Source organism: Nostoc sp. NMS8 (genome assembly GCF_017115045.1).
Lineage (GTDB): Bacteria > Cyanobacteriota > Cyanobacteriia > Cyanobacteriales > Nostocaceae > Nostoc.
The window spans coordinates 213,478-271,148 of sequence record NZ_JABXKK010000116.1 but is presented as its reverse complement, the minus strand read 5'-3'; the positions used below and the strand labels follow the sequence as shown (position 1 = coordinate 271,148).

The 57,671-nt window shown below is 41.5% G+C and carries 46 protein-coding genes, 1 tRNA gene and 1 pseudogene (2 of these 48 only partly in view); 20 read left to right on the top strand and 28 right to left on the bottom strand.

Features of this window, described 5'->3' with window-relative positions; all coding sequences use genetic code 11:
* The 5 genes from HWQ39_RS32155 to HWQ39_RS32135 form a co-directional block, all read left to right on the top strand.
* Window positions 1-3,662: the 3' portion of a Calx-beta domain-containing protein gene (locus HWQ39_RS32155; RefSeq protein ID WP_292853993.1), read on the top strand. 1,822 nt of this gene lie to the left of the window's left edge; 3,662 of the gene's 5,484 nt are visible here — the last part of the coding sequence; its start codon lies off the left edge, out of view; the stop codon is at window positions 3,660-3,662.
* A gap of 681 nt (window positions 3,663-4,343) precedes the next feature.
* A complete protein-coding gene (gene kdpA / locus HWQ39_RS32150) occupies window positions 4,344-6,029 on the top strand; it encodes a potassium-transporting ATPase subunit KdpA (RefSeq protein WP_292853992.1) in 1,686 nt (561 codons plus the stop codon).
* Between the two features lie 229 nt (window positions 6,030-6,258).
* Window positions 6,259-8,364 carry a potassium-transporting ATPase subunit KdpB gene (kdpB, locus tag HWQ39_RS32145; RefSeq protein WP_292853991.1) on the top strand — a complete coding sequence of 702 codons (2,106 nt, stop codon included), beginning with the start codon at window positions 6,259-6,261 and terminating at the stop codon, window positions 8,362-8,364.
* Between the two features lie 507 nt (window positions 8,365-8,871).
* Entirely contained in the window at window positions 8,872-9,474 is a 603-nt protein-coding gene (kdpC, locus tag HWQ39_RS32140) for a K(+)-transporting ATPase subunit C (protein WP_292853990.1), read from the top strand.
* 77 nt (window positions 9,475-9,551) lie between these two features.
* Window positions 9,552-10,706, top strand: coding sequence for a universal stress protein (locus tag HWQ39_RS32135; protein WP_292853989.1), 1,155 nt, complete (start codon window positions 9,552-9,554; stop codon window positions 10,704-10,706).
* 116 nt (window positions 10,707-10,822) lie between these two features.
* Here the strand turns inward: HWQ39_RS32135 and HWQ39_RS32130 are convergent, their stop codons facing one another.
* On the bottom strand, window positions 10,823-12,238 hold the full coding sequence (locus HWQ39_RS32130; RefSeq protein ID WP_292853988.1) for a folate/biopterin family MFS transporter: 1,416 nt from the start codon (window positions 12,236-12,238) through the stop codon (window positions 10,823-10,825).
* Between the two features lie 481 nt (window positions 12,239-12,719).
* Window positions 12,720-13,523, bottom strand: coding sequence for a hypothetical protein (locus HWQ39_RS32125; RefSeq protein ID WP_292853987.1), 804 nt, complete (start codon window positions 13,521-13,523; stop codon window positions 12,720-12,722).
* Window positions 13,524-14,237: 714 nt separating this feature from the next.
* On the opposite strand from HWQ39_RS32125, the gene HWQ39_RS32120 reads away from it, so the two are divergent.
* Both HWQ39_RS32120 and HWQ39_RS32115 read left to right on the top strand, forming a co-directional pair.
* A complete protein-coding gene (locus HWQ39_RS32120) occupies window positions 14,238-15,467 on the top strand; it encodes an anhydro-N-acetylmuramic acid kinase (protein ID WP_292853986.1) in 1,230 nt (409 codons plus the stop codon).
* Window positions 15,468-15,626: 159 nt separating this feature from the next.
* Window positions 15,627-16,073: a hypothetical protein gene (locus tag HWQ39_RS32115; RefSeq protein ID WP_292853985.1), complete on the top strand. Its 447-nt coding sequence runs from the start codon at window positions 15,627-15,629 to the stop codon at window positions 16,071-16,073.
* Between the two features lie 186 nt (window positions 16,074-16,259).
* On the opposite strand, the gene HWQ39_RS32110 is transcribed toward HWQ39_RS32115, so the two are convergent.
* On the bottom strand, window positions 16,260-17,513 hold the full coding sequence (locus HWQ39_RS32110; RefSeq protein WP_292853984.1) for a glycosyltransferase: 1,254 nt from the start codon (window positions 17,511-17,513) through the stop codon (window positions 16,260-16,262).
* Window positions 17,514-18,930: 1,417 nt separating this feature from the next.
* Here HWQ39_RS32110 and HWQ39_RS32105 point away from each other — a divergent pair.
* Entirely contained in the window at window positions 18,931-20,484 is a 1,554-nt protein-coding gene (locus HWQ39_RS32105) for a serine/threonine-protein kinase (RefSeq protein WP_292853983.1), read from the top strand.
* Window positions 20,485-20,939: 455 nt separating this feature from the next.
* On the opposite strand, the gene HWQ39_RS32100 is transcribed toward HWQ39_RS32105, so the two are convergent.
* The 7 genes from HWQ39_RS32100 to HWQ39_RS32070 all read right to left on the bottom strand — a co-directional run bounded on the left by HWQ39_RS32100 (window position 20,940) and on the right by HWQ39_RS32070 (window position 26,509).
* Window positions 20,940-21,137 carry an NblA/ycf18 family protein gene (locus HWQ39_RS32100; protein WP_094348015.1) on the bottom strand — a complete coding sequence of 66 codons (198 nt, stop codon included), beginning with the start codon at window positions 21,135-21,137 and terminating at the stop codon, window positions 20,940-20,942.
* Window positions 21,138-21,798: 661 nt separating this feature from the next.
* Complete coding sequence (locus HWQ39_RS32095; protein WP_292853982.1) at window positions 21,799-22,536, bottom strand: Stp1/IreP family PP2C-type Ser/Thr phosphatase; 738 nt, start codon at window positions 22,534-22,536, stop codon at window positions 21,799-21,801.
* Between the two features lie 17 nt (window positions 22,537-22,553).
* Window positions 22,554-24,239, bottom strand: a complete 1,686-nt coding sequence (locus HWQ39_RS32090; RefSeq protein WP_292854030.1) for an AarF/ABC1/UbiB kinase family protein — start codon at window positions 24,237-24,239, stop codon at window positions 22,554-22,556.
* A 145-nt stretch (window positions 24,240-24,384) separates the two neighbouring features.
* Window positions 24,385-24,711: a DUF6825 family protein gene (locus HWQ39_RS32085; protein WP_292853981.1), complete on the bottom strand. Its 327-nt coding sequence runs from the start codon at window positions 24,709-24,711 to the stop codon at window positions 24,385-24,387.
* 218 nt (window positions 24,712-24,929) lie between these two features.
* Entirely contained in the window at window positions 24,930-25,136 is a 207-nt protein-coding gene (locus HWQ39_RS32080) for a hypothetical protein (RefSeq protein ID WP_292853980.1), read from the bottom strand.
* Window positions 25,137-25,160: 24 nt separating this feature from the next.
* Window positions 25,161-26,144, bottom strand: coding sequence for an ATP-binding cassette domain-containing protein (locus HWQ39_RS32075; RefSeq protein ID WP_292853979.1), 984 nt, complete (start codon window positions 26,142-26,144; stop codon window positions 25,161-25,163).
* Entirely contained in the window at window positions 26,141-26,509 is a 369-nt protein-coding gene (locus HWQ39_RS32070) for an ATP-binding cassette domain-containing protein (protein WP_292853978.1), read from the bottom strand. The genes HWQ39_RS32075 and HWQ39_RS32070 overlap by 4 nt, the downstream gene beginning before the upstream one ends.
* Window positions 26,510-26,957: 448 nt before the next feature.
* On the opposite strand from HWQ39_RS32070, the gene HWQ39_RS32065 reads away from it, so the two are divergent.
* The gene (locus tag HWQ39_RS32065) at window positions 26,958-27,722 is read left to right on the top strand and encodes a Uma2 family endonuclease (protein ID WP_292853977.1); all 765 of its coding nucleotides are present in this window, start codon (window positions 26,958-26,960) and stop codon (window positions 27,720-27,722) included.
* A 12-nt stretch (window positions 27,723-27,734) separates the two neighbouring features.
* Here the strand turns inward: HWQ39_RS32065 and HWQ39_RS32060 are convergent, their stop codons facing one another.
* Entirely contained in the window at window positions 27,735-30,467 is a 2,733-nt protein-coding gene (locus HWQ39_RS32060) for a CBS domain-containing protein (protein WP_292853976.1), read from the bottom strand.
* Between the two features lie 226 nt (window positions 30,468-30,693).
* Between HWQ39_RS32060 and psbZ the strand changes: the two genes are divergently transcribed.
* From psbZ to HWQ39_RS32025, 7 genes are all read left to right on the top strand, one after another.
* A complete protein-coding gene (psbZ, locus tag HWQ39_RS32055) occupies window positions 30,694-30,882 on the top strand; it encodes a photosystem II reaction center protein PsbZ (RefSeq protein WP_292853975.1) in 189 nt (62 codons plus the stop codon).
* A gap of 188 nt (window positions 30,883-31,070) precedes the next feature.
* Window positions 31,071-31,649: a 6,7-dimethyl-8-ribityllumazine synthase gene (gene ribH / locus HWQ39_RS32050; RefSeq protein WP_292854029.1), complete on the top strand. Its 579-nt coding sequence runs from the start codon at window positions 31,071-31,073 to the stop codon at window positions 31,647-31,649.
* A 128-nt stretch (window positions 31,650-31,777) separates the two neighbouring features.
* Window positions 31,778-31,849, top strand: a tRNA-Gly gene (locus HWQ39_RS32045).
* 817 nt (window positions 31,850-32,666) lie between these two features.
* Window positions 32,667-33,074 carry a hypothetical protein gene (locus tag HWQ39_RS32040; protein WP_041565838.1) on the top strand — a complete coding sequence of 136 codons (408 nt, stop codon included), beginning with the start codon at window positions 32,667-32,669 and terminating at the stop codon, window positions 33,072-33,074.
* Window positions 33,075-33,078: 4 nt separating this feature from the next.
* Window positions 33,079-34,344: a glutamate-5-semialdehyde dehydrogenase gene (locus HWQ39_RS32035; RefSeq protein ID WP_292853974.1), complete on the top strand. Its 1,266-nt coding sequence runs from the start codon at window positions 33,079-33,081 to the stop codon at window positions 34,342-34,344.
* Between the two features lie 449 nt (window positions 34,345-34,793).
* Window positions 34,794-36,365: an alkaline phosphatase gene (locus HWQ39_RS32030; RefSeq protein ID WP_292853973.1), complete on the top strand. Its 1,572-nt coding sequence runs from the start codon at window positions 34,794-34,796 to the stop codon at window positions 36,363-36,365.
* 599 nt (window positions 36,366-36,964) lie between these two features.
* Complete coding sequence (locus tag HWQ39_RS32025) at window positions 36,965-37,816, top strand: universal stress protein (RefSeq protein WP_292853972.1); 852 nt, start codon at window positions 36,965-36,967, stop codon at window positions 37,814-37,816.
* A gap of 351 nt (window positions 37,817-38,167) precedes the next feature.
* On the opposite strand, the gene psbM is transcribed toward HWQ39_RS32025, so the two are convergent.
* The 5 genes from psbM to HWQ39_RS32000 form a co-directional block, all read right to left on the bottom strand.
* Window positions 38,168-38,284: a photosystem II reaction center protein PsbM gene (psbM, locus tag HWQ39_RS32020; protein ID WP_084227279.1), complete on the bottom strand. Its 117-nt coding sequence runs from the start codon at window positions 38,282-38,284 to the stop codon at window positions 38,168-38,170.
* A gap of 249 nt (window positions 38,285-38,533) precedes the next feature.
* Entirely contained in the window at window positions 38,534-38,830 is a 297-nt protein-coding gene (locus HWQ39_RS32015) for a 2Fe-2S iron-sulfur cluster-binding protein (RefSeq protein WP_292853971.1), read from the bottom strand.
* A gap of 184 nt (window positions 38,831-39,014) precedes the next feature.
* Window positions 39,015-39,152: a photosystem II reaction center protein K gene (locus tag HWQ39_RS32010; RefSeq protein WP_006195022.1), complete on the bottom strand. Its 138-nt coding sequence runs from the start codon at window positions 39,150-39,152 to the stop codon at window positions 39,015-39,017.
* A 78-nt stretch (window positions 39,153-39,230) separates the two neighbouring features.
* Entirely contained in the window at window positions 39,231-40,379 is a 1,149-nt protein-coding gene (gene tgt / locus HWQ39_RS32005) for a tRNA guanosine(34) transglycosylase Tgt (RefSeq protein ID WP_292853970.1), read from the bottom strand.
* A 227-nt stretch (window positions 40,380-40,606) separates the two neighbouring features.
* Complete coding sequence (locus HWQ39_RS32000) at window positions 40,607-41,059, bottom strand: hypothetical protein (protein ID WP_292853969.1); 453 nt, start codon at window positions 41,057-41,059, stop codon at window positions 40,607-40,609.
* A 375-nt stretch (window positions 41,060-41,434) separates the two neighbouring features.
* Here HWQ39_RS32000 and cobS point away from each other — a divergent pair, with 375 nt between their 5' ends.
* Entirely contained in the window at window positions 41,435-42,208 is a 774-nt protein-coding gene (gene cobS, locus HWQ39_RS31995; protein ID WP_292854028.1) for an adenosylcobinamide-GDP ribazoletransferase, read from the top strand.
* A 63-nt stretch (window positions 42,209-42,271) separates the two neighbouring features.
* Here cobS and HWQ39_RS31990 read toward each other — a convergent pair whose 3' ends face one another.
* From HWQ39_RS31990 to HWQ39_RS31980, 3 genes are all read right to left on the bottom strand, one after another.
* Complete coding sequence (locus HWQ39_RS31990; RefSeq protein ID WP_292853968.1) at window positions 42,272-42,727, bottom strand: PPC domain-containing protein; 456 nt, start codon at window positions 42,725-42,727, stop codon at window positions 42,272-42,274.
* 65 nt (window positions 42,728-42,792) lie between these two features.
* Complete coding sequence (locus HWQ39_RS31985) at window positions 42,793-43,470, bottom strand: ComF family protein (RefSeq protein ID WP_292853967.1); 678 nt, start codon at window positions 43,468-43,470, stop codon at window positions 42,793-42,795.
* A gap of 30 nt (window positions 43,471-43,500) precedes the next feature.
* On the bottom strand, window positions 43,501-43,992 hold the full coding sequence (locus HWQ39_RS31980) for a GNAT family N-acetyltransferase (RefSeq protein WP_292854027.1): 492 nt from the start codon (window positions 43,990-43,992) through the stop codon (window positions 43,501-43,503).
* 569 nt (window positions 43,993-44,561) lie between these two features.
* Between HWQ39_RS31980 and HWQ39_RS31975 the strand changes: the two genes are divergently transcribed.
* Window positions 44,562-44,909 carry a hypothetical protein gene (locus HWQ39_RS31975; RefSeq protein WP_292853966.1) on the top strand — a complete coding sequence of 116 codons (348 nt, stop codon included), beginning with the start codon at window positions 44,562-44,564 and terminating at the stop codon, window positions 44,907-44,909.
* Between the two features lie 228 nt (window positions 44,910-45,137).
* Here HWQ39_RS31975 and HWQ39_RS31970 read toward each other — a convergent pair whose 3' ends face one another.
* From HWQ39_RS31970 to HWQ39_RS31930, 9 genes and pseudogenes are all read right to left on the bottom strand, one after another.
* Window positions 45,138-45,542 carry a VOC family protein gene (locus HWQ39_RS31970; protein WP_292853965.1) on the bottom strand — a complete coding sequence of 135 codons (405 nt, stop codon included), beginning with the start codon at window positions 45,540-45,542 and terminating at the stop codon, window positions 45,138-45,140.
* Between the two features lie 18 nt (window positions 45,543-45,560).
* Window positions 45,561-46,157 (bottom strand): tRNA isopentenyl-2-thiomethyl-A-37 hydroxylase MiaE, encoded by a 597-nt coding sequence (gene miaE, locus HWQ39_RS31965; RefSeq protein WP_292853964.1) that lies wholly within the window; start codon window positions 46,155-46,157, stop codon window positions 45,561-45,563.
* A gap of 54 nt (window positions 46,158-46,211) precedes the next feature.
* Window positions 46,212-48,311, bottom strand: a complete 2,100-nt coding sequence (locus HWQ39_RS31960; protein WP_292853963.1) for a PAS domain-containing sensor histidine kinase — start codon at window positions 48,309-48,311, stop codon at window positions 46,212-46,214.
* 348 nt (window positions 48,312-48,659) lie between these two features.
* Complete coding sequence (locus tag HWQ39_RS31955; RefSeq protein ID WP_292853962.1) at window positions 48,660-50,555, bottom strand: CheR family methyltransferase; 1,896 nt, start codon at window positions 50,553-50,555, stop codon at window positions 48,660-48,662.
* Window positions 50,556-50,898: 343 nt separating this feature from the next.
* Window positions 50,899-51,525: a chemotaxis protein CheB gene (locus tag HWQ39_RS31950; protein ID WP_292853961.1), complete on the bottom strand. Its 627-nt coding sequence runs from the start codon at window positions 51,523-51,525 to the stop codon at window positions 50,899-50,901.
* Window positions 51,526-52,017: 492 nt separating this feature from the next.
* Window positions 52,018-52,887 carry a polyphosphate kinase 2 family protein gene (locus tag HWQ39_RS31945; protein ID WP_292853960.1) on the bottom strand — a complete coding sequence of 290 codons (870 nt, stop codon included), beginning with the start codon at window positions 52,885-52,887 and terminating at the stop codon, window positions 52,018-52,020.
* Between the two features lie 115 nt (window positions 52,888-53,002).
* Window positions 53,003-53,213, bottom strand: a pseudogene (locus tag HWQ39_RS31940) (hypothetical protein); the annotation flags it as partial.
* 296 nt (window positions 53,214-53,509) lie between these two features.
* Window positions 53,510-54,793 (bottom strand): proton extrusion protein PcxA, encoded by a 1,284-nt coding sequence (locus HWQ39_RS31935; RefSeq protein ID WP_292853959.1) that lies wholly within the window; start codon window positions 54,791-54,793, stop codon window positions 53,510-53,512.
* Between the two features lie 313 nt (window positions 54,794-55,106).
* A complete protein-coding gene (locus tag HWQ39_RS31930) occupies window positions 55,107-56,039 on the bottom strand; it encodes a serine hydrolase (protein WP_292853958.1) in 933 nt (310 codons plus the stop codon).
* 9 nt (window positions 56,040-56,048) lie between these two features.
* Here HWQ39_RS31930 and HWQ39_RS31925 point away from each other — a divergent pair, with 9 nt between their 5' ends.
* Both HWQ39_RS31925 and HWQ39_RS31920 read left to right on the top strand, forming a co-directional pair.
* A complete protein-coding gene (locus HWQ39_RS31925; protein ID WP_292853957.1) occupies window positions 56,049-56,753 on the top strand; it encodes a C40 family peptidase in 705 nt (234 codons plus the stop codon).
* Between the two features lie 14 nt (window positions 56,754-56,767).
* Window positions 56,768-57,671: the 5' portion of a glycosyltransferase family 2 protein gene (locus tag HWQ39_RS31920; RefSeq protein ID WP_292853956.1), read on the top strand. Its footprint extends 110 nt past the window's final position; only the first 904 of its 1,014 coding nucleotides appear in the window; its start codon is at window positions 56,768-56,770; its stop codon lies off the right edge, out of view.

Sequence of the window (57,671 nt, the reverse complement as noted above, 5' to 3'; positions counted from 1 at the left end):
GCAGTATTCTCACCATAAGCAACAGCACTATTTCTAGCAATACAGCTAAAACTTATGGTGGCGGCATCGATACCAACAATGCCACAGTGAGTAATAGCACTATTTTTGGAAACACTGCTGATAGCGATAACAACGGTCAAGGTGATGGTGGCGGTATTTATAGAGCTGGCGGCACGGTTAGCATTAGCAATAGCATCATTGCTGGCAATATTGACCCAGGTAATCAAGGAGCCGATGTCTATGGTAGCAACTTCAATAGTAATGGTTACAACCTGATTGGCAAAATTGCTGGTAAATTATCAGGGACTCTGGGTATGGGTACAGATATTATTAACCCCAACCCCGAACTCAAACCGCTAGGAGATTACGGTGGCTCTACACAAACTCATGCTTTATACTTTAACAGCCCTGCCAGGAATGCTGGCGATCCGGCTTACAGCGGCGGCTTAACTACCGACCAGCGCGGTATAGATTTTAACCGTATTGAAAGTGCGAGAATTGACATTGGAGCATTTGAATATGTGCTTCCAAAAGTCAACTTTGGTGCTGCTACGTACAATACAACAGAAGATAGTACCGCCACTACAGTAACTATTTCTGTTACTTTAAATGCCTCTCCCGAAACAGCTGTCACAGTTTCTATTGTCGTCAAAAATAGTAGTACGGCTACTAGTGGCGACGATTACACTTTTTCCCCTACTAGTATCTCTTTTGCTGCTGGAGCAACAGGCGCAAATTTAACACAGCTAATTACTTTTACTATTAACCCAGACGATTTACCTGAGAATACAGAGACGGTTGTACTCAACTTCGGTACGCTAACAGGAGCGGATTTGGGGACAATAACTGAAACGACTCTAAATATTGCTGCTAATGATGCGATTCAATATGCAATTTCTACTTCTACCTCAACTTTAACAGAAGGTAATAGTGGTACTCAAGCTGTTAGCTTCACAGTTACTCGCAGTGGTGGTATTGGTGTAGCTAGCACCGTAGATTATGCTTTTAACGGTACGGCAACTTTTGGCAGTGACTATAACAATATTCAAGTTACGGGTGGAGGAAGCGCTGCATCTGGGACTTTAAGCTTCGCTGTTGGGGAAACCACAAAGACAATTACAGCCAATGTTTTGGGTGACAACACCTTTGAACTTAACGAAGACATTACTGTTACCCTAAGTAACCCCAACCTCACAGCTGCGCCGGAAAGTTCCACAATTACTAATAATTCAGCTACAGCAACCATCATCAACGATGACAACCAACCAACTATCAGCATTTCGGATGTCTCGGTTACTGAAGGAAATACAGGTACAACAACTAATGCTAACTTCACTATCAGTCTTTCTAATCCCACTTATCAGCAAGTTACTGTAAATTACAACACAATTGACGGCACTGCTAATGCTGCTGACTCAGATTACAATTCTACTCCGGGGACAATTACTTTAAATCCTGGCGAAACCAGTAAAACCCTTAGCATTGGTGTCATTGGCGATAACAAATTTGAAACCAACGAGACATTTTCTGTCAATCTTTCAGGTGCGACTAATGCCACAATTACTGATAGTTTAGGAGCTGCTACCATCATCAACGATGATAATCAACCAACTATCAGCATCTCGGATGTCTCTGTTAGTGAAGGCAATACAGGTATAACAACTAATGCTAACTTCACTATCAGTCTTTCTAATCCCAGTTATCAGCAAGTTACTGTAAATTACAACACAAGTGATGGCACTGCTAATGCTGCTGACTCAGATTACAACTCTGCTTCGGGGACGATTACTTTCAATCCTGGCGAAACTAGCAAAACTCTTAGTATTGGTGTCATCGGCGATAACAAATTTGAAACTGACGAGACATTTTCTGTCAATCTTTCGGGTGCGACAAATGCCACAATTACTGATAGTTTAGGAGTTGCTACCATCATTGATGATGACAGTCAACCAACTATCAGCATCTCGGATGTCTCAGTTAATGAAGGCAACACAAGCGCAACAACTAACGCTAATTTTACTATTAGTCTCTCCAATCCCAGTTCTCAGCAGGTTACTGTAAATTACAAGACGAGTGATGATACTGCTCAAGTTAGTGACTCTGATTACAACTTTGCTTCAGGGACGATTACTTTCAATCCTGGTGAAACCAGCAAAGTTATTAGCATTGGTGTCATCGGCGATAACCAAACTGAAGCCGACGAGACATTTTCTGTAAATCTTTTTGGTGCGACAAATGCCGCGATCGCAGATAATTTAGGAGTTGGTACTATCATCAACGATGACAACCAACCAGCTATTAGCATTTCGGATGTTTCAATTACTGAAGGCAATACAGGAACAACTAACACTAACTTTACTATTACTCTTTCCAATCCCAGTTCTCAGCAGGTTACTGTAAATTACAACACAAGTGACGGCACTGCTAATGCTGCTGACTCAGATTACAATTCTACTGCGGGGACGATTACTTTCAATCCTGGCGAAACTAGCAAAACTCTTAGTATTGGTGTCATCGGCGATAACAAATTTGAAACTGACGAGACATTTGCTGTCAAACTTTTGGGTGCGACTAATGCCACAATTACTGATAGTTTAGGAGTTGCTAGTATCATCAATGATGACAACCAACCAACTATCAGTATATCGGATGTCTCAATTACTGAAGGCAATACAGGTACAACAACTAACGCTAACTTTACTATTAGTCTCTCTAATCCCAGCTATCAGCAAGTTACTGTAAATTACAATACGAGTGATGGCACTGCTAAAGTTAGTGACTCTGATTACAACTCTGCTTCAGGGATGATTATTTTCGCTCCTGGTGAAACTAGCAAAACTCTTAGTATTGGCGTCATAGGCGATAATACAAATGAACCCGACGAGACATTTTCTGTTAATCTTTTGACTCCAACAAATGCCACAATTGCTGATGGTTCAAGAATTGCAACCATCATCAACGATGATAATATTCAACTCCCTAATATCAAAATTTCGGATGTCTTCGTCAATGAAGGTGATACAGGCACAACAACTAATGCTAACTTTACTGTTACTCTTTCAGATGCCAGCAATCAACAGGTCACTGTAGAGTACAACACCAGTGATGGCACTGCTAAAGTTTCTGACTCTGATTACAATTCTGCTCAGGGGACAATCGTTTTCAATCCTGGGGAAACCAGCAAAATTATTAGTGTTGGCGTTATAGGCGATAGCAAATTTGAAACTAACGAGAGATTTGATGTCAATCTCTTTAATGCTACAAAGTCTACGATTAATGACAGTTTAGGAGTTGCCATTATCGTCAATGATGATGACCAGCCACGTGTCAGTATTTCAGATGTCTTAGTTAATGAAGGTACTACAAGTATGATAACTAGTGCCAAATTTTTTGTAACTCTCACTGGTAGCATTTCTCAGCCAGTTATTGTTTATTATAGTACGAGTGATGGTACTGCTAAAGTTTCTGACTCTGATTACAATTCTGCTATTGGGTCAATTATTTTTGATCCTGGGGAAACCAGCAAACTTATTAGTATTGGCGTCAATGGTGATAATAAAATTGAAGCTAATGAGACATTTTTTGTTAATATTTATGGTGCCGCAAACGCTATATTTACTAACAATCAAGGAATTGGCACAATCAAGAATGATGACCACTAAGTTTTTTAATTTTAATACTATATAAAACAGAAGTCAGAATTCAGAATGGGCTACGCCCCCCTGCGCTAATAGAATTCTGAATACTCTACCCATATTCGCGTAGTGGTCGCTGAGGCTTCTCGAAGTGCTTCCCACTCTTAAGAAATAGAGTTTTAAGGCGAGAATTTTTGAATTTATTTTCGCCTACTAGAGGACATTAGGTAGAGGGAAGAAGTACGGTTTTAATCTATACTTTGAATGTCTCTACGCGTAAGTTTTCGTAGAGAGTGTCTTAATTGTGACTGGAGCTTTCGGAGTCTCCAGCCCTGCTCATGTTAGCGCAGTAGGGTGTAGCCCATTCTAACTTCTGAATTCTTCTTCAACCTTAGTATGATTGTTTGCCCGTTCTATCAGCAAGACAACAAGCACACGTACATCTCCACCAAAAGAAAGCAAAAATGTTTCTTTGATTGGTGCTGTTGATCTCTTTGAAAGTAGCAAACTGGGAAAATGTATTGTATAAACAAATAATCCTAACTAGTGAGATAGATAAATTAAGAGTAAAAATTAAATATTCTTAACAAAGACTTTAAAAATTATCTGGAAAATAGTAAATCTCTCGAAATCAAATATTCCCACAGTTAATCTATTATTTCTCAGAATTGGCTTGTTAGCACTGAATTTTAATTTAGCACAAAATATATGGGACAAGGTTTTTTGCAAATAGGTTTAACGCTGTGTATTGTCATAACAATCACTCCGCTATTTGGAAGATACATAGCACGTGTCTTCTTGGGTGAAAGAACACTGCTGGATTTTTTAATGAACCCCATAGAGCGAAGTATGTTCGTACTAGCAGGTGTTCGGAGAAAAGATGATATGACGGGTTGGCAGTATATCCGGGCTGTACTATGTAGCAATATTATTATGGCTGCTTCAATATATTTACTGCTATATTTTCAGAGACTCTTACCCTGGAATCCTAACGGCTTTGGTGCGCCCGCTTGGGATGTCTTACTGCACACAACCATTTCATTTGTGACAAATACCGACCAACAACACTATGTTGGTGAGACAACCTTAAGCTATTTTAGCCAGGTAGCAGCTTTAGGCTTTTTGATGTTCACCTCCGCAGCTACCGGTTTATCTGTAGGAATTGCCTTTATTCGTGGGTTGACGGGTAGACGGCTGGGTAACTTTTACGTCGATCTAGTTCGTGGAATTACGCGAATATTGCTGCCGATTTCGATTATTGGCGCGATCGCTTTGCTGGTAACAGGTGTGCCACAAACATTAGCGAACACTTTAGATGTGAGAACCTTAGAAGGCGGGACGCAATATCTTGCCAGAGGCCCAGTAGCATCCTTTGAAATGATCAAACTTTTGGGCGAGAACGGCGGCGGCTTTTTTGGCGTCAACTCGGCACATCCCTTTGAAAATCCCAATGGCGCTTCTAATTTGATAGAAATGATCGCCATGATTTCTATCCCAGCAGCCTTGATTTACACCTACGGTATATTTGCCAACAACATCAAACAAGCTTGGCTACTTTTTTGGATGGTGTTTGTGATTTTTGTAATTCTGGTGGGAGTGACAGCTGTAGGAGAACTACAAGGTAATCCCCTAGTTAATAACGCTTTTGGATTAGAACAGCCTAATTTAGAGGGTAAAGAAGTTCGATTTGGCTGGGCACAAACGGCATTTTGGGCAGTGATGACTACTGCTACTATGTCTGGTGCGGTGAATGGGATGCACGATTCTTTGATGCCGCAAGGAATATTTTCGACTCTCTTCAACTTATTTATCCAGGTTCTCTGGGGTGGTCAAGGAACTGGAACAGCTTATTTATTTATTTACTTAATTCTCACAGTGTTCCTCACTGGACTCCTGGCAGGACGCACCCCAGAGTTTTTAGGACGCAAAATTGAAAAGCGAGAAATCGTCCTTGCCAGCGTTGTGCTGTTGATTCACCCAATTCTAGTTTTGATTCCCAGTGCGATCGCTCTAGCTTATCCCATCTCACTATCTGGAATTAGCAACTCTGGCTATCACGGTATTTCTCAAGTAGTTTATGAATACGCCTCAGCAGCAGCAAACAATGGCTCCGGCTTAGAGGGGTTGAGGGATAATACCCTATGGTGGAACTTGAGTACTTTAGTTAGCTTAATAGGAGGACGCTACATTCCAATAATTGCTATCCTGCTGTTGGCTGACGGCATGTCTTGCAAAAAACCAGTCCCCGAAACCCCTGGTACCTTAAGAACTGATTCCCTGGTATTTACTGGTATCACCGCTGGAGTGACACTGGTTTTGGGAGTATTGACTTTCTTTCCCGTTCTGGCTTTAGGCCCCATAGCTGAGGGTTTAAAGCTAGCATCTGGCAATTAGAAAATTTATGAGTTATGAGTGATGAGTTTGGAATTAAGAGAATACTAAAAAATAAATAAATTATCCAGTTTCGTAGAGTGTCTTACTAACGCCACCCTACAGGTTGGATATTTTATTATAAGTCCCTAATAACTCCTAACTCCCGTACAGACGCGATTAATCCTCTACTTCTTAACTCCTGTACAGACGCGGTTAATCGCGTCTGTACTTCTCACTTCTAACTTTATTTATGAATCAAGTGGCAACTAACTTCAAAGCTAGACGCCCAAATTCTCGTTCTGGCGATCGCCGCCAAGGACGTAAAAAGGCCAGGGCAAGTAAGAAATGGCTGTATTTAAGAGCAATTAGAGATGCTTTTGTCAAGCTCAACCCTAAATATGCAATCAAAAATCCAGTGATATTTGTGGTTTGGGTAGGGACAATCATCATCCTATTGCTAACAATTGATCCCAACCTGTTTGGCCCAGCCCTTCAAAAGAACCCGCAACTTTTCAACGGCTTGTTATCGGGGATTTTGTTCTTTACAGTTTGGTTTGCCAATTTTGCCGAAGCAGTGGCAGAAGGGCGGGGTAAAGCCCAAGCTGATGCCTTGCGGTTAACGAAATCAGAGACGATCGCGAAAAAACTTGCTCCTGATGGCGCCCTTAGCGAAGTTTCATCCACTAGCCTCAAACAGGGTGATACCATCTACGTCGTTGCTGGTGATATCATCCCCGCCGATGGTGAAGTAATTATGGGTGTTGCCTCAGTGGATGAATCGGCAATTACAGGGGAATCCGCACCAGTATTAAAAGAATCAGGTTCCGATGTTGCCAGTTCTATCACTGGTGGGACGCGGATTATCTCAGATGAGCTAATTATTCGCATCACATCCGATCCAGGCAAAGGCTTTATTGACCGGATGATTGCCTTGGTAGAAGGGGCAGAACGCAGTAAAACGCCCAATGAAATTGCTCTGACAGTATTGCTAGCAGTTCTCAGCTTAGTATTTTTGTTAGTCGTGGTAACTCTGCCTGCACTTGCTTACTATGTCAACAGTCCGGTCAGTATCCCAATTTTAATTGCTCTATTAGTAGCATTAATTCCTACAACCATTGGCGGCTTACTAAGTACCATTGGCATTGCTGGTATGGATCGAGTTGCCCGATTTAACGTCATTGCGACTTCAGGACGAGCAGTCGAAGCCTGTGGTGATATCAACACTCTAGTTCTTGATAAGACAGGTACAATTACCCTTGGCAACCGTTTGGCCGAAGAGTTTATTCCCATCAACGGTCATTCAATGTCAGAAATTGCTAATGTTGCCTGGGCGGCTAGTGTCTTTGACGATACACCAGAAGGTAAATCCATTGTCCGACTTGCAGAAAAGTTGGTAGCACGGTTTGATTTTGACCCCAACCAGGCAGAAGGAGTTAGTTTTTCCGCCAAAACACGGATGAGTGGCACTAACTTACCTGGTGGGTATGAGGCTAGAAAGGGAGCAGTAGAAGCCATTAAAGGATTTGTGCGTTCCCGCAACGGACGTGATACACCAGAATTAAATGCTGTCTACGAACGAGTTTCTCGCCTGGGAGGCACACCCCTAGCAGTCAGCCTAGATAACGAAATTTACGGAATTATTTATCTCAAAGATATAGTTAAACCTGGTATCCGCGATCGCTTTGAGCAACTGCGACGCATGGGAGTCCATAGTATCATGCTAACTGGAGACAACCGAATTACAACTTCGGTCATTGCCAAAGAGGTAGGCGTGGATGACTTCATTGCCGAAGCCACACCAGAGGACAAAATTAACGTCATTAAAAAGGAACAGGCCGCAGGCAAACTGGTTGCCATGACAGGAGATGGAACTAATGATGCTCCAGCATTAGCCCAAGCTAACGTCGGCGTTGCCATGAATACGGGGACGCAAGCTGCCAAAGAAGCCGCCAACATGGTCGATTTGGACTCCGATCCCACAAAGCTGATCGATATCATTAGCATTGGTAAACAATTGTTGATTACTCGCGGGGCATTGATGACATTTTCCATCGCTAATGATATTGCTAAATACTTTGCAATTATCCCAGTGATATTTGTCGCTGCTAACCTGCAAAGCCTAAATATTATGAATTTGACTAGCCCGAAATCTGCTGTACTATCAGCGCTGATTTATAATGCTTTGATTATTCCCGCTTTGATTCCCTTGGCATTAAAGGGTGTGCGATTTAGACCGTTGACTGCTAATCAGCTACTCCAACGCAATATCTTAATTTACGGCTTAGGTGGGGTGATTGCACCGTTTATTGCTATTAAGTTGATCGATATACTGATTACAGTTATAGGTTTGGCTTAGAGGATGTTTGAAAAGTCTAATTTATTACTCACCGGGCGACTGGAAGTCGCGCACAAACCTAAACCCACCTTTCCTACGGAACGCCAAGGGCGAATGTGGGTTAAAAACCCTTGATTTTATCTTAGTCCACCTCCGTGGACTAAGTTTTGTGTAGTACCGAATTCTATTGCCTAATATTTTTCAAACATCTTCTTAGGGAAACGAACGCATCTTGACTAAAGTAAAATAATAAACATTTTTACTTTTACCTGTTGAGAAAAGGAAAAAGAAGAATATGAATAAACGTCGTTTTAATTCAGCACCGCTTCGGCAACATCCTTTGTTTGCTTACAATAGCCTAAACAACACCTACCACTCGCTATTTTTATCCTGCTGTGTTTGAATGTGGTAGTTGCCCCAGTGTTTTATACTGTTGCTAACAGCATTTTTTAACTTCTTCCTGAGTGGGCAAAAGAATAAAAAATAAAAATAAAAAATAAAATTTTAGGAGCAATTGGAAAACTTATTATGGCTATTATTCGAGAAACCATCAGAGCAATTTTTATAACTCTAATGCTTTGGTTGTTGACTGCAATTATCTATCCCCTAATTATCCTTGTAGTGGGTCAAGTTTTTTTCCACTATCAAGCTAATGGCAGCATTATGCTGAATTTAAATAATGAACCAATTGGTTCAGCTTTGATAGGGCAGGTGTTCACATCTGAGCGATATTTCCATCCTCGTCCCAGTACTGTTAGATATAGCCAAGGAAAAAAAGCCAAGCCAACTGGCATATCTGGAGCCAGCAATCTCGCTGCTAGCAATCCAGAACTAATGAAGCGGATTCTAGAAGACGCAAATCAATTGCGAGACGAAAATCTTCAACCGATTGCTGATATAATTTATACATCTGGCTCTGGTTTAGATCCGCATATTTCCTTCAAAGCAGCACGGCAGCAATTAGCTCGGGTTGCTGGTGCGCGGAAAGTAAAAGAAGATGAGATCCTACGTTTAATTAACAAGTATACTGATGGCAGATTTTTATGGATTTTTGGCGAACCAGGAGTCAATGTTCTCCGATTGAATTATGCTCTTGACTTGCAAGATATTAATCGTCAGCAAAATCAGTAAGTGGGCATTGGGAATTGGGCATTGGGTAAAGCGCCGTTTTCAGATGAAATAGGATTGCGATAGAAACCAAGAATGAAATGTCAGATAATAATACTGGTTCGGCTGGCACTGTACCTTTAAATTCTGCAAGTTACTCGCTTTATCCGGCACGACGACGGGGTAAGCACAAAATATTTATTGGCATGGCTCCTGGAGTAGGCAAAACCTATCGGATGCTGGAAGAGGGACACGCACTCAAACATGAAGGAATTGATGTCATCGTTGGGCTTTTAGAAACCCACGGACGTAAAGAGACAGTTGAGAAGGCAGAGGGACTAGAGATTTTACCCCGTAAGCAATATCCGCAGGGTGAGTTGACACTAACGGATATGGATACAAATGCTATTTTAGAGCGATCGCCCCAATTAGTCTTAATCGATGAACTTGCCCATACCAATGTCCCTGGTTCCCTACGCGAAAAACGCTACGAAGATGTCGAAATAGTTTTGGCAGCAGGTATTGATGTCTACTCCACAATGAATGTACAACATTTGGAAAGTCTCAATGACTTAGTAGCTAGAATTACAGGTGTAGTAGTCCGTGAGCGAGTTCCTGACAGGATTCTGGATGAAGCAGATGAAATAGTGGTAATAGATGTCACGCCCGAAACGCTGCAAGAACGGTTATTAGAAGGCAAGATTTACGCACCAGAAAAAATCCAACAATCCCTCGATAATTTTTTCCAACGCCGTAACCTGATTGCTTTGCGGGAGTTAGCTTTGCGCGAAGTAGCAGACAATGTAGAAGGAAATGCGATCGCCTCTACTCCTAATGGGCAATTTTGTAATATTCACGAGCGAGTTTTGGTATGCGTATCCACCTATCCCAATTCAGTGCAACTGTTACGCCGGGGTGCAAGGCTGGCTAACTATATGAACGCCCCACTTTATACTTTATTCGTTGCCAATCCAGAGCGCTTCCTCACTAAAGAAGAAAGCTTACACATCCACACCTGTGAGAAACTCTGTAAAGAATTTGAAGGTACTTTTCTTCGTGTTACCAACAGTAACGTCGCTAATGCGATCGCTGAAGTCGCCGAGAAACATCGGATCACCCAGATTGTGATTGGTGAAAGTCAGCGATCGCGCTGGCTTATGTTTCTCAAAGGATCTTTGACGCAAAAATTGGTACGCTTACTCAAAAACATCGATTTGCATATCATTGCTAGCGAAAAAATGGTTTCACCCAAATAGGGCAGGAGGTAGGAAGCAGGGGGCAGAGGGCGGGAGGCAGTAAGTGGAAACATCTTGATGTCTGATTTTGAGTCCTGGACTTTGTACTTTATCTACTTGAAAACTGTTGTGTTACACTATTCCACTATTTTCGACTCTGGTTCTCTCAATACCAACTCAGACATCAAATCTGGCAAAAACGCTTTTTCCCCATCTTCGGGTGTCTCAGTTTGCTCCTGGGCAGCAGGTAGCCAATTGATAAATGGTAGAGGTAACAGAGTGCTGAGATTAGTAATTAGCACTAATAGCCAAAGTGATTCAAAGTTCGTGGCGGTGATCCCCAGCCAATAGGTGATTAATGCCCCAAATGCATGGGAAACCGTTCCTGCTGAATTAAAAACCGACATTAACAAGGCAAATAATGTCGCTTCCACTCCAGGGGGACAAAGCCTTGCTGCTAGCACCATCACTTGCATAAAGGTAATTTTACCCATTACAGTGAGAATAAGACTATCACCCAAACTAAACCAGTGGTCATCTATACCCAACAGTCTGTTTGTGTGAGTCACTAACAAGAGCATCGTCATCCCCAAAATTGACGAAATAACAGTACTCCAAGCAAAAATCACTCGAAAAGGGATGCTTTTGAGGAAACGTTGAAAAATCCAAACGCCTACTAAAGAAGCGAAACTTGTTACCAAGTGTACCCGCCCCAAAAATTCTGGTTCAAAGTGTAGTTCGTTGGTAGAGAAGTAGAAAAAGGCCGAGTCAGCATTTGGGGTAGCTTGCCAGATGAAGACGAATGCCGTTGGTAGCCAAATTGTTTTTTGGGTAATGGCTTGGCGTAGCTGCCCCAGTTGATGTTTGATGGGTAGGGGGCTTGTCTGATTACTATCTTGAGAATCTTTCCGAATGGGTGACTCAGCAATTAACCAAGCTACCCCTGAAACGATGAGAGGAAAGAAAGCGGTAATCCCAAAAACGGTACGGGTAGTAAAGTATTGAAGTAGCAGACCGCTAAAGTATGCTGTAATTAAACCTCCGATCGCAGAAGCACCCCAACATAGAGATTGTAATGAACCGGCTTTTGCTTGCGATTCGCCTCTGGCACGTTCTACAACCAGCGAGTCAACTATGACATCACTCATAGCAACGGAAAGAGAACTAAGAGCGATCGCTAAGGTAGCTGCCCAGCTAGTATGAACTATTGTGGCCAGACTTATCCAAGAAGCAGTTCCCAATATCCCAGATAAAATCAAGTAAGGACGCCGACGATAGCCAAATATAGGCAAACCATCAGAGATAAAACCAAACACTGGTTTGATCATCCAAGGTAGGAAAACAATTCCCAATAGTGCCGACACCTGGACTGGACTTAGCAGCAGTTCATCTTTGAGGAAAAAGCTCACGGCTAGACGCGATAGCCCTAAAATTCCTTGGACAAAGTAAACGGTGAGAATTGCAATTAACTCTGCATTGGGTTCATTACCCAAGAAGATTTTTTGTCTTAGTGAGTCTTTGACCTTGGACAAGCCAGATGATTGAAGCACCATTCGATAAATATTTTTTAAATTTTATCTACTTTTCTATCATATCGATTCTTAAGACTTGGGTTTTAGGATCAGTTCTATGCCAAGTTAAGCTTTTAGCCAATATCTCCAAGCAGAAGGCAATTTAAGTATTGTAGAGTTGGCTGCTCATAAAATAAATCGCCAAACAATTAGGGCGAGTTTACCTAAGTAAGCTCGCCCTAACTTGTATTTAATGTTGACTTTTCGCTGGAACTTCTGAAATCTTGCCTACGGCACGCTACGTGAAGTGGAGCCTGGGAGTAAGGCATAAAGAAAATCAGGCAAATCTTACTGAGCTAGAGTTGGTATCTTTAATAAAATTGCTTGAAAGCAGTGCTATTAAAGTGGCGTAGGCGTAGCCGCCGCAGGTATCGCTTGAGAGTGACATTCCCTTAACTTTCATCAGAAGCACAGAAGATGCTTAATGTAAGCTAGAAATTGCGTTACTTGCAAGCCACTAGACTTAAGACAATTGCAAAACTGAGTTTTTCTTAGCTCGACGAGTCATAACTGAAGCAGCACCCACAAAACCAATCGCAAAAACTCCTAATACAGAAGAAGACTCAGGAACAGCTTGAGTAACTACATCTCCGGTGATACTCTTGTAGCTAGTGGCGACTGTGTGATTATCTGATTCAAAACCAGTTCCGCCAACATTGGTGAATTGAACCTGATCAAAAGTTCCGCCAACATCGTAGAAGTTGATGAACGCATAGGGTTCTCCAGAATTTTGATTTTTGAATGCCGCATTAGGATTACTGTAGTAGCTGGCTTTATTTGGTAGCTTTGAGATATAACTAACCACATCAGCGGTGGTTAGAGATTGTACAACTTGACCTTGTGAAAGAAATGTAATTACGTTGTTAGCATCTCCCGCAGACCACCAAAGTCCAAAGTAACTTTGTGGGGTTGTCAAATTGAGGGTGGAAACCTTCTGACCATTACCCGATCTATTTGTATCTACATCAAAATACTTGCCTGTTCCACCAGCACCACCATATTGGTCTGCATTTTCGACCAGAGTATTGCTATAGCTACCAATCTTTGTTTGTCCCTCTTTCCATTCAAATCCTGTTCCTTTATAACCTTGTGCTTCTGAATCAAAAGTGTCTACATGGGCATTAACAAGATTTGATAAATTTGCATTTTGTACGCCTGCGTTTTCTATTGAGACCGCAAAAGACGCAGCCGTTGCAGGACGGGTAATAGTAGCTAAAGACAAAACTACACCAGAAGCGATCGCAGACTTAATTAGAAGATTTTTCATTTGATAATCCTTATTTTGTTTTTTAATCTCTTGTGTTCATAGCCTCATTGTGCAGTGTGCTTACAGATTCCAACATCAGAGGGATTACTACTTTTTCGATTTGACTATATCCAGACAAAAATCCAGGTTCTTGGACTTTATTTAGAGGATAATTACTGATCTTATGTTCTGTAATATCTATAGCTTTATATAGAAAATGCGAAGTCATCAGTGCTAAATTGTAAACAAGCTTCATTTATAGAACTTGCCATTTTGTGATTCGCAGGCAGTTTATATTTTTAGGGTTCTGATCAAGAAGGCATGAGGCATTGTGCGCTGCCAAACCATTGAAAATCAGTACTTATCCCTTGGCTGAATAGTTTTTCAACCTCAAAGGTTAAGATTACCTCGGTTCTTCTTTCAGGTAATTACATAACCTGCATTTGCTGTGTGATTAACTTCACAATCTTGTTATGGCAACCGATTGCATCAATTTTCACAATACATCTAGATAGTTCTAAGACATTTCATAACTCTGGAATTGCTCTAATTTCAAAATTCTTCTTTTTAGTTCAAGCGAACTACAATGTTCTTTGACAGGTAGCTGTAGGCTGCCTCTCACCTTTTTCCTCATTATTCGTCTTTCTCCAGTCAACTATGCCGCCTGAGTTCTTTTGACATGGGTAGTAGCATGAATTAAACTACCTCTTGCAATCAACAAAAGAATCTCGATCCATGCATCCGACTGAAGAAGTTGCTGTTCCTACTCGCGTTATTGGTTTAATTAGTGGCACATCCGTAGATGGCATAGATGCTGTGTTAGTAGATATTTCCGGTACAGAATCGGATCTCAAAGTTGAGTTGCTAGCTGGGGCAACATATCCTTATCCAGCTGAACTCAGAGAAAGAATATTGGCAGTTGGTGCAGGCCTTGCCATCTCAATGGCAGAATTAGCAGAAATAGATGATGCGATCGCCATTGTCTTTGCTCAAGCTGCCCAAAATATTCAACTTGGTCATCAGCCAGCTACTCTCATTGGTTCCCACGGTCAGACAGTTTATCATCGACCACCCAAAGAAGGAGCAGGGGAGGAGGGGAGTTACGGGCTAAACCTTAGCTATCCGCTAACAGCACTTAGCACTCCCTTGGGTTACAGTCTGCAACTAGGGCGCGGTGCATTAATTGCCCGTCTTACAGCTATTACAACTGTGAGCAACTTCCGTGTTGCTGATATCGCTATTGGTGGTCATGGTGCGCCTCTCGTGCCCAGAGTCGATGCTTATTTACTCAGTCATCCTCAGGAAGGGCGTTGCATTCAAAACATTGGTGGGATTGGCAATGTTGCTTATATTCCGCCTCGGCATGGTGACTGGCTCTCAAAAATTCGCGCTTGGGATACTGGCCCAGGAAATAGTCTGTTGGATCTTGCGGTGGAGCATTTAAGCGCTGGTGCTAAAACTTATGATGAAGACGGCAATTGGGCAGCAAGTGGTACTCCTTGCGATGCATTGGTAGAACAATGGTTAAGCCAAGACTATTTTCATCTACCACCGCCTAAATCCACTGGTCGAGAGTTATTTGGTATAACTTATCTGCATCAGTGTTTAAAAGATGCCCAAGCATACAAACTTAATGCTGCTGATGTACTGGCAACTCTCACGGAACTCACAGCGGCTTCAATTGTTCATAGTTACCACACTTTTTTGCCGGAAATGCCACAACGGCTACTATTATGTGGTGGTGGTAGTCGCAATCTTTATCTCAAACAAAGATTACAGTTGTTGATGACATCAATACCAGTCTGGACTACAGATGAAGTCGGCTTGAGTGCAGATTTTAAAGAAGCGATCGCTTTCGCAGTTTTAGCCTACTGGCGAAATTTGGGCATTCCTGGCAACCTACCTACTGCCACTGGGGCACCTCAAGAAGTGCTTTTGGGAGAAATTCAGCAAGGTCAGTCTTAAGTGCTGTTAGCTGATAGCTAAGGTTTAGCCCGTACTGAATGGGAAAGTAGGAAAAGAATTTCTAACTTTTAACTCCTAACTCCTAACTCTTAACTCTTAACTCAGCACTGCTATAACTGTAGTCTTGGCGGCACTCGATCGAGACAGGATATATAAAAGGTGGCTCATACTTTTTTATTAGAACCAGGACGCTGGGCAATGCAAGGAAATTGGCTGGAACGTAATGGTATACCAATCAGCGTTAAGGGTATGACCTTGGTAGCTTGGCATCGAGATAACTGGTTCACCATGGCCACAAAATTAATATTCCCAGGTAGCGATCGCTCCGAAATCTCTTTACAATACAAGGGGCGGCTCCATGAAGGAGAGCGTCAATATACTTTTTTACTACAACATAATATTTTGGGTCAGGTTGAAGGCGAAGGCTGGATTGGTTTAGATACTATTGTGCAGCGTTACTGGGTACTAGGCGATCGTCATCGTCGTAGTGGCTTTGAAACCCTACACCGGATTTCGGAAGATACATATTACCTCAGTAGTGGCATTTTGGCTGGTCATTGTTTAACTAACACAATGGAAGCTAGTCTAGAGCGTCAATCAAGTTAAGGGCAAGGCTACCTCACTGCTCTACATCTAGTCCAGAAGCTTTCCGTTACATATTTTGAATATCGTTTTGCTACCCTTTCAGGAGTGCTGAGTGCGATTATTACTTTTTTTACTCTAAGCCGAGTTACTCAGCACTGTTTCGGTGAACGCTTAGGAGAAAACCTTGGCAATTTGCTCAATTTATTCTTAGAACTGCTGAAAATATGTTTGTATAAGATTAACTATAGAGTTGCGATCGTAATGTTTTATAGCAGCAGCACGAGCTTGATTTCCTAGCTCTTCGCAAAGAAAATTATTTCTAAATAACTCTAGACAAGCTTGGGCAAAATCTTCAGGCTGATCTCGAAGCATATATTCTTTCCCATCTATTATTTCCAGTCCTTCTGCTCCAACACTAGTTGAAACAATTGGTTTTCCATACGCTGCTGCTTCGATGATTTTAAGTCGAGTACCACCTCCAGATAAGATTGGACAACAAACGACGCGAATTTGGTCATAAAGAGCATTTATATCTGTGACAAAGCCTGTAAATTCAACTCCAGGAATATTGTCATTGTAAGTACGAATATTATCAGGACTCTTGCCAGCAATAATTAAACGTGCTTCTGGCTGCTGTTGATAAATAAGCGGCCAAATCTTCTCTATCAAGAAATTAGCACCAATAACATTATTAGGCGATTGGTCATAATTTCCTAAAAACAGCAAATTTTGGTTACTAGGAAGCGAACTTTTTGCCGTTGGGATAGTTACAGCATTTGCTACTGTTTTAACCTGAGAATCATTAAATTTTTCCAAAACATATTTACGGTCGATCTCAGAACAGACAAATGTTAAGTCTGAAATTGCAACAGCACGAGAAAGTAGTAATTCTTTATAAAGAGTCTGAAAAAAGAAAATAGGAAGTGATTTAATATTCTCCCAATAATTCCCTAAATAAAGTAGCTTAGATGTCCATAGCCTCTTGTAATAATCAGTGTGGAAAATATCGTCAACATCGAAAAAAATCGTAGGAAAGTTATATTCAGTACCTAATGCTGGGAAAATTGACAGTAATCTACTAAAAAATATTATGTCAGGTTTTATTATTTGAAGTTTCTCTTGAAAAAATTTAGTATCTAAAGAGTTTTTGCTATAAAATAATCTTTTTTTATCATAAAAATTCAAAATTAAATCTATTGTTTTCCCTACTAAGTTACCTTTCATTACATACGGAAAAATATATAAACTAACCTTCTTATTGAATTGATTACTTAAATTTGTTTCTATCTCAGCAGTTTTTTCTAAGGTCAAATTTTCTTCCCCGTTACTAAGATAGTAAAGGATGTGGATCTCAGCAATTTCCTTGAGCGCATCGATAAATAGTTCTAGGCGTTTAAACCATCCATGTTTATCAGTTTTATTATCAGTTGGTAAGTGACACGTAACAATTAAAACTTTCATAATATTCGTCTCAAATAGTTTCTATGCAAAAAATATTTCTCTCTAAAACAAGCGTCTAAACTTGAATGAAAGTAAATATGTATTTTGCTAGTTTGGGTAATTCATTAAATATCCTAAGGCAAAGAAAAATTGATTTCTAGAAATATATAAAGTTTTTGATGAGGTTACTTTTATTTTCAATTGAAAAACAATTTTTCTACTTTGTCTTCACTTAACTAAAATATAACAAAAATAACATAAATTTGAATTTATACACAAAAATTTACATTTACCTGGGATTCTAACGCTCTTCTATGACTCTGGAGATACAATAATCCAAGCGATTAGAAATCGCGGCTACACAAACTCTCGTCCGCCTGCGCGGACTAACGCCAAAATAGGGTTTCAAATTTAATCTGACGAGAGTAATAAAAGAGCGCTACGAAGCTAGAGAAAATCAGCAGCCGATGGTCTATAATACGCTTGTATTATATCTATGATGAGTTGTAAGCGAGAGTAAAATCCTTCATCAGAATTCAAGAAAATGATATTGGTCAACCTGCTTACTTCGTTTCAGCTATTCAAGGTTAAATAAACCTCCTTAACCCGAACCCCTGAGTGCTGTACATGTATAGCAGGGCGTTGAGCTAGTGTTGAGTACAAATACCAGTCCTCAGTCCCTATTCCCAGTCATTCTTTTATCCCAGGCTTTTGAAATTCGTTTCATCGGGACTGCCTTTCTTCGGTAAAAAAACGAAACGAGCCGCTATGGATAACAATTATATGATTCAGCTTCTAAATTATTGTTTGATTAGCAGCACATTAGATTTTTCTGATTCCTTATGTCAAGCCTGATTGAGATACTCTTACCCTTCATTATGCAATGGGTAATAAATCAGCTTTTGATATGTCTGATAACCTACAAGTAAACAGAAATTCTTACTTAAATAACGTTTAGGCTTTATTGATATTCAAAAATTTGCACTCACGACTCAGTTATCAGAACTTTGTGGTAAGCGCAGTACTCCCTAACTCAGGTTTTTGCTAGATCCTAGAGTTATCTATTTCGTCAAAATTGGGCAAACTAAAATTACATCACAATTAAAGTGCAAATGGTACAAAGCGTCATTAGAAATATACCCTTTCTGCTTGTTTGATTTAGTCTCTTGCACCAGTTGTGATAACCATCTTGGTTCCAAACTGGTAGAGCGTGGTTCAAATCCTCTTTTAGGGGATTTAAAAAGCTAGTACAGCACTGCCTAAATAAAGCGACGATTGGAAATCGCACAAAAGCTTATCCTATAAGCTCTTTGCTCTCCGACTTCTGCCTTGCAGTACGAGCCTAGAAAGTCATTTATGGACACAATAATTCAGATATCAGTTTGAATGCACTTTTCCTCCCAAACACTTACAACCTGCTTTTGGAGTCGAATTTTCTATGTCAGACCCTAACATTGGTCGCTTACTCAGCAAACGCTACCAACTCCAGGAGTTAATCGGTACTGGAGCAATGGGTCGGGTTTATCGTGCTAAAGATACTTTATTGGGAGGTGTACCCGTTGCAGTTAAGTTTCTCGCTTTATCAATCCAAAATGAAAAGATGCGATTGCAAGACCGCTTTGAGCGAGAAGCAAAAACCTGTGCTTTACTAGGGCAAAAAAGCATCCATATTGTCCGAGTTATGGACTATGGCGTAGATGACAATAATACCCCGTTTTACGTCATGGAATACTTACAAGGACAAAGCCTAAACAATATTATTCGCAAGGAACGACTGCCTTTAGCAAGATTCCTGAGCATGGCGCGTCAAATCAGCCTGGGATTACAGTGCGCGCATGATGGTATCCCGGTTGAGGGTAATATTTGCCCAATTATCCATCGCGATGTCAAGCCAAGTAATATGCTGGTGATTCAAGATCCCAGTTTCGGGGAATTGGTCAAGGTTCTAGATTTTGGCATTGCTAAATTATTACAGTCCGATGGCGACCATACAAAATTCTATTTGGGGACATTGGCTTATTCTTCTCCCGAACAAATGGAGGGTAAGGAGTTAGACAACCGTGCTGATATTTATAGTTTGGGCGTCATGATGTTTGAGATGCTCACAGGCAAAATGCCACTGGTGGCACCAACTCACTCTTTTGGAGCATGGTATAAAACACATCACTATCAAAAACCACGTTCTTTTGCTGAGGTCGCGCCTGGATTAGAACTACCAAGAGAACTCGAAAATTTAGTGATGAGCTGTCTCGCTAAGGTAGCACGCGATCGCCCCCAAAGTATCAATGAAATCCTCAAAGTTCTAGCATCTCTAGAAAAGCCTGAGCATACACGCAAAGTTAAACAAGACGGCTATGCCCTAGTTCCTACTACTATAGTTAGTCCTGAGCTTGAACAAAAGACAAAAGCCGATTTGCGGGTATCCTGGTCAAACGATGAAATCTCTCGTGCCATTTCCTGGCCCCCCAATAAACCAATTGCCGATATTGTCTTTCCCCAGGCCATTCATATCAGTGGAGAGGCTTTACCAGCTTTATGGGTGATGCTACCGCAGGAGGAAATTCAAAAACGCTTACTCTGTACCCGCTATAACCAATTTCTGTTCATCTCTATTCCCCATCCCATGCTGCTATGGATTACTGTCATCTACAACCGTAAGCATGGCGCTAAATGGTTGCCTTATTACCTCGATCTCAAAAGCAGTCTTGGTCAAGAAATTGTCCGGTTACTACAGCACACGGGTTACTACCGCTTGTTATTCTTTGCACGAGAAACACCAAATCGCTGTACCCATATCTTACTTTCCAGCGTCGCTTCTGCCCAGCGCCAACGGCTGCAAGAGTGGGTCGCAATGAGTAACACGCTGGTGTCTTCTGCCGACCCGCAAATCAGTAAAAGTTTACTAAAAAGTGAGTACGAAAAAATTAAGCCTCAAATTATCACAAAACTGGAAAGTATTGACACAGATTCCCCATACGATCTTTGCAGCTAGGAATAATTTTTTAATGTTACTAAGGGCTGTTCACTACCGAAATGTAAACTTTTATAAACAAAGTATATATAAAGATGTAAGTTCTAGTTATATGTATAAAGAGTGAAATTGGTAGCTGCTCAAGCAGTGCTATCTAAGTTCTCTCTGAATCTTCTTGTGTGGATATTCCAGGAAATTGTAAATTTACGCAGGTGTGGTTCTCAGACTAGACAAAACAAAAAGGAGTTTGGCTAAAGCAAACAACAAATTTAGCCTACAATGCTAAAGTTAAGTCTAGACTCCAGCAAATATACCGTAGACAATGTTTACTAGTTGTTCGTTAGTTTTGTGAATTGAAATTTTGCGTCCTTCTTGTGGAGTTACTTATCGAAGTTGACGCCCCGACATCCCCAGCTCTTTTCCTCCTTGGAACCAAGCAAGAGAAGGAGGTCGCCCACTGCGACATCAGAAAGATTCTATGCCATAGTGGAACCGGAATCTAAGCCCCACTGATGCTTCAGAAGTTCTTGATAGGTTGCCTCACGCACGACCATTTGCTCATACAGCTTTACTAAAAAGTCTTTAGCTTGCTCGTGGCTCATGTTTTGCACCTGAGTGGAAAATGAGCAGATGCTGAATTGCTGTTCCAAGGATAGTTTCATTGGTTGATTCATAATTAACTCCGAAAAAACAACGTGTAAACGTGTAAAGGTGATATCGCTCACAGAAGTCCAAATGGGATAAGAATTGGACTGATATCTGTCCAATATTTGTTCCTCCGTATTAAGAAAGATAACAACTGTTTGACAGATTGCCTACATCCTAAATGTGGAATTTTTCTGATTTGATATCTTGCACCTAATCCTACTGATATACCACCCAAGTCAACCGAACCATATTCCGGAAAATAGGCTCTATTTAGTCTCAGATAAGTATAACTACCTCCTTAACTCACTATTGCTCGATCTAACTCTCCTTTGAGGGGAATATTAGATGCTACCCTTAAGCGTCTTGGTGTTTTTGCTTAAAAAACCTAAGATGCTGTCTGCTCCACTATAGGGGAAGCTTTAGAGGGCAGGAATTTTAAGGAGGTTGGGAAATGAATGGTAATAAGCGTGAATTATAATCGCTCTACCTTATTACGTGCAAGATGTCAATTCACCAATTTATGCAAATCTAGCCTCATTAGGTGATTTTGGAGGCTAAAAATATTTGTATCAAATTGTAAAAAGGAAAAATGCTCACGCTGAACAAATTACTGAGTATATTTACCGGATTAATCATTTTTCAGTTGTTCTTTGTTTTGGAAAATAACAAATGAGCAATGACCAATGACTAATGACTATTTTCTTCGAGTGAGAGGATGACAACTGTGATGTTATCGTGCCCTCCGTGGTCTTTGGCAGCCTCAATTAGAGAGATGGCGGCTTTATCAAGCCAAGGAGTGTCTTGGAGGCAGCTAGCAATCTTTTCTTCGACAAGTTCTTCTGTAAGACCATCACTACATAAGAGCAAGCGATCGCCAACTTTTACATCTAATGGTTGCACATCAATTTGATGCAAGTCTTCACGCCCTAAACAGCGAGATAATACATGACGAAAAGGATGCGATCGCGCTTCTTCAAAGGTGATGTCACCGATTTTGATGGCTCGTGCGACCCAAGTGTGGTCTTCTGTTACCTGTTCTAATTGCAACTCTCGGAAGCGATACAGCCGGGAATCGCCAACATGAGCGCACCAGGGGGACTCTGGGGCACGAAAAATCACCGCTACAACCGTTGTACCCATATCGCCACGTTCGGGATTGCTTTGCTGATCTTGTAAAATCGCTTCATTAGCACCCCACAAAGCTTGTTCTAGCAGTTCTTGAGAAGATTTAGAAGATTCCCAATTGGCGACTAAATAAGCCTGAATTTCTTCAGCGGCAATCCGACTTGCTTCTTCACCTCCTGCATGACCACCCATGCCATCGGCGACAATAAAAAACCGCCCTTCTGGGTCAATATAGTAAGCATCCTGATTATTAGAACGAATAAGTCCCGGATCGCTAAAACCCGTGAAATTAAGTTTCATAAATTTTGCTGCAACAATTAATACATACGATCGTAACGGTCGAGGCGTGAAAGTAGTCGGATCAGGATCACTGAAAGCCCTGCTGCAATTAAACCAGGCAGCAGTGCCAGCCATACATAATCCTTAACCACTAGGATAGTAGCTGAAAGCGTGAAACCGCTGATCAACAGAGCATAGCTGATTGAGAGCTGAATACTGCTCTGTCGTCGCAGCAGGCGTTCAGTTTCTATAGACCGAACGCGCAAGCGCATGTCTCCCTGCTCTAGCTTTTCTAGTGTATCCTCTAATCTACGTGGTAGACCAAAGGCGGTACTACTTACCTGAGCTGCTTGGCGACTTAATTCGTTAAGAAAGCTATTTCCCTCAGAACCATTCATATCGGTCATAAGTTGCATTGCATATGGTTTGGCAACTTCCATAAAGTTAAATTCTGGATCTAAGCCTTTGCCTACCCCTTCTAGGGTAGAAAAGGCTCGCATCACAAAAGTGAAAGTTGCTGGAAATCTAAATGGCTGATTATAAGCTATTTCGTAAAGGTCGTCACTGATTGCTGCGACTGATTGGTTCTCAAAGGGCTTATCCATAAAATGATCGAGCATGTACTGTACGGAACGCCGTACTGGGCCCATATCATCCGTTGGGGCGATCGCACCTAAATCGATGAGAGACTGGACAACGCGATCGCCATCTTTTTGAGCAATGCCAAACAGTGTTTGCATTAGTCCTTCGCGGACGTTGGACTTAATCCGCCCCATCATCCCGAAATCGTAGAATATCAAAGCACCGTTTGCACTAACGGCAATATTGCCTGGGTGAGGATCGGCGTGGAAAAAGCCACTATTGAGTAATTGTAGTAAGTAGGCTTGAGCGCCTTGACGAGCGATCGCCTTTCGATCCAAACCTGCTGCTTCTAAAGCTTCGTATTGGCTAATTTTAATTCCAGGGAGATATTCTAAAGTCAGCACTCTAGAAGTGGCGTAACGCCAATATATTCTGGGGACGTTCACCCAATCGTAGCCGCGAAAGTTCCGGCGGAAAGTATCGGCGTTACGACCTTCGTTAAGATAATCAATTTCTTCCCAAAGAATGCGGCAACATTCTTCGTAAATACCCAACCAATCTCGTCCCCGTCCCCATTTTGGATGGTTCTGAAAGTAGCGAGTAATTCCCTTGAGAATTTGTAAATCTATTTCAAATAACTTCTTTAGTCCAGGACGTTGCACCTTGACAACAACCGATTCTCCAGTATGTAGCACAGCTTTGTGTACTTGCCCCAAGCTAGCAGCAGCTAAAGGAATCGGTTCAAAATTATGGAAAAGTTCAGGAATTTTTTTGCCTAATTCTTTCTCAATGGTCGCTTCTACTTGCTCATAGCTAAATGCCGGTACTTTGTCTTGTAACTTGGCCAGTTCTTCTACATATTCACCGGGGAATATATCAGCACGGGTAGAAAACAATTGCCCAACTTTGATAAAGGTTGGCCCTAAATCCAGTAGGGTATTGCGAATCCAGACTGCTTGGCTTTTGCGCCTTGTAGCTTGCTTTGCCTCAGTCACACCACCCGGATAACTCCAAGATTTGTTATATAGCCAAAGTTTGAACAATAAGGTCAAGACAAAAGACCAAATGTCCACAAAACGCCGTCTGCTAGAGTATTTTTCCCGATTCCAACGGTATGCTTTATCTGAATAACCTTGTTCCATATACTTTGTGTACCGTTGGTTTGCGACCGAATCACTTGGAAGAACAGACACTCTGATTCCTAAACTGTTTTTTTCTTAAGTGTCCTTTGTCATTTGTCATTTGTGCATAATTTTTGACTAATGACCAATGACTAATGACTAAAATTTATGCAGAAGTTCGGCGATAATGTTGCAATTCTGTTCGTAAGAGGGCAATTTCTGCTCTTAATTCGTCAATATCTGCTTGCAAGTCACCGGAATCAGAACTGGCTTGCCCAGTACTGGGGGTAGCTTGACCAGCATTAGCTGATTCTGTTGCCCGATTTGCCCGCTCTAGGACTTCTTCTGTAAACTGGCGCAGCTGCTCTCTAGCTTCTGCATCAAATTTGCCCAGATCGCTCAAAGCATCGGTCAAGGCGACCTCTAAACGCTCATTAACTACTTCAGCTACCGCTCTGCCTACGAAAAAGGCTTGCACAAGGGGATTACTCATAAATTTTTGTTACGTTGCACCGCAAGAGAATTATAACTTGCCTGTATGTTTTACGGCTTCTGTTGTTGAGCTAGAAATTTACGTGGCAGGATGGGCAACTTTCAGCCTTAGTGAATAGAATTTGCAAAGTTTACAGACATGTAAGCAAGAGCTACAACGATCTTGGCTCAGAGATTTCGAGTAATTCTCGATAATATTGCTCTGGTGTATTGGGTAAATTAAGTTGTCATTTGCAAGGCTTGCTGTCTCAACTTAAAACTTTGAGTAATGTTAGTTCGGCTGAGGAAGTCTAGATCGTGGGAAATTACCCAAAGTGCCCCTTGATAGTCATTGATACCTACTACCATTTGTTCAACAGTTTCAATATCCAGGTTATTAGTTGGCTCATCGAGAATCAGCAGATCGATTTCTGAGATACTGATCATAGCGATGCCTGCGGCGGGCTACGCCTACGCTAATCTTGCCAATTCACCCCCACTCAATACAGAGGCGCTTTTGTGAACGTCATCATATTTAAACAGAAAGTGTCCTAGTTGTTGACGCAAAAGCTGATAGCTGAGATGAGGATTGGCAGCTTGCATATTTTCCAAAAGTGTGTATTGGCGATTTACCAATTCGTAGGTTTGATCGAGATATACAGCTTTTATCGCTGGTGCAAGTAAAAATTCACCTGAGTCAAAAACTGCGGTTTGGTTTTCCATCCCCAAAATTGCTTTTACCAGACTCGATTTACCAGAACCGTTTGCGCCGATAATGGCTATGCGATCGCCAGATGATATATGCAATTGAATATTTTGAATCAACAGACGTTCTGATATTCTAAGATTTGCACCCTGGATATTAATGAGATTTCGGCGCTTTTGATTTTTTTCTTCTAGCTGAATACTCGTTACTTTGGTAGTTTTGACCTTCGTCTCTGCAATTTTTTGATTAGCCTTTGCTACTGCTGCTTCATGTTTCTTTTTCGCAGTTCCGGTAGACACCTCAGCTTTGGTTTTAATCAGTCCTGCTGCCATTCTATCAATACTAGCATTCAGAAACTTGGCGCGACCGTTGCGACTAGATTGGGCTGCGCGTTGCTGTTCTTGCATCGCTATGGCTTGAGTACGTTTGAGTTCCTTTCTGGCGGCTTCGTGCGATCGGAATGCTGCTTCTAACTCGATTTTTTTCTGTTCTCGATACTGAGAAAAATTGCCTCCATATACCTTTATTCCAACAGGTGTAAGTTCCCAGGTAACTTGTGTTACTTGGTCTAAGAAAAAAGGCTTGTGCGAGACAATCACAAACGCGCCAGTGAAATTTTGAAGAAATTGTCTTAAACTTTCTAACGCTTGCAAATCCATGTGGTTGGTTGGCTCATCCAGCAACAGCAAATTTGGTTCTTGAGCTAAACCGATCGCTAAAAATAGTTTTGTGAGTTCTCCTCCACTCAAGTTAGTAATTGGTAGAGAGAAATCAATATTTGTATCAAATTGGTTTGCAAAATATCCTCAATTTTCCACCATTCATCAGAGGTTGAAATCAAAAGATTAAGTATTGTATCTACTGTAATTTGTTGTTTAGTAGTGCTGATTTGTGGCAAATAGTAGACAACCCCATTACGTAAAACTGAACCAGCGCTGGGACTAATTTGACTTGCAAGTATCTTGAGTATGGTTGATTTTCCTACACCATTGCGACCTACTAAAGCGATGCGATCGCCTGCTTCGATACTCACCTGAATTTTTTGAAACAAAGTTTTGTCCAAGCTGAGTTCGTAGGCTAAATTCTCAGCTAATAATATTGATTTTTTCGGCATTATTCTCAAACCTCAATTCCCAAACTTCCACCCGCGTATTCATAACAATTACGGGTAGATTAGACACAAAACAAACTTAGCCGCAGACACTTACCAAGCGGTTCAATGTAGATAGGAGTGATGACAATATTTTTAGTCCACGACTATGTGAAGTAACCCTGTCAAACTAGTTGCGTTTATTCTTCGTTGACATTTGTTGCTTTGGCGCAACAGGTGTTTGGTATTACTTCATTTCTGCTCTCTCATTGGAGTTGTGATGAGGTTTGATATTAAATACAGTGTAGCACCAAAGAATTTCGGAAAGTGAGGATGCGATGTCTGACGACAAGCCGCAAAGTGTCTACGCGTTTTTCTTCTCTGTGCCTTCTACGCCTCTGCGGTAGGATGCGATCGCCAACCATAACACTGCTAAAATCAATCCATAACTACTTGATGCCGTATCCATTCTATGACTATTGCTCAAGAATTAGATTCTCAAGAAGGCATCTGTCAAGATGTTATATTCCCTCCTGGTGATTTATATAGCGATGAGCCTCCCTTGGAAAGCGAACTTTATCTAGAGCAAATCATGCTCTTACTCAAATGCCTAAAATGGTTGTGGCGAGATAGAAATGATTTCTATGCGGCGGGAAATCTGACTATTTACTATAGTCCACGCCAACGCAAATCAGAACACTTCCGGGGGCCAGACTTTTTTGTAGTGCTGGGATGTGAACGTAAAACCCGTAAAAGTTGGGTAGTCTGGGAAGAAGATGGCAAATATCCGAATGTAATTCTGGAAATTTTGTCTGACTCAACAGCGAATACTGACAAAAATTTAAAGAAAAAAATCTATCAAGATACCTTCCGCACACCCGATTATTTTTGGTTCGACCCTTACACACAAGAATTTGCGGGATTTCATTTAGTAGATGGAGAATATCAACCTTTACAACCAAGTGAACAAGGATATTTATGGAGTCATCAGCTAGGGTTATATTTGGGAGTTTATGAAGGTTTATTGCGGTTTTTTACACGAGATGGGCAATTAGTACCAACACCGGAAGAAACGGCAGATCAGATACAACAAAAGGCAGAACAGGCACAAAAAAAAGCAGAACAAGCCGAACAAAAAGCAGAACAAGCACAACAAAAGGTAGAACAAGCCGAACAAAAGGCAGAACGTTTAGCAGCAAAACTCCGGGAGTTAAATATCGATCCAGATACAATTTAGAGCATAGCTATTTCATTTAGGATAGTGTTGCGCTAAAAACTCCTCAGCTTCAGTCTTATGTTTAATTACTCCATCCAAGGTGGCAGCAAGCATATTATCTAATATTTGCCGATATTGAGGCCCTGGTTTGTAACCAAGTTTCTTTAAATCATTGCCATTCAGTAGTGGCTGCACATTAGCCCAAACAGTTAAATATTCCCAAATCTGATGTCTAAGCGATCGCGGACTTTGCAAAGCGATTAAAATCAGCATTGGTAAATTGTACTGTCGCAACAACTGTACTACTCGACTGGGACTTTGACACTTAGGCAAAGATTCCATCACCTCAGTTTGGGCAAAAGCCAAGTTTTGCAAGCGTTTAATGCTATCTTCTTGCATCTGTAGATTCTTTGCAACTTTCGCTCGATATTGTGGTGCTAGATGGGCGATTAACGCCTCTAAACGCATTTCCCAATGGATGAGGGTTGGTTGCGGGTCAAATCGCCGCAAACATCGTTCTAGGAAATGTAATTGTCGTAGGACTTCCACATCTAGCTTCAGGGTAGGATGGATGCATTGCAATGCCCCTAAGTTATCGAGTAACTGCAAAGCTGATTTCCAGTAGGAGGCTTCTAGGATGTGTTTTAATTCTGTTTTCAGTCTAGTTTGCAGGGCTGGAGTTCTGCTATTCTCTTGAGCAGTGCGATCGTAAACACCGCTGTTGATGGCATAGCGGATAAACTCTTCAGTTTGCGGTTCAATCTCAAATCCGAAGCGCACTGCAAAGCGCACACCACGATAAATCCGGGTAGGGTCTTCGATAAAGCTGTTGGCGTGTAAAACCCGAATTTGTTTAGCTTGTAAATCAAGTAAACCACCGAAGAAATCAAGTAACTCACCAGCACGGGGATTTGTCAGCCGTAAGGCGATCGCATTGATGGTAAAATCTCGACGATACAAGTCTTGACGAATGGAACTCGCTTCAACTTCTGGATTTGCTGCTGGATAAGGATAAAATTCCGTTCTAGCGGTGGCAATATCTACCCATAAAGAATCTAATTTCGGGTCTTTGTGCCACAACAAAGCAGCAGTTTGAAAAGCCCCGTGGATTTCTAAGCGAGCCGTAGGGTAAAGTTGTTGCAGTGCTTTTGCTAGTTCCACACCCGCACCAACATCTGCTGATTTGTGAAAGCCATCAACTACAAGGTCAATATCTTTAATCATCAAGCTGCCTGCTGCTTGGGCTAATAGCAAATCCCGCACCGCACCGCCTACTAGATAAAGATGCCAACCCCGTTTTTCTGCCTCCTGCGAAGCCGTGGTAAGTAATTGCCACAATGGAAGAGCAAGTTTATTCTGTAACTCCCCACTGAGTCCTAAGCCCTGGTTTGTAAGTAATAATTGAGACTCAAGACTCAGCACTCGAAACTGGCTCAACGCCTTGCTAACGCTAACACAATTGTTTTGATGTAATTCCCGCAAGACATCAGTACGGGTGACAATACCAACTAACTGCTCATTTTTCAATACTGGTAAGCGCCCGATATCATAAGTCACCATCAGCGACTCAATTTGTGGTAGTGTCGTATCTGGTGTAATCGTTTTAAGATTTCTGGTCATGTAGCCCTTAACTGGTGCATGACTAAACCCGTGGTGCAAGGCGATATCAATATCCCGCCGAGAAATCATACCTACTAGTTGCTCTTGAGTATCAATTACAGATAAACCAGAGTGTCCATAGCGTAATAAAATGCGCTGGGCTTCGGCAATTGTGGTTTCAGGTAAAATAGTGCGGACAGGAGAAGACATCAAATCCCTCGCTGTGGGGAGATGGGGAATTTGCGCTTTTATCCCGTCAAGGAGTTGTTTTAATATTGCTTGTGAATCCACCCCTCTTAGATTTAGTGATGCGGCTTGTGAATGACCACCGCCACCTAGAAGTTGGAATAAGAGGTTAAGATTCGTTTTGGGAATTTGCGATCGCCCAATTACTGTTAAACGTGAATCACTTTCACCCAAAGAATACTCATTAACCAACAGTAGAGCATCAATTTCGGTTAATTCCACAAGTTCTGATGCCAGACTCGATAATCCAGGCACAAAATTTTTAGTTCTTATAGTTACCCAAGCAAGCGTATATCCGCGTAGGCAAAGATATTCTAAATTTTCCAGCGCCTCAGTTAATAGCTGCTGCAATTGCAAAGACAATCCAGGGTCACGGTAGGTAAAAATTACCGACAAACTAGCACCTTGTTGCATCAACCAAGCCAAAGCTAAGGCATCCCGTGGTGTGGACTGGTCAAAGGTCAAGGAGCCAGTGTCAACGTGGATACCCAAAGCCATCACTGTTGCTTCGGCAGAAGTCAGAGAAATATGCTGTTGTTGCAATTGCTCCACAATTAGAGTTGTGGTTGCTCCGACTGAAAAAATATGCGATCGCGTGGCGGGAATATCTGATTCTTGTCCTAAGTGATGGTCATAAACTATAATCTCTCTCAGATTGGGTGAATCTAACCACTCAGCAGCCTTACCCAAGCGATCGCGCTGTTGTGTATCCACCACAATCAGAGAACGGATTTTTTCGGAATTCACCGAACGGCGTTCAATCAGCGGATATTCATCCCGATGCAATGCTAAAAAATCCCGTACCCGAGGGTGAGAACCGCCAGTCAACACAATCTTACTGCCCGGTAGTAGGCGTGTTAACCCTACCGCCGCTCCTAGCGCGTCAAAATCTGCTGTTGTGTGACAAAGAATTAAATCCATAGTTAAGAGTCATTGGTCATCGGTACTTAGACAAAGAGAAAAGTCTGAGTAGAGGCTTCCGACACTCGCGTACCCGTTGGCGCAATTCATCGCAGGCATCAGACCTTGAAAGACAAATGACTAAAATGTTGCAATTTCTGTTAGCTTAAAAATAATAAGAAAGTGGCAGTGTCGCCCTTTAAGGATATTCTATCCTTAGTATTTAGCTGTATTGGGAGAAGCAAAAATGACCATAATATTCCAATTTGCCTTGATAGGTCTAGTTCTATTGTCTTTTGTTCTGGTTGTTGGCGTCCCTGTTGCTTACGCCACCCCCCAAAATTGGGTTGAATCTAAAAAACTACTCTGGGTTGGTTCTGGTGTCTGGTTTGGTTTGGTATTTTTAGTTGGTTTGTTAAACTTTTTTGTCGTGTAGGCGACGGCTTCGCTCTGGGGTAGGCACTTAATATAAGAACTAGAGGGGCAGAAAAGCCAAGGTCAAAGACCAAAGGAAAAAAGGAGAAATTTTTCCGATTTCCTTTTTTCTAACCATGCTTTCCTGCTCCTCTACATTTAAATAAGAAATGTATATTGACCAAAAGTATAGTTGATAAAGAGGCAGTCATGGCAGTTTTCGAGGGAACTTTTACCCAAACGGAGCCTTTGCGGTTTGCAGTGGTGATTGGTAGATTCAATGATCTTGTTACCGGAAAGCTGCTAGAGGGATGTCAAGATTGCTTGAAACGCCACGGTGTAGATCCTAACCCCCACGGTAATCAGGTGGACTATGTTTGGGTTCCGGGAAGTTTTGAGGTACCTTTAGTAGCCCGCCAACTAGCGCTTTCTCATCGTTATGATGCTGTAATTTGTCTAGGTGCAGTCATTCGAGGGCAAACACCCCATTTTGATTACGTATCCGCCGAAGTTTCTAAAGGCATTGCCGCCGCTAGCTTTCAAACCGGAGTGCCAGTAATTTTTGGCATTTTGACAGTAGATACTATGCAGCAAGCCTTAGAACGGGCAGGCATCAAAGGTAATCATGGTTGGGATTACGCCCTGAATGCTCTAGAAATGGCCAGCCTTATGCGGCAACTGCGTTCTAACTTAGAAGAGCCATATTCTCGAAATAGCCAGTCTTTGCCAGCTTCTTTTCAAAGTGCCAGCGTCGGCAATTTAACGGTGGAGTCAGAAGAACTGGGCTAGGTTCGTCATTAGTCATTTGTCCTTTGTCCTTTGTTGTTCACCAATGACCAATGACTAATGACCAATGACTAAATTAAGGGGTTGACAATTAGAAAGAAATCTGAGATATTGATATTTGGCAATAGATTGCGGGTATAGCTCAGTGGTAGAGCGTCACCTTGCCAAGGTGAATGTCGCGCGTTCGAATCGCGTTACCCGCTTCCAAGTAAACCTCTTAGAGTCAAAAACTCCAGGAGGTTTAGTGTTTTCAGGGTGCATTGAAGTGTTTCTCAATTCTCGCTTGGATTTTGGACTTTGGTGTGAGCGTTAGCTCGTCGAAAAGGTGTCATAGTGAGCCTGTCGATCTGCTCAGAGCAAGTCAGTTGAGTGTTACTGGTAATTACTCTGAGGATTCCATCTGTGGCAATCATTGTTCAAATTGGTATTAAGTAAGTCGGCACAATACAACCCAACTGTGTAAAGAAAAGTAAATAAGGCTCAAACCCTCTCTCTCCCTGCCTTATCCCAACGATAATTCTTTACGCCGACTTACTTACCACTTACTAAGAAATATAAAACCCAGCTTTAGACTAATCTAGATATGCATTAGCTTGGCTAGAATCTTTATAGGTGTTATCAATTCGTTTTGTAGGGTTTGTTGTTGTCTATTGTTTATGAGCGTAGCCCTCCCAAACGACTTGTTTTCGGAGTGGTCGCCATCGTAAGCTTAAAATTGTACCAGGTGTGTCAGCATACATAATAAATGCCCAAAAATGCAACTACATTACCTTGAAAGCGACAGATGAAGAGAAGGAACTTTTTAAACAAGATTGCTAGCTACGGAGAAAACTACAAACAGATGACTCCGTAGTTATGTGATAATTACGATACTTAGATTTAAGGGCATCTACTGTTTGCGCTCATGGCGATGTTTGCAAGGCAGTCTATGTATATCAACAGAGAAGCCTTATTAGGCATTTACCAAGTTACTATATTCTCCCAGTTCGTGTAAAACACGCTCAAGTTATTAGAACGCTTGTGCAATCTCAAAAACCCGAAAAAATCGATTTCAATGCTGAATACCCCTGTCCCTGCCGTCGTCGGGGTCAGTTAATTCCGATTACGCTGACAGAAGCATTTGGTTGCGATCGCTGTCAGCAAATCTTTGTTGTAGAAGATAATGGTCATGTCCTAGAACAACTTTCTACCACATATCCCTACAAACGGGCTTGGCGGTGGATGGGAAATAGTTGGCATGTTGTCCATCCCCGCTTGGGAGAAAGCTATCTGCCTATAGCGCTCGGCATTATTTTCGTGCTAGTGATTATATGGCTACCATTAGCACTGCGATTGGCAAATGGTTCCAGCATTATTGCTTGGGCAATGGTGGCGGTGCTATTGGCTATCCTACCAGCACTAATGGTCTGGCTTACCTACAGACGTTAACTCAATGACTGTTGAAGTTTTGGATGATCACCCCGAACCGATTACTAGTGCCCAACGAGCCTATCATGCTTCCCTAAAGTTGGGGATCACAAAGGGGGCAGACCGGAGTCGTGCAGTATTGGCGATGGCACAGGCGCTTGAGCGCTCATTTGACGACATTCTCGAAGCCAATACCTTGGATTTAGAAGCCAGTCGGGAAATGGCAGTGCCAGAGTTGATATTGGACTGGCTAAAGCTGACTCCCACAAGGCTAGAGATGACAGTAGACATTTTACAACGGTTGGGGGAATTATCAGATCCGCTGCGACGCGTCAGAACTGCTGATTATCAACTGGGAGATTCCCAGAGTTACACCCAGTTAATGCCCTTGGGAGTGATTGGATTTATTTATGAAGCTTTTCCCGATTTAGGAGCGATCGCAGCGGGTTTTTGTATTAAAACTGGCAATAGTATAATTCTCAAAGGTAGTACTGAAGCTAGTCATTCTAACGCCGCCATCGCTGAGGCATTGCAAAATGCGATCACCGAAGTTGGACTACCATCAGGTTGTGTAGAACTGATCACAGCCGAACATGGTGCTTCAATTCGGGATTTAGTCACCCAAGATGAGTACGTGAATTTGGTGATTCCCTACGGACGTTCTAGCTTGGTGCAGCAGGTAGTACGACAGTCAACTTGCCCAGTTTTAAAGTCAGCGATGGGTAACTGTTATCTCTACTGGTCGCCTAATAGCAGCTTAGAAATGGTGCGCTGGATGATTCTTGATAGCCATCAAAGTGAACCCGATCAAGTCAATGCCATTGAAAAGGTACTAGTTCATCGTCAAGCCTTGCCATCATCCTTAGCAGTTCTGTGGAACAGCTTGATAGAAAAAGGCTTTGAAATTAAAGGCGATGCCGAACTAGTACAAGGCTTTACCCAGTTACAACTGGTGAAAGAGGGCGAATGGGGAAATCCTTATTTAACTAGGACAGTAGCTTTTAAACTGGTGGATAGCTTAGAGACTGCGATCGCCTGGATTAATCAACACAGCAGTGGTCATGCCGACTCTATTGTTACTGAATCTTACCAGGAAAGTCGGCAGTTTGCTTTGGGAGTTAATAGTGCCTCTACCTATATCAACACTTCCCCGCGTTTTTCCCGCAACCCCTCGCGGGGAGATTCAGTATTTCTCGGTATGTCTAATCAAAAAGGTCATCGGCGGGGATTTATCAGCCTAGAAACCTTGACTACGGTTAAGCATATTGTTCAGGGAAATGGCAGATTTTAAATAATTCGTAATTACGCTCTCTACGATCCGGTGCGAGTAGCTTGCTTCTCTGTAGAAGTACGAATACTCGCTAACGTAATCCGTAATATTTTTTAAAATTTTTGAGCTTCCGTTATGAGTAATCGATAAGCTGATACTATCAATGATTAGTTTGCTCAATCAAAACCTTGTCTACAAAGCCTTGTGTTTTACTAGGCAAATATTTTAGGACTTGTGTATACACCGTAGACAAACTCTCAGGGGGAACAAAGCGTAGCTTTAGTTCTTTGGGATTGTGAGGTTTGAAATTTAACAAAATCTTAATTTCTACTTGATCCTGGGTTGGTAGGTTCCTTGTATTTGGTTGAGCAACAATTAGGAGATAAGTTAAATCAAGCCATTTTTTGTGCTTTTCGCAACTGATCCTCCTAAAATTTGCCAACTGTATTTACATCTGGGAAGGGGTGAATATGGAATTTATGGATGGTACACGCCTGCTAGCAAATCGGTGCGGAAGGCGGAATTTTTTGTTGGGTGCAGGATTCTTAACGGGGTTAACAGTAGCTAGCCAATTGCATCCAGTATTGGCTACCTCAAGGTTTTCTGGCTATCCGTTCAGTCTTGGGGTTGCCTCTGGCGATCCTTTGCCGGATGCTGTGGTTATCTGGACACGACTGGCTCCAAATCCACTCTCTGGAGGTGGAATTCCACTGGTAAATGTGCCAGTGCAGTGGCAAGTCGCCCTTGATGAAAATATGAGACGCGTAGTGCGGCGAGGAACAGTACTGGCGACACCAGAGTTAGCACACTCAGTCCACGTTGATGTCTGTGGGCTAGACCCTAATCGATGGTACTGGTATCAATTTAAAGTGGGTAGCGAAGTTAGTCCCATTGGACGGACTCGCACAGCACCGACATCTTATAGTTATACCCAACAATTGAACTTTGCTTTTGTCTCCTGTCAAGACTGGCAAAATGGCTACTATACGGCTTATCGGCATTTGGCTGAAGAAAACCTCGACCTTGTAGTTCATCTGGGTGACTACATCTATGAATACGGGCCACAACCCGGTGGACCACGCCAGCATAATAGTCCAGAAATCATTACTCTTGCAGACTACCGTAATCGTTACGCTCTGTACAGAACAGACCAGAGTCTCCAAGCTGCTCATGCGGCTTTTCCCTGGATTGTCACTTGGGATGACCATGAAGTTGACAATAACTACGCCAACTTAATTCCCGAAGATAATCAAACCCAAGAGGCTTTTAGAAAACGGCGAGCTAATGCCTACCAGGCTTACTATGAACACATGCCCCTACGTCGGTCTGCATTGCCCAAAGGCCCAGATGCGCTGCTTTATCGGCGCTTGACTTTTGGTAATTTAGCTGAGTTCAATGTACTAGATACGAGGCAGTATCGGACTAATCAACCTTGTGATGATGGACTGAAGCCTCGTTGCCCCGGAGCTTTTGATACGAATGCTACCATGACCGGCTCAAAACAAGAGCAGTGGCTACGAAAAGGGTTAGACCAGTCGCGATCGCGCTGGAATGTGATTGCTCAACAGGTGATGTTTGCCCAGTACAATTTTAATAGTAGTTCAGGGCCAGGCATCTTCAATATGGATCAGTGGGATGGCTACGTGGCTGCACGTAATCGGCTCCTGAGTTTTCTCAACCAGCGCCAACCTTCTAATCCTGTGGTGATTAGCGGAGACATCCATTCTAGTTGGGTACACAACCTGAAGCTTGATTTCAATAATCCAAGCTCACCAACTGTAGGCACTGAGTTTGTCGGAACTTCAATCACCTCTGACTTTCCCACCTCATTTATCGCTCCATCTCAAGCTGCTCTACCTAATAATCCTCATACTAAGTTCTTTAATGGTGCTTACCGGGGATACGTCCGCTGCAACCTGACTCCAAAACGCTGGCAAACTGACTACCGCGTTGTCTCAAGCATCGTTGACTTAAAAGCCACAGTCAAAACCTTAGCTTCCTTTGTAGTCCAAAACGGACAACCAGGAGCGCATCTAAATTAACCAAATCTCACAACCAATCAAACAAACCCCTCAGATTATATTTGGGGGGTTTCAATATAGTATGAAATATGACTCGGATGCTATTGTGTCAGCACTTCTCTGGTGTTTAGATATAGATAGAAATTATATCTAAGTTACCAAAACTAAAATAGCCTTAAAAAGGCGGAAAATATGGGAAATTTCAAAGGAAGTTACGCTATTTTAGGCAGTAGCTATCGCCTACTATATCCTACACTGAATCAATTTTACTGAAGATTTATTTTGGCATTTCTTTGCAATACTTAACTAAGTTCTAATTAAAAAAAGTAAACATAGATTAAAAATAATAGCTAACATCATAATTTATTAAGTTTATCCGACTAAATTGAGAGTATGCTTAATACTTGAAATCTAGTTGAAAGTTTAAGTAACTATGTGCAAATAAACTTAAACATTTGTTTAGTTTTTTATAGTTTGCCATTTATTTGAGTGTTAAATACTAAAAGACAGAGTTTATTTGTGCCAACTTACTAACTAGGTTATCGAGCAAGGTGGTGAAAATCCGACCAAAGCCAAGTACTAACAGCGAAAAAAAGTAAACTTCACAAAAAATACGTAATATGATCAGAAGAATTTTGCTGGCTGTATCGGGATTGGGACACGCAGAAGAAATGCTCAAAACCCTGAAAGAAATCCCTTCAGTTCAATCTGCAAAAGTCACAATTTTGCATGTTGTTCAGGCACAAAGTACTGCTACTACCATGACAACTAAATGGGAAAATGGTGGTAAAATTCTGGCGAATGCTATTCAAACTTTGAACTTAGATCCTAGCCAGGTTTCTTCCATTTTACGGGAAGGCGACCCCAAAGATGTAGTTTGCCAAGTAGCTGATGAAATCGATGCTGACTTGATTATTATGGGTTCACGCGGACTGAAGCGGCTGCAATCGATTTTATCAAACTCAGTCAGCCAGTATGTTTTCCAGCTATCTTCTCGCCCCATGTTGCTGGTAAAAGATGACATTTATGTTAAAAGAATTAAGCGCATCATGGTGGCAATAGACAACTCTGATTCAGCAAAAAATTGCTTAAAATTAGCATTGTTTTTACTGCGAGATATTCCAGGCGGTGAGTTAATTTTGGCAAATATTAGTACAGATTTAGGTGGGAAAAAATCGGAAATAACTAAAGTTAACTCAGATAAAAATCCAGTTTTAGCAGCCGCAGTTGCGGAAGCTGAAAAACAAGGTATTCAATCTCGTTCTTATATCAGCAGCGGCAAACCCGGTGAAGAAATTTGTCGATTGGCTGAGGAGTTGAATATAGACTTATTATTGCTCGGTTCTCCAGATCGCCGTCCATCGATCGCTAAGAGTTTTGTTGATATAGACAGACTCATCGGATCTTCTTTGTCTGACTATGTTCGAGTCAATGCCACTTGTCCGGTATTGTTGGCACGGACAATCGCTTAAAGTAAACAGTCCTAATACCAATTCTTTATGAAGCTGCATAGAATTCGATCCCCCCTAGCCCACGCCAGTCGCTCATGGGGGAAACCCCCAAGACCGCGCTGGCTCCCCTTAAAAAGGGGGAACCGGAAAAACGTCTATCAAAGTCCCCCTTTTTAAGGGGGATTTAGGGGGATCAATATATCTGCAACTTCACATTAAATTGGTACAACTATAAGAATTGTTGGACTAGGATAGTAAAAAAATAAGATTTGTCTTGTCTTTACTACCTCAGCATGTGCTAACAGCACTAAGTTGATAAATAAAAACCCCTACACTATTGGTGCAGGGGTTATTTATTTTATACGCAAACTCTTAACTATCTTTTCCACCTTCGCGGCTAGCAGTTTGGATGTACAGAATTAGTAAAAACACAGCAGGGACTAGTACGAACAAAATGCTCGCTATGAACCCCAGGTCATTAACTTGCATAGCAAGAAAGCCTCTCTTAAATTTCCAGTCAACAACATTAGGATACCATTATCGATGACCGAATTATACCAATTCCAAATTCAAAATGACGCTCTCTACGTTCGCGCAGCGTGTCGCAGACAGACGCTAAAAGCGTAGCTTGCTTCCCTGTAAGGGTACGCGGACTCGCTAACGCTGCGCTAGCAAAATTTAAATTGAGTTTACTCAATTTTGGTAAGTATTTTGACTACTGACTGGATACAAAATAACTTAAGGCTTCGTGACTACGCTGACTGAGCCATTCACTAAAGTTTGACAGGCAAGGCGGTAATTTTCCGGCTTTTTCTTGAATTTCCGGTTTTCTACGTCTGTGCGGGGCGAAAGATTTGCTAGTCCTTCGACTATCTCTACAACACAAGTACCACATTGACCATTACCACCGCAATTGGTCATCTTGCCAATCAATGTATATATATCAATACCATTTTGGATCGCCTTAAGCCGGAGATTAGCACCATCTGCCGCTACTACTTCTTTATTCTCTTTAACAAATTTGATATTGCCCATAACTGACTCCTCCTTGACTGTAAGCTTGGCTTTCAAGGCTTCATATTGACATGGCTAGATTAAGATCATATTTATTATATTAATTCATTACAAAATATTAATAAATGTTAACTTTCTCAAATATAGCATCACAAAAAATAGGACAGGTAGAGTACCTGTCCTATAAATTGAAAAATAGATTAACTTACCTAAATCCTACGGCTGCTTGCCAAACGAAAGCAAGCAACAAGAAGAATACGGGGATGACTGGGAGAACGTCTACCAAAGGATCGAAGATTTGGTAAGCTTCAGGCAGTTTTGCTAATAAAAGTGCTGCTTCCATGTTTGTTTAAATCCAACTATCCAACACAGCTTTCATAATTGAGAAGTATCTTAACATGGTTTGAGTATCGATCATTGGTCAATAGTCATTTGTAATTTCCCCCTCATCTGGCGCTGATTCAGATGAGTTGAGCCAGTGTCCAAATTCCGCGACGAAGCGATCGCTCAATATTGCTTCTCTAATTTTTTGCGTAAAGCGAATTAGCTCGGTAATGTTGTGAATGCTCAACAAGGTATAAGCCAAAATTTCCTGCGATCGCACTAAATGAGAGATGTAAGCACGGCTAAAATTTTGACAAGTGTAGCAGTGACAAGTTTCATCTAATGGCGTAAAATCTTCACGAAACTTAGCATTTTTCAAATTCCAGCGTCCGCCTTGGACTATCGCCGTTCCATGCCTCGCCCAGCGGGTGGGAATTACACAATCAAATAAATCTACACCAGATGCGATCGCGATCGCCATTTCCCGATAAGTACCCACACCCATCAAATAACGTGGCTTATCGGGGGGTAAAAGTGGTGCTGTCACTTTGACAATCTCAGCCATCATTTCCGGTGGTTCTCCCACACTTACGCCACCAATGGCGTATCCGGGCAAATCCAATTTAGCCAAAGCTTCCGCCGCACGGCAACGCAAATCCAAATACACGCCACCTTGCACAATTCCAAACAAAGCCTGCTCACTGTTTTGATGAGCCGTTATGCAGCGTTCTAACCAGCGGTAAGTGCGCTCAGTTGCGGTTTCCACTTCTTCGCGAGTCGCTGGGTAGGGTGGACACTCATCAAAAGCCATAATCACATCTGCCCCCAAAGTATTTTGAATCTCAATGGAGCGTTCTGGTGTTAAGTTAATAATTCGTCCATCATGGGGTGAGCGGAAAGTTACACCTTCTTCAGTAATTTTTCGCATCTCGCTGAGGCTGAAGACCTGAAACCCACCCGAATCTGTGAGCATTGGGCCATTCCATCCCATAAATTTGTGCAACCCACCACCTCCAGCCACAATCGCTTCGCCTGGTTGTAGGTGAAGATGATAAGTATTGGATAAGATCATTTGTGCCCCAGTATCTCGTAGCTGGGCTGGGGTGATAGTTTTGACATTTGCCAGCGTTCCTACTGGCATAAATCTGGGGGTTTCGACAAGACCGTGAGGGGTGAAAAACACTCCGGCTCTAGCTTTGGTTTGGCTACAGCAAGCAAGACATTGAAAAGAAAAATTCGCACTCATGCCATTTTGGATTTTAGATTTTGGATTGTGAAACGCTAATTGATCAAGAGTTTCAGAAATCCATAACTAGCAGCCATAAAACCAAATGGTATTAGGGCAAAATTAATATTATTTGGCTAAATTATGGACAAATATAAAAACTGGTAATTGAATTTTAGTGAATACTTAAGCATTCACTACTAACCTAGTTACCAACTTTACGAGTATATACTCAAAATAATTGTTATTTAGAAAGAATCAGAACAGTCATCGTCGATTTCTGCATCCCACCTAGCGGAGAGTACTTGCTCCATCATCGCTTCTATGGCACTGACATTGAAGCTTCGCTCTCGTCGCTCTTGTAAAGGGGTTGATCGGGGAATCAACCGCAGACACACTCCTTCTTGCATCAAATCGAAGTAGGTTTCTTGCTGCGGTGACTGTTTGAGTTCCAAGTAATCAAAACTACAAACATTCAGATATAACGCATTGTTAGCCACTAAGGTAGACCTTTGTGGATTGGCAAAAACTTCCATCACATCCCCTTCACCCTCGCTCAGTACCTTATCTTCTTGGGTGTAGATGTAGTGGACTCGACCTAAATCTGCCAGCAATCGCCGGATGTCGAGCTTATTCACAATGATGCCCGTGTTAATAATGCACGGAGCTGGTATCCTGGTGTCGGGTAGATGGTGACTCATAGGAAAATGGCGATTGAGTTAAGGAGAGCGGCAACATAGCTAAACTGTCATAATTGAGTAGCTTGTTTACTCCCTACATTTAAAAAAATATCAATTTTATGGGGCAATCGTCTAATAATTTGGAGGAAGTTTTTAGTTAACGAATACAAAACACAAATTTTGCTCCCTGATGGAATTTTCACTTCCTAAATCATTCGTTTTTGTATAAAAACTACCTAAGATTATTTACTTATCACTTAGACAAGCATAACAAAATTTTCAAGGAGAATGTTTGGTAGAAGTAAATCTTATCTAAAGTTTTAAAGTCTGGTCATGTCGGTTGTACCGAAATCAAGACTATTATCCAGCAGTTTACCAAAAATTAATGTTATTCCGATGACGAAACAGCAACAGTGGTGGAAAAAGCTGCTGTTAAAGCTGGCAGCTAGCATCATATTTTATACAATTATTCCACTGCCGTATTTGAGCGGATTGGACTTTCGGGGAGTGGCACGTCTTGCAGTGCTTGTTGGGTTGATAATTGGGGGAATTTTAGGGTTAGTGGATACGGGGATGGATTATATTGGTATGCCCGTGCTAACTCGTAGTGCTTTGGTAGTAAGTGTTTGGATTGGCATCACAGGAGGATTGCACTTAGATGGGGCAATGGATACTGCCGATGGTTTGGCTGTGGGCGATCCAGATCGGCGATTGGAGGTGATGACAGATAGTGCCACAGGAGCCTTTGGGGCAATGGCTGCGATCGCCTTGGTGATACTGAAAATAACCGCCTTGACAGATATGCCAGAAAACCGTTGGTTATTGCTGATGGCTGCTTGTGGCTGGGGACGTTGGGGACAGCAACTAGCGATCGCCCGATATCCCTATCTAAAAGCAACTGGTAAAGGTGCATTTCACAAACAAGCCATTCGTTCTTACAAAGATTTATTACCAGGATTGTTGTTGTTGTTAAGTTTGAGTGGTTTACTTTGGCTGATAGATAAACAGCAACTATTTCTCGCACTGGCAATGATCGTAGTTGGAAGTGCGATCGCCAGTTTAACTGGTGCATGGTTCAACCACAAACTAGGCGGACACACTGGAGATACCTACGGCGCAGTCGTTGAGTGGACTGAAGCCTTATTTCTCTGTATGTTTACCGTTTTTTAATAAATGAGTAATGAGCAGGGGAAAAGGAATTAATTAACCAATGCCCAATGCCCAATGCCCACTTCATTTAATCGGTTGCAACTTTGTCACCTTGAGTTTAAAAGCCCCAACCCCAGTTTCCCCAAAAGACCGGACACGAATCACATAATTCCCTGTCTCTACGATGCGAGTAAATAATAGGGAATTGCTAGTACCATCAGGGCCATCATCATTTTCTGCCAGAGTCGAACCATCAGGCGCTAGTAGTGTGATGATGCTGTCAAAGTTTTCAGATGACAGATCAACTGCTAAATTATCGCCCTTCTCTAACTTCACTGTATAATCACGAGCAAACCCACCTTGACCAGTGGGAATGTCTTTGTCTGAGAGGCTATCAGTAATTTCAGTACTGTTAGATAAAGGAATTGGACTATACAACTTATTTTGAGCAAAAGCTGCACTTGTACTTATGCCGATTGCCAGCAATGTGGCAGGAATGATGATGAGTTGCTTTAAACCTGCCGTAGAAACTTTATTCATATATTTCAAGCAATTTTTCTACAAAAATAGGATAATTCGGTCAATTTATCAAGAAAATCAGTCCTTCATCCGTCTTTGACAGCAGTGGCTACAGCTACTAATCCTAAGACTACAATTCCATACTGACGAAGTGTTTGCACAGCAGACCTGGCAGTAGCACCAGTAGTATAAATGTCGTCCACTAACAACACTGGAACATTTGGGGGACGATGGCGAAATTCTTGCCCAACAGCAAAAGCTTGAGTCAAGTTTTTTTCTCGTTTAGATACCGATAAACCAAATTGCGCTTCTGTTTCTCGCACTCTTACTAGACCGTTTAGTTTCAATTTTAATCCAGTTATTTCGCAGAAGCTTTGTGCGATCAGTGCGGCTTGATTATATTTACGTTGCTTTTGTTTGCTAGCGTGGAGTGGGATGGGAACTACCACAGGCTGGCTATCTCGCCTCGGTGAATTTAACAACCATGCTTCTCCTAACCATTGACCCAAAGGACGAGCTATCTGGGGTTGATTTTCGTATTTCATCGCCGCGATCGCTCGTTTCACTGGGCCACCATACTCCCCCCAGCCAAACACTGGTATTGGCTCTTGCCATAGAGAAATGGGGTCTTTACGTTGACATTTTTGCAGTTGTCTAGTGCAGTTCTGACAGAATTCTTGAGAAGTTGCGCGTTGACATAGGGGGCAATGGGATTGGAGAAAAAGATTGAGTAAGCCTGTGAGATTTTTAATCCAAATTTGCATTTAGAATTGTCCTTAGTCATTAGTCATTAGTCATTGGTCAAAGACTAATGACTTCACATACACGCGATCGCACCTTGTTGTTTCTACTCCTGTTGCTGGAGTGTAACCGTTGCTTTCATACAGCTTGACTGCTTCCACCAAAACACTGGCGGTTTCAATCCAAATTTCCTGAAAACCACGCTTTGCGATCGCTGCTTCTAGCTGTTGTAACAAATATTTCCCTAATCCCAAACCCCTGATGCTGGGCAAAAGATACATTTTGCGGATTTCTACAGCTTTTTCGCCTCGGTGTATGGGGTAGTATGCTCCAGTACCGACTAACTGGCTTTGGTGTTCAATTACCCAAAACTCTCCCCCAGTAGCTAAATAATATTCCTCTACTCGCAGCACATCTCGGTCAGCACCGTTTGGTTCCCAACCCAAACCGTATTCTGATAATACATAACTGATGACTTCGGCGGCTCTTGTGCGATCGCTTTGCACCCAATCACGAATTATAAAATCTTGATAATAGTTTTTCATTACCATTTGCTGGTCAAGTTTACACAGAAAAATTTTCCGCATCTATATCCCAATTTACCCAGCAAATAGCTTTTATGGCAGAGTCTATTTTAGACGATACTCTCAAGGTGTCATTGATACTCCCCGACCTGAAGGTACGGAGATTCTGTAATCTACGTCAGGACTTGCTCTAGCAGGCGCTTGTGCCAACTAGCGTAGTGATTCCGATTCCTACAGTGTTACTTTGGGATTTCGCAATGACATAAGGGAACTCCAAGAAATAAATTATGCAATTTTGTGGGGTCGCGACACGAGAGCCATATAAACTGAACGCTCATGTTGCCCACCCCACAAGAGTTAATTGAATATTTTTTATTTAGAAGTCTCTAAGAAGATGTTTGAAAAGTCCTCTTGTCGGTATCTAAAATTTTAGATCCCCCTAAATCCCCCTTAAAAAGGGGGACTTTGATTCCGGTTCCCCCCTTTTTAAGGGGGGTTAGGGGGGATCTAAAGTGCCTAAAGTTACAGCGAAACACTTTTCAAACAACCTCTAAGCATTAAGAACATGGTGTAAAAGCGTAGCGTTTTTAATGCAAGCCGATACATTAACAATGCAAGTCGATGCATTAACAATGCAAGTCGATGCATTAACAGTGCAAGCCGATACATTAACAATGCAAGTCGATGCATTAACAATGCAAGTCGATACATTAACAGTGCAAGCCGATACATTAACAATGCAAGTCGATACATTAACAGTGCAAGCCGATACATTAACAATGCAAGTCGATACATTAACAGTGCAAGCCGATACATTAACAATGCAAGTCGATACATTAACAGTGCAAGCCGATACATTAACAATGCAAGCTGATGCATTAATATTGTCGGGTATTGCCAAATTTAATTTGCCACAAATTAATGAAATGCTGTATTAAGATATTTTTGAAGGATGGCTTTTTAGCAGAAAGATGTGACACATACCAAAACTGTAGGTTTGATTTTGGCGGTCAGTTGACAACAACTGCTATTGCTGAACCGGGTACAATTTTCGGTCTGTCGTTCCTTGGTTAAATGAATAAAGTCAGAAAGAAAAAACCACCATCTACATAGACAGTGAACCTGAATTATCGAAGTGGGCTTGACTATTAAAACTGTAATTAAAATTAACTGATAATTCCGAGATTGTTGTAGATTTCGATGAGATTGCCATCAGGATCGCGGAAATGGGCTGTGCGAATTCCCCAGTCTGAGCGATCTTGTGGTTCAGTCACAACGATCGCATTCTGAGCCTTTACTTGCTCATAGACTTCATCCACGTTATCGACTGCGAAAACTAAGACAGTTTTATCTCGACTGGCAACATAAGAAGGCTGTTCGATTCTGGGGACTACTTCAGCCATTAATTCTTTTTTGAACAAACCTAGTTTGAAATATCCGGTATTAAACTCAGCATATCCGCTATCTTCATCGCCCCAATCGACATCAAATTTGAGCAGATCCCGGTAGAACAGAAAAGAATCTTTATAGTTTGAGACAAGTAGTCTCAGGTGTGTTAACTGAAGCTTCATATCTGTTCCCCTGGTCTACTAACTGTGAATTCTAGGTTCTGGGTGCAAAGTCGCCAGCAACTCGCTTTCGACAGTTGCCAATTCATCAAGCCGTTGCATGACTATTTCTCTGTCGAAGTAAGTAGCAGCTAAAACCCAATATATACCGTAGTGACGCGCTTCGGATGCCATTAGCCCACGATAAAATTTTGCTAACTCTGGCTCTGGACAGTGAGCAGCTAGTAGTCCCAGGCGTTCGTGAGAGCGAGCTTCGATTAAACCAGTAACTAGTAAGGAATCCAGAAATCGCTCAGGTTCTTTGGTGCGTACTGTCGCTTTTAAACCCGCGCCGTAGGGAGGCGGTGGTAGGGGAGCCAGGGGAATATTCCGGCGTTCTAACCATTGGTTAACTAGTTCAAAGTGTTCTAGTTCTTCGCGGGCGATCGCAGTTAGTTCCCGCACCATTTTAGTATTGGAAGGGTAGCGAAACATCATATTCAAGGCCACGCCTGCCGCTTTGCGTTCACAGTGGGAGTGGTCGAGTAATATAATGTCTAAGTTAGCTATCGCTTGTTCAACCCAAGCAAAGCTAGTGGGCTGTTTTAGGATGTTGATAGTCGGTAACTGAGTAAGCACAGAGTCAGAAAACTCCAGAATTTTAATTTAGCTGAGTATCCTAGCAAATTGATTTTAACGGAAGATTGTTTGAACAAGGCTCAATAATTCATTGGCGGTGAAAGGTTTCACTAAAAAGCCTTGGATACAAATACCCGTAGTTTGTACTAATGCCTTAGACCTAGCTAATCCACTCATGGCAATAATTTGCACATTGGGGTTGATGATTTGCAAGGTGCTGATGGTTGTTTTCCCACCCATTAACGGCATCATTATATCCATTACCACCAGCCTAATTTCATCTTTATGCTCGGTGTACAGGGCAATAGCCTCAATCCCATTTTGGGCAGTCAGTACTCTGTAGTTATAAAATTGCAGTGTGGTTTTGGTGATCTGAGTGACGGCTACTTCATCATCGACAACTAAAATCAATTCTCCCTGACCTCTTAGCAGTTCTATCTCATCTATTCGTTGAGAAATATTGCCCTCCTTGCTTGGCAGGTATACTTGGAATTTAGTTCCAATTCCTACTTCGCTGGCTACTTCCACAAAACCACCGTGGCTGTTGACGATGCGCGTCAATATAGATAAACCCAGTCCCGTACCCTTACCCACTTCTTTAGTGGTGAAAAAGGGATCAAAAATTCGATCGATAATTTCTGAGGGAATACCAACTCCAGTATCCGCAACTGTAATCTTTACGTAAGAATTAACTGTTGCGCCTATGTGCATCCTGGCATGGTTTTCATCGATCAACACCTTGGTGGCAGAAATAGAGAGTTTACCGCCATTGGGCATGGCATCACGAGCATTGACTACTAGGTTCATCAACACCTGATGTAGTTCGGTGCTGTCTCCAGCAACAATCCCGATATTTGGCGCTATATCTGTTTTGATATCGATCGATTTGGGAAATGCTTGTTGGGCTATCTGTTTGATGTCTTCGATGAGTTGCGATACAAGCACGATTGTGTGTTCTCTTTCATAACCACCGGTAAATGACAAAATTTGCCCCACCAAATCACCGCCCCGTTTGGTATTGCTTTCTAGCATCTTCAGCATTTGCAGCGAAACATCATCAAGATGGGGATATTTTAGGGGTAGCAGATGAGCAATTCCCATGATTGGAGTAAGAAGATTGTTGAGATCGTGAGCGATACTGCTAGCGAGAGTGCCTAAGCTTTCTAAACGTTGACTACGCAATAGCTGAGTTTCGAGTTGTTTTTTCTCAGTAATATCGGTGTCAATAATCAGGATTGATTTAGGCAAGCCGACGGCATCAAACATCAACGTCCAGCGGCTAGCAATAATTCTTTCCACACCATCTTTTCTAAATTTATGCAACTCTCCCTGCCATGTTCCATGCTCAATAACAGTTTTCTGAGCCGCTGATAGAAGAGGTGAGGTTTTTTTAGATAAAAGTTCCCAGGCGTTTTTTCCTTGAGCTTCCTGAACTTGCCAGCCGTACATCTTCTCTGCGCCTTGGTTCCAGAATAAGATTTGGTTGTGCAAATCCTCTACAATAATTGCGTCTGTTGTGATGTCTAGTAGGGCAGCTTGTTCGCGAATTTTCTGTTCTTTTTGATGGCGTTCGCGTAGCGCAGCTTGCTGTTCGCTAATGTCTCTGAATAACCAGCGCAAGTTTCCAGTTTCACCCTGACTATCTTGCACAGCGATCGCTGTTATTTCTGCGGGAAAGTCTGTACTTCCTTCTTCATGAAAAATCTGTAACTCTTCTCTGCGGATTTGCCCCTGCTGTTGCAATTGCAGCATAATTTGACGAAATTTCTGCCGTTGTGTCTGATGCACAAATACAGCCAGTGGTTTACCAATCAGGTAAGACTGGCGTACCTTCAACAAATTAGCCGCAGCATAATTAGCTTCCTGAATAATTCCAGTAGCATCTGTAAGCAAGTAACCATCTGGGGCAAAGTTAAATAAATCGTAATAACGCTGTCTTTCTGCTTCTAGCAAATGGCGTGTAGCGATCAATTCCTCATTTTGTTGCTGTAACTCTTCCAGAGAAATAGAGATTTCGGTCATCGCTTGTTGCAAAAGCTCTCTAAGGGAATTCTCTCCTATATATTTTTCTACCACCAGACTTGCAAGCTGTGAGAGATTTTCCAGTCGTTGATGCGCTTCGAGAATCGCGGGGTTAAAATTTTTTTTAGTCATTTGTAGTTTTCTCCAATAATTGCTTTGCTCAAGAAATGCAGAAGGAAAACTGACCTCTGCTTCAGTAAAGCGACTAGAGTAAGCAAGAGTTTAGGAACTTCCAAATAAAAAATATCCAATTAATTCCTGTGGGGTGGGCGACACAATAGCCCAGTTTGTATGGCGAGCAAGATGCCCACCCCATAATTTTAGATAATTTATTTCTTGGAGTTCCCCTAATAAAATGCCCTTCAGCATTCTTATCGCTAAATTAAAGGGTTGAATACGTCTACATCATATAGCAGCATCAGTTATCCTTTGGAGCTTGCTAAAGTCGGGGTTTCAATCCCTGTTTTTAATTTTTAATTTTTAATCCTGTTGCTGCCGTTCCTCTATCTCTTGAGTAGAAATCATACTATTGACTCTCTCTATATCTACCATCACCAAAACTGCTCCTCGCATTTCAATGCCAAGTAGTGGAGTTATTGCCAAGTAACATTTTATTTGCCTACCCCGACGATTGGTAGCATCAATGATCATTTCTTGAAACTGTTTTTTCCCAGATAGAGAGTCGCGAATAGGCGATCGCAACTGCTCAACAGGTAGCCCAATATCTAGGCTGAAAATAGACTTTCCAATTACTTCATAAGTTCGCAAACCCCATAAATCTTCCACCATATAATTCCAAATAGAGATATTAAAACTGCTATCAATTACCACTATTCCCGTTTGGAAACTTTTGAGAATAGAGCCAAGGAAAATGTTTGTGCGATTTAATTCTGTGGTGCGATCGCTCAGTTCGCTATTAATTGTCTGTAATTCTTCATTAGTCGATTGGAGTTCTTCATTCATCGTCTCCAATTCTTCATTAGTAGATTGGAGTTCTTCGTTAGTAGTTTCTAGTTCTTCATTGGTAGATTGGAGTTCTTCGTTAGTAGTTTCTAATTCTTCATTAGTAGATTGGAGTTCTTCGTTGGTAGTTTCTAATTCCTCTTGGGAACGTTGCAGGGCATCTTGGAGTTGAATATAACGGGTGACATCATGAAAGGAAATACTCACCCCTAAAAAGGTGGTGTCTGTTTCTTGTAAAGGCGTAATTTGCACATCCAGATATTGGGTTTCTGTGTTAGACAAATAGCGCTCTACATTTGTGAGGGTCACAGGGCGGCGTTCAGTATAAGCCCGTTCAATTAGCGATCGCAATTCAACCGGTCGATAAGAAAGTTCTAGATCCTGGAAGGGACGAGCTAAATCTTTGGGAGAAAGGGTGAACAAAGTCCGCGCTTGCTCGTTTACCATTACCAGAGTGCCATTGATATCAATGATTATTTGGGCAATTGGGGCTGTGTCAGAACCCATATCTCGCAGGCGGACATGTCGAGCCAAACGGCTGCTAGATTCATCATCTACTGAATTTGCCATAACTAAGAGGCGATCGCGTAGATTCACCGTTGATACCTTAGTAAATATCCGGTTTTTTAAGTCCAGTGGCAGAAACAGAGTAGAATGCATCAATAGCATCTCTGCTTTTCCCAAAAACAGAAAGCCATGATCGTTGAGTGCAAAATGAAACCGGGCCAGAATTCGCCCTTGAGCCTCAGAGTTAAAATACATTAATGTATTGCGGCTGACTAGCAAATCTAACCGTGAAATAGGCGCATCCTGAAGTAGATCGTGGCGACCAAAAATCACTGAGCGACGCAAATCTTGGCGGAAAACATAGCCATTGCCAACACTTTCAAAGTATTTCTGGCGCAGTTCATCTGGCACTGTTTGGACATCTTTAGCTGAATATACAGCTTGCCTAGCTTGATTGAGAGTATCTTCATCTACATCTGTAGCGTAGATTTTCACTCGTTGGCGAAATTCCTCTGCTCCCAATATTTCAGCCATCAACATTGCTAAGGTATAAGCTTCTTCTCCAGAAGCACAGCCAGCGCTCCAGATGCGAATTTGGTCAGAAGTTTTTTTATTTCTAATCAGATTAGGCAGTATTTCTTGTGCGATATATTCCCAAGCTGATAAATCTCGAAAAAAAGCAGTAACGTTAATTAGGATAGTATTAAAAAGATAATTAAATTCTTCTGGATAAACTTCTAGATAGTCTTGATATTCTTCAAAATTTTCTATAGTTAATGGCTGCATCCGTTTAAGTACCCGACGTATCAAAGTCGATCGCTTATAGCCTGTAAAATCAAATCCCCGGTTTTGTCTAAGATAAATCAGTAAATTTTCAAACTTTGGATCTTTTTCGGGGGAAGTCATAGGGTAGAGGCCGCGAGCAGGTGGCAAAAGAATGCAGTTCCGATCTGAGTCTACGAGTAAGCTAACGCGCCTACATATTGCACTATTTTCTGTGTAGACCGTCATTAGTCATTTGTGTTTACCAAGGACAAAGAACAATTGACAAAGGACAACCTCATCAGTTGATGTGCAACTTAAATGCGTAACAGCTTATCAAAGGCTCATACTAAGTTGGTTGAACTCTAAGATATATAGCAGTTTCCACTCAATTCTGGTACAAAATTATATCGCAAGTAGGGGCAATTCATAAATTGCCCCTATGGGTGTTCCTCATGTGAACAAGAACTGCTATGGTTCACGTTCCTTAGTTAAATTCTTTTATAACCAAAGTCACAAGGGTGCTAGAAATTTCATCAAGGGGGAGAATAAAATCTACATTGCCCGTTTGAATGGCGGCGGAGGGCATCCCGGAAAATTCTGCGCTTTTTACGTCTTGGACAATAACAGTACCGCCCATTTTTTTTATCGCTTCTACTCCCCTAGCCCCATCACTACCTGTTCCAGTTAATACAACAGCGATCGCCCTATTTTGATAAATAAGGGCAACAGATTTAAATAATAAATCTGCCGCAGGACGTAAAAAAAGTACTAATTCCGACTGTGATAAGGAAAGTGTACCGTCATCGTTAACCAACAAGTGATGATCGGGTGGGGCAACGTAAGCCGTTGCGGGGGTAAGACGATCTCCTTCTTGTGCTTGTTTGACAATAATAGCTGTCCGCCGACTGAGAATTTCTGCCATGAACGAGCGGTGTTGGGGGTCAAGGTGTTGCACAATGGCGATCGCGGCTGGAAATTTTGCGGGTAGAGTTGATAGCACTTTAACTAGAGCATTCAGACCGCCTGCTGAGGCTGCGATCGCTACTACATCAAAGGCAGTATTAGTAAAGTGAGGTGGATGATTTTTGGCATTTTCTGCCATCTGAATCATGATTTTCCATCTATTACTATCTGCGTAACTTTTTTAGTTACAGATAGCATTAATAAAGTTAAGTTTTTAAATCTTTCTTTCAATAAATTTTACAGTATAAGAGGTTGTTTGAAAAGTATTTCTCTGTAACTTTAGGCACTTTTGATCCCCTCTAACCACCCTTAAAAAGGGGGGAACCGGAGTCAAAGTCCCCCTTTTTAAGGGGGATTTAGGGGGATCTAAAACTTTTCATACCGACAAGAGGACTTTTCAAACATCCTCTAAAGCTCCTATTTGATTTTTTAAAAAACTCGCCCTCAACTCAAAAAGGCTTATTCCCTATTCCCTTACGCAAATATAGCGATTCCCACTCAAATGCAGTACAAAATTATATCGCAAGGTGTAGAGGCAATACCCGTGAACGAGATCCGCTATAACTTCAAAAATCAAATCGAATTGCTATATATCTCAACTACTTCAGTATTTCTTGCCTTTATTTATCACATTTATAGGTTAATCTTCCTCCTCTAGAATGCGTTTCGCCTCTAAAAGTTGCTGCTTATGTTCTTCACTAACTGTCGGGTATTGCAGATTTAATTCTTCTAGTTTTGTGCAGATGATATTGGCAACAGTGAGGCGTGTAAACCATTTGCGATCGGCAGGAATAATATACCACGGGGCCCATTTAGTACTAGTGTTGTTAAAAACTTCTTCATAAGCATTCATATAATCATCCCAAAAAGCTCGTTCTCGGACATCATTATCTGAAAATTTCCAATTTTTTTCAGGATATTCAATCCGTTCTAAAAAGCGTTTTTTCTGCTCTGATTTCGAGACATTTAGAAAAAACTTCAGGATAATCACACCATTGTTTACCAAATATTTTTCAAAATTATTAATTTCTTCAAAACGCTGTTTCCACATCTTTTTTCCCTCAGGAAAGTGAGGAAGTTGCTGTTTATTCAGCATTTCTGGGTGGACACGAACTACTAACACTTCTTCATAGTAAGAACGATTGAATATACCAATTCGACCTCTTTCTGGTAAAGCCTTCATTGAGCGCCACAGATAATCATGGTCTAATTCTTCCGCACTTGGCCCCTTAAAACTAAACACTTGAAATCCTTGTGGGTTCACACCAGAAGTCACATGTTTAATAGTGCTATCTTTGCCAGCAGCATCCATTGCTTGAAAAATAATTAGCAAAGAATAGGTGTTTTGAGCATAGAGAATATTTTGGTAATTAGCTAGTCGTTCAATGTCTTTCTGTAATTTGATCGCAGCATCACTTTTTTCATGAAAATCAGTCTTATAAGCTGGGTCATAGTTTTTTTTCAGAGAAATCTTTGAACCTGGCGGAACAATAAAAGCATCATGATTCATGTATAAAATCTCCTAATTGCTAATTAATAGCCAAGCATACTTGGAAGTATTAATGACTGAAAATTATAATTTATTAATCTATTATTTTTGTCGCTTTGGCATAGGGCGCATTGCTTTTAAAGGATTCATCTGCCAGAGATGAGGTTTCTTGAAATCTATTGCTCAGTTTTGGTGGCAAAATCGGCGATAGTGTTGTTACAGTTGGACGACGTAGCAAAGCCTCAGTATCTCGCAATAACTATAGTGGTTTACGAGTAGTCGTTGGTTGGGCAAACTCTATATTGTCATGTAGGAGTTGGGGCATTGGCTTTGGTTTCAAAATCCATAGCACGCTTCAGAAGAACCAGGATATACATAAGCCTAGCGAATTAGGAGGTAAATGTACCAAAATAATTCGTAATACTCGCCTCTGGCGAGAAGCAAGCTACGTAATTCGTAATTAATTCATTAACTCATCACAGAGCCACGAAAACATCGCTTTGTTCATTTTCATAAAAAGTGATAGCAAAATCAAAGTCATTAATACTAATGAGCAATGAATGAAAACGAAAAGGATACAAGCCCATAAATCAATTTGTGGGGATCATTAATTTTTAATTTTTAATTCGGAGCAAAGCGACTATTACTCGTCCATTTCTTTTAATGTAGCTAATGCTGAAGGAGATAAACGACTGAGATAACGAAATATCCAGTATTTAAAGATAGTGTTTAAAATTACTGGGAATGTAGCAATAAAGAAAAAGATGACATTTCTACTGGCTGGTAGACCTAAATGTTCTGCTAATCCTGCCAAAAGCACTTCCCAGCCATCAGGTGAGTGAAATCCTACAAATATATCTGTAAGCAAAATAATCAAAAAAGCTTTAGCGCTATCACTAAGACCATAGACAATGGTATCCATAAAAGACTTGAGAATCACAATTTCTCTTTTGCTCAGAGCGATAATTATCCCAAAAGAAAATAGTGAGATTAAATCAGCAAAAACATTACCCAGATTGCTATTACTTTTTACACGAAATTCTTCAGATATTTCAACAGCTTTCTCTTTGATTTTTTCTTGTATTAATTCTGAAGTCAGTGGCGGCGCTTGATTAAGAAAATATTCAAATCTCAGTGATTGTTGAAAATTATATAATTCATGGAGAGCTTCTTTTTCCATGTCAGAATTGATGAAAACTTGAGTTATATTATCTCCTCTAACTCTTTGTAATATTGGAGTTACTAAAAATTCTTTAGATAAAAACTGAGTTAAAAGCGGTACAATAATTAGAATTACCAAAAATCTCAAGGCAATTGTTGTTCTATTTCTAGAAATGCGATAATTTCTGAGAAATTCTTCTTCTGTTTGGGGTGTAAAATCTTCTTGAATTTTATGAATTTTTTTGCCAATAGAACCCGGAATTACCCCATTTATTTGAGTTGGAGGTTTAACATCAATATTATTGATGTTAGATGAATTTGGCTGTCTTTTTATTCTGTTCTGATTATTTGTAGGAGGTTGAGAAGTTGACGCTAATTGGCTATTGTTAATTATTTCATCTTTGATAGCGTATCTTTCTACGACTTCATCAATAACCTTTAGTTTTTCTAATAAAATAGAATTAGAAATATTGACAATTCCCCGACTAAGTTGGAATTCTGCCAGCCTGATTTTAATAATAGTTAAGTTCTTATTGAGATATACTTGCCAATAAGACATGACATTTTCAGTATATTTTCCTGACTGTGAAGATATTTTTTTGCGATCGAAATGTTCATCCTCAATGCTTTTAATTCTCTGAGCGGCTTGGTAAGCTTCTAAGAGTGCCCTTTCTGGTGTATTTAATAACCAACGGTTAAGCGATCGCAAATATCCTTTGAAACTTTGGCGGAGTGATTGTGCTGTTCTTGCAAATGAATCTTTCATTACATATATGACTATTTAGATAATATGTATTATAGTTATACAACCATGAGAAATGGGTAATAACTAGTTGAAAATATTGAGTATACTACTACAGCAATTGCCGTCAATTTCTAGTATCTTAATGCATACAATAATCGGGGTCTTGCCCACGATAACTTAGAAGATTTATAGGGGGCAATTGATGACTAAAACCGAGTCATGCAGATTAACCCCAAACATGCCACTCCTTACAATAGAAATAATAACGCGGTTCGTCTCGCAGAGAAGGACGTACAAGAAGAAATAAGTATTCTGGCGATGAAACAGGAGTAGATCATAGACTAGCGATCGCTTCAGCAACTAGTTTAGAAACAAAGGGCAAAATAGCCCGACTCTTAGCCTGTGCTTTTCCTTCAGTAAAAACTACTAAGAGATAGGGACGTTGTTCTGGTAACTCAATATACGCGGCATCATGGCGAACTTGACTTGTCCAACCTGCTTTTGACCAAATTTGAGCATTTTCTGGAACTCCACTGCCTAAGAAACCTGTTACCTGATTTTCTTCAGCATCAGGGGACAAATCATTGAGAGGACGTTTTAGTAAAGCCATCATAGCTTGCGATCGCCCACTTGAAACCGCCACCCCACCAACAATACTATGCAGTAAGCGAGCGATCGCATTTGTGGTTAACATATTGCGATTTTCCAGTAACTCTCCCACAAACGCCCGTTCCCGTCCATAAGGGCCATCACCCCAAGTTTTTTGAGAGACGTTAATTGTCTCCATTTCTTCCCAACCCAATGATTGGTAATAGCGGTTCACAATATTACGCTGATATTTCCAGGTTTCAAAGGGCCCAATTGGTAATTCTGGCCCTGAGGTAGTGCCAGTCAAAATATCCACAACCAAGCCAGTAGCATCATTACTAGAATCTACAATCATATCGCGTAAGGCTCGCTCTAACTCCTTGGAAGTTTGAGTCATGCCTTTTTCTAGCCATTCGTTTACCGCCACCAGGTAAAATAACTTGACTACACTAGCAGGATAAATCCGTTCAACACCGCGATAGGTAAAACCACGAACTGGGTGATCCCAAAAAGCGTTAGGAGTCAGCGCACCACCAGTATTTACTCGCACTGGGGGATCGTAAACAACCCAAGTCAGGGCAATTTGGTTACGCGCTAAAGTTGGAAATTCTGCCCAAGCTGCATCTAAAATGCCATTACCCAGATTTTCTAGTTGATCGTCTTTATTAAAAAAAATCATTCTCTAATAATGTCCTTTAATCTAAAATCACAAATCCAAAATCCAAAATCAGGAGAGTATCAGTGTTTCGCTGACTTGAATTTATATGATTCTCCTGAATGTACGCGTTTAGCAACTCAAGCCGCATCTGGGCGACATTTATGGGTAACATCAAATTATCAAAATTTAGCAATCGAAGTGTATTTATGTGAAGATGACTATCCAGGATGGGTATCTCTTTCAGATTTGGATTCATTACAACCTGCTACTGTACCTTATCAGGCGGCAACATTTTCTGAATCTGAAATTAAAAAATTCCTCACTGAGATTATCGCCTTTACCCAAAAAGCGATGCAGCAATCAAATTATTACCTTTGGGGTGGTACGGTTGGGCCAAATTATGACTGTTCTGGGTTGATGCAGGCGGCGTTTGCTTCGGTAGGTATTTGGCTACCTAGAGATGCCTATCAACAAGAAGGATTCACTCAACCAATTACGATTGCCGAATTGGCAGCTGGGGATCTAGTATTTTTTGGAACTAACCAAAAAGCCACCCATGTCGGACTTTATTTGGCCGATGGTTATTATATTCATAGTTCTGGGAAAGATCAGGGACGGGATGGAATTGGCATTGATGTTCTTTCGGAACAGGGAGATCGGGTTAGTCAGTCATATTATCAGCAGTTGCGGGGTGCTGGTAGAGTTTTTAAGAGTTACGAACCACAGAGACGCTGAGGGTGCTGAGGCTTATGAGGAGTGGGTTAGTCGATCAAGGGGTGATGGGGGAAAATGGGGGGATTTCAGCAATTGTCCCAGATGTTTCAGTGGTGGTGCCAATACATGACGAGGTGGAAAGTTTGCCGCTTTTACTAGAAGCGATCGCATCTACTTTAGCCTCTAATCAGATAAGCTATGAAATCATTTGTGTGGATGATGGTTCTACAGATGGTTCTGGGGATTTTCTCAAACAAGAGGGGCAAATCCGTTCTGATTTAAAAGCGGTGATTTTACGTCGCAATTACGGACAAACGGCGGCGATGGCTGCGGGATTTTATTATGCAGTCGGTAAAGCGATCGTCACTTTAGATGCCGATCTCCAGAACGATCCAGCTGATATCCCCATGTTATTAGCAAAGCTGGATGAAGGTTACGATTTAGTGAGTGGTTGGCGGCAAAAACGTCAAGATGGTGCTGTAAATCGGTTACTTCCTTCCAAAATTGCCAATTGGCTAATTCGGCGTACTACTAGCGTGAATATTCATGATTATGGCTGTTCGCTGAAGGCTTATCGTCCCGAACTGTTAGCAGATATGAACCTCTACGGCGAATTACATCGATTTTTACCTGCTTTGGCATACATCGAAGGAGCTAGAATTACCGAAGTACCTGTACGTCATCATGCCCGTCGCTTTGGCCGCAGTAAATATGGAATTTGGCGGACATTCCGGGTATTGATGGATTTGTTAACCATTCTATTTATGAAAAAATTCCTCACCCGTCCGATGCACGTTTTTGGGCTGTTGGGCTTGATTTCAATGTTTTCGGGCACTGCGATCGGCATTTACTTGACTTTCGTCAAATTGGCTTTCGGTGAGATGATTGGCAATCGCCCCTTACTGATTTTAGCAGTTCTGCTACTTGTTACGGGAGTGC

Coding starts and splice junctions, on each gene's coding strand:
- HWQ39_RS32060 (WP_292853976.1), bottom strand. CDS start 30,467: ATGGATTTAATTCTTTGTCACACAACAGCAGATTTTGACGCGCTAGGA.
- HWQ39_RS31945 (WP_292853960.1), bottom strand. CDS start 52,887: ATGAATCATGATGCTTTTATTGTTCCGCCAGGTTCAAAGATTTCTCTG.
- HWQ39_RS32135 (WP_292853989.1), top strand. CDS start 9,552: ATGTCAGATAATAATACTGGTTCGGCTGGCACTGTACCTTTAAATTCT.
- HWQ39_RS32120 (WP_292853986.1), top strand. CDS start 14,238: ATGCATCCGACTGAAGAAGTTGCTGTTCCTACTCGCGTTATTGGTTTA.
- HWQ39_RS31990 (WP_292853968.1), bottom strand. CDS start 42,727: ATGAATAAAGTTTCTACGGCAGGTTTAAAGCAACTCATCATCATTCCT.
- HWQ39_RS31930 (WP_292853958.1), bottom strand. CDS start 56,039: ATGATTTTTTTTAATAAAGACGATCAACTAGAAAATCTGGGTAATGGC.
- HWQ39_RS31975 (WP_292853966.1), top strand. CDS start 44,562: ATGCAAGCCGATACATTAACAATGCAAGTCGATGCATTAACAATGCAA.
- HWQ39_RS32015 (WP_292853971.1), bottom strand. CDS start 38,830: ATGGGCAATATCAAATTTGTTAAAGAGAATAAAGAAGTAGTAGCGGCA.
- kdpC (WP_292853990.1), top strand. CDS start 8,872: ATGGCTATTATTCGAGAAACCATCAGAGCAATTTTTATAACTCTAATG.
- HWQ39_RS32065 (WP_292853977.1), top strand. CDS start 26,958: ATGACTATTGCTCAAGAATTAGATTCTCAAGAAGGCATCTGTCAAGAT.
- HWQ39_RS32010 (WP_006195022.1), bottom strand. CDS start 39,152: ATGGAAGCAGCACTTTTATTAGCAAAACTGCCTGAAGCTTACCAAATC.
- HWQ39_RS32070 (WP_292853978.1), bottom strand. CDS start 26,509: ATGCCGAAAAAATCAATATTATTAGCTGAGAATTTAGCCTACGAACTC.
- HWQ39_RS32105 (WP_292853983.1), top strand. CDS start 18,931: ATGTCAGACCCTAACATTGGTCGCTTACTCAGCAAACGCTACCAACTC.
- HWQ39_RS31985 (WP_292853967.1), bottom strand. CDS start 43,470: ATGCAAATTTGGATTAAAAATCTCACAGGCTTACTCAATCTTTTTCTC.
- HWQ39_RS32035 (WP_292853974.1), top strand. CDS start 33,079: ATGACTGTTGAAGTTTTGGATGATCACCCCGAACCGATTACTAGTGCC.
- HWQ39_RS32095 (WP_292853982.1), bottom strand. CDS start 22,536: ATGAAACTTAATTTCACGGGTTTTAGCGATCCGGGACTTATTCGTTCT.
- HWQ39_RS31955 (WP_292853962.1), bottom strand. CDS start 50,555: ATGACTTCCCCCGAAAAAGATCCAAAGTTTGAAAATTTACTGATTTAT.
- HWQ39_RS31935 (WP_292853959.1), bottom strand. CDS start 54,793: ATGAAAGATTCATTTGCAAGAACAGCACAATCACTCCGCCAAAGTTTC.
- tgt (WP_292853970.1), bottom strand. CDS start 40,379: ATGAGTGCGAATTTTTCTTTTCAATGTCTTGCTTGCTGTAGCCAAACC.
- HWQ39_RS31970 (WP_292853965.1), bottom strand. CDS start 45,542: ATGAAGCTTCAGTTAACACACCTGAGACTACTTGTCTCAAACTATAAA.
- HWQ39_RS32110 (WP_292853984.1), bottom strand. CDS start 17,513: ATGAAAGTTTTAATTGTTACGTGTCACTTACCAACTGATAATAAAACT.
- HWQ39_RS31925 (WP_292853957.1), top strand. CDS start 56,049: ATGTCCTTTAATCTAAAATCACAAATCCAAAATCCAAAATCAGGAGAG.
- HWQ39_RS32125 (WP_292853987.1), bottom strand. CDS start 13,523: ATGAAAAATCTTCTAATTAAGTCTGCGATCGCTTCTGGTGTAGTTTTG.
- HWQ39_RS32025 (WP_292853972.1), top strand. CDS start 36,965: ATGATCAGAAGAATTTTGCTGGCTGTATCGGGATTGGGACACGCAGAA.
- HWQ39_RS31950 (WP_292853961.1), bottom strand. CDS start 51,525: ATGATTCAGATGGCAGAAAATGCCAAAAATCATCCACCTCACTTTACT.
- HWQ39_RS31960 (WP_292853963.1), bottom strand. CDS start 48,311: ATGACTAAAAAAAATTTTAACCCCGCGATTCTCGAAGCGCATCAACGA.
- cobS (WP_292854028.1), top strand. CDS start 41,435: ATGACGAAACAGCAACAGTGGTGGAAAAAGCTGCTGTTAAAGCTGGCA.
- HWQ39_RS32030 (WP_292853973.1), top strand. CDS start 34,794: ATGGAATTTATGGATGGTACACGCCTGCTAGCAAATCGGTGCGGAAGG.
- kdpB (WP_292853991.1), top strand. CDS start 6,259: ATGAATCAAGTGGCAACTAACTTCAAAGCTAGACGCCCAAATTCTCGT.
- psbM (WP_084227279.1), bottom strand. CDS start 38,284: ATGCAAGTTAATGACCTGGGGTTCATAGCGAGCATTTTGTTCGTACTA.
- HWQ39_RS32100 (WP_094348015.1), bottom strand. CDS start 21,137: ATGAATCAACCAATGAAACTATCCTTGGAACAGCAATTCAGCATCTGC.
- HWQ39_RS32085 (WP_292853981.1), bottom strand. CDS start 24,711: ATGAGTAATCCCCTTGTGCAAGCCTTTTTCGTAGGCAGAGCGGTAGCT.
- ribH (WP_292854029.1), top strand. CDS start 31,071: ATGGCAGTTTTCGAGGGAACTTTTACCCAAACGGAGCCTTTGCGGTTT.
- HWQ39_RS31980 (WP_292854027.1), bottom strand. CDS start 43,992: ATGAAAAACTATTATCAAGATTTTATAATTCGTGATTGGGTGCAAAGC.
- kdpA (WP_292853992.1), top strand. CDS start 4,344: ATGGGACAAGGTTTTTTGCAAATAGGTTTAACGCTGTGTATTGTCATA.
- HWQ39_RS32080 (WP_292853980.1), bottom strand. CDS start 25,136: ATGATCAGTATCTCAGAAATCGATCTGCTGATTCTCGATGAGCCAACT.
- psbZ (WP_292853975.1), top strand. CDS start 30,694: ATGACCATAATATTCCAATTTGCCTTGATAGGTCTAGTTCTATTGTCT.
- HWQ39_RS32130 (WP_292853988.1), bottom strand. CDS start 12,238: ATGGTGCTTCAATCATCTGGCTTGTCCAAGGTCAAAGACTCACTAAGA.
- HWQ39_RS32000 (WP_292853969.1), bottom strand. CDS start 41,059: ATGAGTCACCATCTACCCGACACCAGGATACCAGCTCCGTGCATTATT.
- HWQ39_RS32090 (WP_292854030.1), bottom strand. CDS start 24,239: ATGGAACAAGGTTATTCAGATAAAGCATACCGTTGGAATCGGGAAAAA.